Origin of the sequence: Bacteroides sp. HMSC067B03, from assembly GCF_001811315.1 — a bacterium.
Classification (GTDB): Bacteria; Bacteroidota; Bacteroidia; order Bacteroidales; family Bacteroidaceae; genus Bacteroides; species Bacteroides faecis.
The window spans coordinates 1-57,671 of the sequence record NZ_KV804390.1 but is presented as its reverse complement, the minus strand read 5'-3'; the positions used below and the strand labels follow the sequence as shown (position 1 = coordinate 57,671).

The 57,671-nt window shown below is 43.7% G+C and carries 51 protein-coding genes, 1 tRNA gene and 2 pseudogenes (1 of these 54 running past the window's edge); 30 read left to right on the top strand and 24 right to left on the bottom strand.

The features are described from left to right. Window positions 1–275 carry the beginning of a DUF7281 domain-containing protein gene (locus tag HMPREF2794_RS16545; RefSeq protein WP_070751949.1) on the bottom strand. It extends 595 nt beyond the left edge of the window, so the window shows 275 of its 870 coding nt (coding positions 1–275); its start codon is at window positions 273–275; its stop codon lies off the left edge, out of view. 130 nt (window positions 276–405) lie between these two features. After that, window positions 406–1,026 (bottom strand): annotated as a pseudogene (locus HMPREF2794_RS16540) (hypothetical protein); the annotation flags it as partial. A 182-nt stretch (window positions 1,027–1,208) separates the two neighbouring features. On the opposite strand from HMPREF2794_RS16540, the gene HMPREF2794_RS16535 reads away from it, so the two are divergent. Further along, the gene (locus HMPREF2794_RS16535) at window positions 1,209–1,643 is read left to right on the top strand and encodes a DUF6078 family protein (protein WP_022302070.1); all 435 of its coding nucleotides are present in this window, start codon (window positions 1,209–1,211) and stop codon (window positions 1,641–1,643) included. A gap of 181 nt (window positions 1,644–1,824) precedes the next feature. On the opposite strand, the gene HMPREF2794_RS16530 is transcribed toward HMPREF2794_RS16535, so the two are convergent. Both HMPREF2794_RS16530 and HMPREF2794_RS16525 read right to left on the bottom strand, forming a co-directional pair. Then, window positions 1,825–3,915: a BT4734/BF3469 family protein gene (locus HMPREF2794_RS16530; RefSeq protein ID WP_055271220.1), complete on the bottom strand. Its 2,091-nt coding sequence runs from the start codon at window positions 3,913–3,915 to the stop codon at window positions 1,825–1,827. Between the two features lie 862 nt (window positions 3,916–4,777). After that, entirely contained in the window at window positions 4,778–5,089 is a 312-nt protein-coding gene (locus tag HMPREF2794_RS16525) for an SEC-C metal-binding domain-containing protein (RefSeq protein ID WP_010537079.1), read from the bottom strand. A gap of 153 nt (window positions 5,090–5,242) precedes the next feature. Here HMPREF2794_RS16525 and bla point away from each other — a divergent pair, with 153 nt between their 5' ends. The 3 genes from bla to HMPREF2794_RS16510 are packed head-to-tail and all read left to right on the top strand — an operon-like array spanning window position 5,243 to window position 8,058. Then, window positions 5,243–6,124 carry a class A beta-lactamase, subclass A2 gene (gene bla / locus HMPREF2794_RS16520; protein WP_010537078.1) on the top strand — a complete coding sequence of 294 codons (882 nt, stop codon included), beginning with the start codon at window positions 5,243–5,245 and terminating at the stop codon, window positions 6,122–6,124. Window positions 6,125–6,126: 2 nt separating this feature from the next. Then, complete coding sequence (locus HMPREF2794_RS16515) at window positions 6,127–7,500, top strand: GNAT family N-acetyltransferase (protein WP_070751947.1); 1,374 nt, start codon at window positions 6,127–6,129, stop codon at window positions 7,498–7,500. Between the two features lie 33 nt (window positions 7,501–7,533). Next, the gene (locus HMPREF2794_RS16510) at window positions 7,534–8,058 is read left to right on the top strand and encodes a hypothetical protein (protein ID WP_010537076.1); all 525 of its coding nucleotides are present in this window, start codon (window positions 7,534–7,536) and stop codon (window positions 8,056–8,058) included. Here the strand turns inward: HMPREF2794_RS16510 and HMPREF2794_RS16505 are convergent. Together HMPREF2794_RS16505 and HMPREF2794_RS27885 are read right to left on the bottom strand one after the other, a co-directional pair. After that, entirely contained in the window at window positions 8,055–9,599 is a 1,545-nt protein-coding gene (locus tag HMPREF2794_RS16505; protein ID WP_055271228.1) for a M20/M25/M40 family metallo-hydrolase, read from the bottom strand. The genes HMPREF2794_RS16510 and HMPREF2794_RS16505 overlap by 4 nt on opposite strands. A 29-nt stretch (window positions 9,600–9,628) precedes the next feature. Further along, window positions 9,629–9,804: pseudogene (locus HMPREF2794_RS27885) on the bottom strand (MarC family protein); the annotation flags it as partial. Between the two features lie 101 nt (window positions 9,805–9,905). Between HMPREF2794_RS27885 and HMPREF2794_RS16500 the strand changes: the two are divergent. After that, entirely contained in the window at window positions 9,906–10,886 is a 981-nt protein-coding gene (locus tag HMPREF2794_RS16500) for a linear amide C-N hydrolase (RefSeq protein ID WP_070751945.1), read from the top strand. Window positions 10,887–10,963: 77 nt separating this feature from the next. On the opposite strand, the gene HMPREF2794_RS16495 is transcribed toward HMPREF2794_RS16500, so the two are convergent. Together HMPREF2794_RS16495 and HMPREF2794_RS16490 are read right to left on the bottom strand one after the other, a co-directional pair. Further along, window positions 10,964–11,428 carry a MaoC family dehydratase gene (locus tag HMPREF2794_RS16495; RefSeq protein WP_004308264.1) on the bottom strand — a complete coding sequence of 155 codons (465 nt, stop codon included), beginning with the start codon at window positions 11,426–11,428 and terminating at the stop codon, window positions 10,964–10,966. A 115-nt stretch (window positions 11,429–11,543) separates the two neighbouring features. Beyond that, window positions 11,544–12,062, bottom strand: a complete 519-nt coding sequence (locus HMPREF2794_RS16490) for an SGNH/GDSL hydrolase family protein (protein WP_010537073.1) — start codon at window positions 12,060–12,062, stop codon at window positions 11,544–11,546. Between the two features lie 99 nt (window positions 12,063–12,161). On the opposite strand from HMPREF2794_RS16490, the gene HMPREF2794_RS16485 reads away from it, so the two are divergent. Next, a complete protein-coding gene (locus tag HMPREF2794_RS16485; protein ID WP_070751943.1) occupies window positions 12,162–13,811 on the top strand; it encodes an RluA family pseudouridine synthase in 1,650 nt (549 codons plus the stop codon). A 29-nt stretch (window positions 13,812–13,840) separates the two neighbouring features. Here HMPREF2794_RS16485 and HMPREF2794_RS16480 read toward each other — a convergent pair whose 3' ends face one another. Further along, entirely contained in the window at window positions 13,841–15,199 is a 1,359-nt protein-coding gene (locus HMPREF2794_RS16480; RefSeq protein WP_010537071.1) for an MATE family efflux transporter, read from the bottom strand. A 117-nt stretch (window positions 15,200–15,316) separates the two neighbouring features. Further along, entirely contained in the window at window positions 15,317–15,562 is a 246-nt protein-coding gene (locus HMPREF2794_RS16475; RefSeq protein ID WP_010537070.1) for a hypothetical protein, read from the bottom strand. Window positions 15,563–15,613: 51 nt separating this feature from the next. On the opposite strand from HMPREF2794_RS16475, the gene HMPREF2794_RS16470 reads away from it, so the two are divergent. Continuing rightward, on the top strand, window positions 15,614–15,919 hold the full coding sequence (locus HMPREF2794_RS16470; protein WP_022302063.1) for a nitrous oxide-stimulated promoter family protein: 306 nt from the start codon (window positions 15,614–15,616) through the stop codon (window positions 15,917–15,919). A 14-nt stretch (window positions 15,920–15,933) separates the two neighbouring features. On the opposite strand, the gene HMPREF2794_RS16465 is transcribed toward HMPREF2794_RS16470, so the two are convergent. Next, window positions 15,934–17,439, bottom strand: coding sequence for a TrkH family potassium uptake protein (locus HMPREF2794_RS16465; protein ID WP_070751941.1), 1,506 nt, complete (start codon window positions 17,437–17,439; stop codon window positions 15,934–15,936). 227 nt (window positions 17,440–17,666) lie between these two features. Here HMPREF2794_RS16465 and HMPREF2794_RS16460 point away from each other — a divergent pair, with 227 nt between their 5' ends. Both HMPREF2794_RS16460 and HMPREF2794_RS16455 read left to right on the top strand, forming a co-directional pair. Beyond that, window positions 17,667–18,398 (top strand): SDR family NAD(P)-dependent oxidoreductase, encoded by a 732-nt coding sequence (locus HMPREF2794_RS16460; protein WP_010537067.1) that lies wholly within the window; start codon window positions 17,667–17,669, stop codon window positions 18,396–18,398. Window positions 18,399–18,497: 99 nt separating this feature from the next. Next, complete coding sequence (locus HMPREF2794_RS16455; protein ID WP_010537066.1) at window positions 18,498–18,767, top strand: zinc ribbon domain-containing protein; 270 nt, start codon at window positions 18,498–18,500, stop codon at window positions 18,765–18,767. 112 nt (window positions 18,768–18,879) lie between these two features. On the opposite strand, the gene HMPREF2794_RS16450 is transcribed toward HMPREF2794_RS16455, so the two are convergent. Both HMPREF2794_RS16450 and HMPREF2794_RS16445 read right to left on the bottom strand, forming a co-directional pair. Then, window positions 18,880–19,152 carry a GNAT family N-acetyltransferase gene (locus tag HMPREF2794_RS16450; protein WP_010537065.1) on the bottom strand — a complete coding sequence of 91 codons (273 nt, stop codon included), beginning with the start codon at window positions 19,150–19,152 and terminating at the stop codon, window positions 18,880–18,882. A gap of 5 nt (window positions 19,153–19,157) precedes the next feature. Further along, window positions 19,158–20,477: a TIGR01777 family oxidoreductase gene (locus HMPREF2794_RS16445; RefSeq protein WP_010537064.1), complete on the bottom strand. Its 1,320-nt coding sequence runs from the start codon at window positions 20,475–20,477 to the stop codon at window positions 19,158–19,160. Window positions 20,478–20,615: 138 nt separating this feature from the next. Here HMPREF2794_RS16445 and HMPREF2794_RS16440 point away from each other — a divergent pair, with 138 nt between their 5' ends. From HMPREF2794_RS16440 to HMPREF2794_RS16410, 7 genes are all read left to right on the top strand, one after another. After that, window positions 20,616–22,307, top strand: coding sequence for a tetratricopeptide repeat protein (locus HMPREF2794_RS16440; RefSeq protein ID WP_032836810.1), 1,692 nt, complete (start codon window positions 20,616–20,618; stop codon window positions 22,305–22,307). 130 nt (window positions 22,308–22,437) lie between these two features. Then, window positions 22,438–22,824 carry a DUF3244 domain-containing protein gene (locus HMPREF2794_RS16435; protein ID WP_010537062.1) on the top strand — a complete coding sequence of 129 codons (387 nt, stop codon included), beginning with the start codon at window positions 22,438–22,440 and terminating at the stop codon, window positions 22,822–22,824. A 14-nt stretch (window positions 22,825–22,838) separates the two neighbouring features. Continuing rightward, window positions 22,839–23,435, top strand: a complete 597-nt coding sequence (locus tag HMPREF2794_RS16430) for a DUF5025 domain-containing protein (protein ID WP_010537061.1) — start codon at window positions 22,839–22,841, stop codon at window positions 23,433–23,435. Between the two features lie 38 nt (window positions 23,436–23,473). Beyond that, window positions 23,474–25,072, top strand: a complete 1,599-nt coding sequence (locus HMPREF2794_RS16425; RefSeq protein ID WP_029425379.1) for a hypothetical protein — start codon at window positions 23,474–23,476, stop codon at window positions 25,070–25,072. 782 nt (window positions 25,073–25,854) lie between these two features. Next, entirely contained in the window at window positions 25,855–26,694 is an 840-nt protein-coding gene (locus HMPREF2794_RS16420) for a DNA-formamidopyrimidine glycosylase family protein (protein ID WP_010537059.1), read from the top strand. A 32-nt stretch (window positions 26,695–26,726) separates the two neighbouring features. Further along, window positions 26,727–27,707, top strand: a complete 981-nt coding sequence (locus HMPREF2794_RS16415; protein WP_022302058.1) for a lytic transglycosylase domain-containing protein — start codon at window positions 26,727–26,729, stop codon at window positions 27,705–27,707. A gap of 41 nt (window positions 27,708–27,748) precedes the next feature. Beyond that, window positions 27,749–28,600: an ion transporter gene (locus tag HMPREF2794_RS16410; RefSeq protein ID WP_070751939.1), complete on the top strand. Its 852-nt coding sequence runs from the start codon at window positions 27,749–27,751 to the stop codon at window positions 28,598–28,600. A gap of 6 nt (window positions 28,601–28,606) precedes the next feature. Here the strand turns inward: HMPREF2794_RS16410 and HMPREF2794_RS16405 are convergent, their stop codons facing one another. Beyond that, window positions 28,607–28,972 carry a ribosomal maturation YjgA family protein gene (locus HMPREF2794_RS16405; RefSeq protein WP_010537056.1) on the bottom strand — a complete coding sequence of 122 codons (366 nt, stop codon included), beginning with the start codon at window positions 28,970–28,972 and terminating at the stop codon, window positions 28,607–28,609. Between the two features lie 233 nt (window positions 28,973–29,205). On the opposite strand from HMPREF2794_RS16405, the gene HMPREF2794_RS16400 reads away from it, so the two are divergent. Next, window positions 29,206–29,874 (top strand): MgtC/SapB family protein, encoded by a 669-nt coding sequence (locus HMPREF2794_RS16400; protein WP_010537055.1) that lies wholly within the window; start codon window positions 29,206–29,208, stop codon window positions 29,872–29,874. Window positions 29,875–29,883: 9 nt separating this feature from the next. Here HMPREF2794_RS16400 and HMPREF2794_RS16395 read toward each other — a convergent pair whose 3' ends face one another. From HMPREF2794_RS16395 to HMPREF2794_RS16375, 5 genes are all read right to left on the bottom strand, one after another. Beyond that, window positions 29,884–30,666 carry a TIGR03915 family putative DNA repair protein gene (locus HMPREF2794_RS16395; protein ID WP_022302056.1) on the bottom strand — a complete coding sequence of 261 codons (783 nt, stop codon included), beginning with the start codon at window positions 30,664–30,666 and terminating at the stop codon, window positions 29,884–29,886. Window positions 30,667–30,709: 43 nt separating this feature from the next. Then, window positions 30,710–31,978 (bottom strand): putative DNA modification/repair radical SAM protein, encoded by a 1,269-nt coding sequence (locus tag HMPREF2794_RS16390; RefSeq protein ID WP_070751955.1) that lies wholly within the window; start codon window positions 31,976–31,978, stop codon window positions 30,710–30,712. A gap of 382 nt (window positions 31,979–32,360) precedes the next feature. Beyond that, a complete protein-coding gene (locus tag HMPREF2794_RS16385) occupies window positions 32,361–33,455 on the bottom strand; it encodes an OmpA family protein (protein WP_070751937.1) in 1,095 nt (364 codons plus the stop codon). A gap of 121 nt (window positions 33,456–33,576) precedes the next feature. After that, a complete protein-coding gene (locus tag HMPREF2794_RS16380; protein ID WP_010537051.1) occupies window positions 33,577–37,233 on the bottom strand; it encodes a hypothetical protein in 3,657 nt (1,218 codons plus the stop codon). 494 nt (window positions 37,234–37,727) lie between these two features. Beyond that, a complete protein-coding gene (locus HMPREF2794_RS16375) occupies window positions 37,728–38,666 on the bottom strand; it encodes a tyrosine-type recombinase/integrase (protein ID WP_022302052.1) in 939 nt (312 codons plus the stop codon). Window positions 38,667–39,098: 432 nt separating this feature from the next. Between HMPREF2794_RS16375 and HMPREF2794_RS16370 the strand changes: the two genes are divergently transcribed. The 6 genes from HMPREF2794_RS16370 (at window position 39,099) to HMPREF2794_RS16340 (ending at window position 43,562) form a co-directional block, all read left to right on the top strand. After that, window positions 39,099–39,395 carry a DUF4248 domain-containing protein gene (locus HMPREF2794_RS16370; protein ID WP_010537049.1) on the top strand — a complete coding sequence of 99 codons (297 nt, stop codon included), beginning with the start codon at window positions 39,099–39,101 and terminating at the stop codon, window positions 39,393–39,395. A 590-nt stretch (window positions 39,396–39,985) separates the two neighbouring features. After that, window positions 39,986–40,606, top strand: coding sequence for a hypothetical protein (locus HMPREF2794_RS16360; protein ID WP_010537047.1), 621 nt, complete (start codon window positions 39,986–39,988; stop codon window positions 40,604–40,606). Between the two features lie 19 nt (window positions 40,607–40,625). Then, window positions 40,626–41,987, top strand: a complete 1,362-nt coding sequence (gene dnaB / locus HMPREF2794_RS16355) for a replicative DNA helicase (RefSeq protein ID WP_010537046.1) — start codon at window positions 40,626–40,628, stop codon at window positions 41,985–41,987. Between the two features lie 192 nt (window positions 41,988–42,179). Next, window positions 42,180–42,707, top strand: a complete 528-nt coding sequence (locus HMPREF2794_RS16350) for an HU family DNA-binding protein (RefSeq protein ID WP_010537045.1) — start codon at window positions 42,180–42,182, stop codon at window positions 42,705–42,707. 115 nt (window positions 42,708–42,822) lie between these two features. After that, window positions 42,823–43,116, top strand: a complete 294-nt coding sequence (locus HMPREF2794_RS16345) for a hypothetical protein (protein WP_010537044.1) — start codon at window positions 42,823–42,825, stop codon at window positions 43,114–43,116. Further along, on the top strand, window positions 43,113–43,562 hold the full coding sequence (locus HMPREF2794_RS16340) for an N-acetylmuramoyl-L-alanine amidase (protein WP_010537043.1): 450 nt from the start codon (window positions 43,113–43,115) through the stop codon (window positions 43,560–43,562). The genes HMPREF2794_RS16345 and HMPREF2794_RS16340 overlap by 4 nt, the downstream gene beginning before the upstream one ends. A gap of 88 nt (window positions 43,563–43,650) precedes the next feature. On the opposite strand, the gene HMPREF2794_RS16335 is transcribed toward HMPREF2794_RS16340, so the two are convergent. Further along, window positions 43,651–43,827: a histone H1 gene (locus HMPREF2794_RS16335; protein ID WP_007750534.1), complete on the bottom strand. Its 177-nt coding sequence runs from the start codon at window positions 43,825–43,827 to the stop codon at window positions 43,651–43,653. A 147-nt stretch (window positions 43,828–43,974) separates the two neighbouring features. On the opposite strand from HMPREF2794_RS16335, the gene HMPREF2794_RS16330 reads away from it, so the two are divergent. The 4 genes from HMPREF2794_RS16330 to HMPREF2794_RS16315 all read left to right on the top strand — a co-directional run bounded on the left by HMPREF2794_RS16330 (window position 43,975) and on the right by HMPREF2794_RS16315 (window position 49,428). After that, a complete protein-coding gene (locus HMPREF2794_RS16330; protein ID WP_029425374.1) occupies window positions 43,975–44,622 on the top strand; it encodes an AlbA family DNA-binding domain-containing protein in 648 nt (215 codons plus the stop codon). A gap of 153 nt (window positions 44,623–44,775) precedes the next feature. Beyond that, on the top strand, window positions 44,776–46,164 hold the full coding sequence (locus HMPREF2794_RS16325) for an alanine/glycine:cation symporter family protein (protein WP_010537041.1): 1,389 nt from the start codon (window positions 44,776–44,778) through the stop codon (window positions 46,162–46,164). A 111-nt stretch (window positions 46,165–46,275) separates the two neighbouring features. Beyond that, complete coding sequence (locus HMPREF2794_RS16320) at window positions 46,276–46,908, top strand: hypothetical protein (RefSeq protein WP_010537040.1); 633 nt, start codon at window positions 46,276–46,278, stop codon at window positions 46,906–46,908. Between the two features lie 390 nt (window positions 46,909–47,298). After that, complete coding sequence (locus tag HMPREF2794_RS16315; RefSeq protein WP_055271268.1) at window positions 47,299–49,428, top strand: KamA family radical SAM protein; 2,130 nt, start codon at window positions 47,299–47,301, stop codon at window positions 49,426–49,428. Window positions 49,429–49,431: 3 nt separating this feature from the next. Here HMPREF2794_RS16315 and HMPREF2794_RS16310 read toward each other — a convergent pair whose 3' ends face one another. From HMPREF2794_RS16310 to HMPREF2794_RS16295, 4 genes are all read right to left on the bottom strand, one after another. Further along, on the bottom strand, window positions 49,432–50,745 hold the full coding sequence (locus tag HMPREF2794_RS16310; protein WP_055271254.1) for a nucleobase:cation symporter-2 family protein: 1,314 nt from the start codon (window positions 50,743–50,745) through the stop codon (window positions 49,432–49,434). Window positions 50,746–50,802: 57 nt separating this feature from the next. Further along, entirely contained in the window at window positions 50,803–51,510 is a 708-nt protein-coding gene (locus HMPREF2794_RS16305; RefSeq protein ID WP_022301011.1) for a nucleoside-specific channel-forming Tsx family protein, read from the bottom strand. Window positions 51,511–51,582: 72 nt separating this feature from the next. Beyond that, a complete protein-coding gene (locus HMPREF2794_RS16300) occupies window positions 51,583–53,178 on the bottom strand; it encodes a SusD/RagB family nutrient-binding outer membrane lipoprotein (protein WP_022301012.1) in 1,596 nt (531 codons plus the stop codon). 14 nt (window positions 53,179–53,192) lie between these two features. Further along, window positions 53,193–56,321, bottom strand: coding sequence for a SusC/RagA family TonB-linked outer membrane protein (locus HMPREF2794_RS16295; protein WP_070751935.1), 3,129 nt, complete (start codon window positions 56,319–56,321; stop codon window positions 53,193–53,195). A 101-nt stretch (window positions 56,322–56,422) separates the two neighbouring features. Here HMPREF2794_RS16295 and HMPREF2794_RS16290 point away from each other — a divergent pair, with 101 nt between their 5' ends. From HMPREF2794_RS16290 to HMPREF2794_RS16280, 3 genes are all read left to right on the top strand, one after another. Continuing rightward, window positions 56,423–57,007: a uracil-DNA glycosylase family protein gene (locus HMPREF2794_RS16290; RefSeq protein ID WP_070751933.1), complete on the top strand. Its 585-nt coding sequence runs from the start codon at window positions 56,423–56,425 to the stop codon at window positions 57,005–57,007. A 55-nt stretch (window positions 57,008–57,062) separates the two neighbouring features. Next, complete coding sequence (locus tag HMPREF2794_RS16285; RefSeq protein WP_010537034.1) at window positions 57,063–57,416, top strand: arsenate reductase family protein; 354 nt, start codon at window positions 57,063–57,065, stop codon at window positions 57,414–57,416. 65 nt (window positions 57,417–57,481) lie between these two features. Then, window positions 57,482–57,554, top strand: a tRNA-Trp gene (locus HMPREF2794_RS16280). Window positions 57,555–57,671: the final 117 nt, after the last annotated feature.

The window sequence follows — 57,671 nt, the reverse complement described above, 5'->3', positions numbered from 1 at the left end:
TGTTCCGAGCGTGCCACTTCCTTCTCACGAGTCTTTATTTCGATCCAGTCTTCCAGACTCATACCGGATGTATAATGCTGCGCCATATAAATGCGACATCCTTCAGGATCAAGCATCCGAAAAGTCCTATTTCTACCGTGTGACACGACAGCTAAGAATCCTTCTGTTTCTAATCGAAGAGATACTTCGCACACAAAGCTGGAAAAAGGGATGGACCCCCCATTTAGCAATCTCAACAATTTGCGAGCCTTTGTTACATTAAATTCACCTATCATTATCTATTTCTGATTATAAGTCAGTAACAATAGTATCTTTTATAAAGTCTGCATCCAACTTGGAATTCAGAAAAACATTCTGAATGGTACGTGGAATATTTTGATATTTGGCACTTTCCACGATAGCAAACAGTTGCAGTTTCACGTCGCTCACCACATTCCGCATCTGTACATCCATCGCCACCCGGAAAAAAGTAGGCTGTCCGTAGTCTATCAGTTCTTCGCTCTTGCGAATCAGCAGGGCGATATTATTCCGTTTCTCGTCCAACCGAAAAAGTTTGGTCTTTTTGATCCGGTAATTAGGTTCATTCTTGTAGGTGTTGTCCATGTTCCTTTTCAGGTCCATCACATTGCGGACGGTGGTAAGGGCGATGTTCTTCAGGCAGCGTTTCACTTCCCGCTGATAGTTGTATTTACGCTGTTCATTGTTCTCCTTCAAGTAATAATCGATGTTTTCATTCAACCGCGTGAGATAATCCTGCACGAAAGAGACATTGATTTCTTCATTGACTTCGAGTACATCTTCAAAGAATTTCAGATAGATATCCTCCATCTCCAGAAAGTCGCCCGTATCCCGAATCACTCCATAATCTATCAGATAGCGGATACGTTCTTCTTTGTACTCGGTCATTTCGAGTGCATAATCGTAGCGAAACGAAAGAGATTTCCGCTTGGCAAACATTTCTTTCAGGAGTTCTTTTTCCCGATCAAGACTCTTGACCAATTCTTCTATGGAACGAAAAGTGCTCATGTCGGTTTTGTCTTATCAGATTCACATATATACCGGTTCACAGTATTGTTTCTAATGCAAACGTACATAAAAATATTTGATTTATATGTACGTTTGCTTCTCATTCTTGAAAGAAAGCCTTACATTTGTAGGGAATACAAAACTTGTATCCCTTGCTATCATAAATAAAACAAAGTATACTAATGAAAGAAGAACCCGACAGCCTGTCTGTCCCTTACAATTTTGCCCGTTGCTTCAACGACCAATGCCCACAAGCTTCCAAATGCCTACGCCACATAGCTGCACAAAATAACGGAGCCGACTATCTTTATATCACCAACGTTAATCCGGCACGCTATCCTGCAGACGGGAATCAATGCGAATGTTTTAAAACGGCTGTAAAAGTCCATGTAACATGGGGACTTAAACGATTGCTTGACAGGATTCCTTATGAAGATGCAGTCAGTATCCGATCACAGTTGGTCGGACACTATGGGAAAACAGGATATTACCGGCTCTATCGTGGAGAACGAGGCCTTATGCCCAAAGATCAAGCTTATATAAAACAATTGTTTCGTAATAAAGGAATAAAAGAAGAACCTACTTACCAACGCTACACAGAAGAATATATATGGTAAATTGCTGTCATCTGTCACCCCAAAGGGCATAACAGACTAATTATGAACGAATCAGCCCGTGACAGCAGGAGGTGATTGCATTGTGACGGCACTCTTGCCGTCACAATCAACTACAGCCAAGTATCTTTGCAGTATCACATGAGGTTATATCGCCAGACCACACTTACGGTACTTGTTCCCGCTACCCGGCCACTAACTTGACGACATGGTAAAGCGTACCGCTACGTACATGCTTGGAGGGGATTTCCTGCTTTTTCAGTATTCTTCCAAATGAATTAACCCTTTTAACGGACATCGGTATCGAACTATTTCTCTGAATATCCTCCATAATCTCCGCCGGAGACAACCACTCCCCTTCTTCAGGCTGTGCAGCACGAAAATAACGGAAAAACAACTGTTCTTCCGGAGGAACCTGCTCAAATTCACGATTGTTTTCCATCATAATCTTTTCATCCTCCTGATCGAACCAATAGCGTTCGCCATGTTCCAATTCATACATGGCTTGCGCGTAAAGCTGCTCATAATCTATCGGACGATTCGTGTCAATCACTCCCGTCACTTCGATACAGATAAAACGACGGCTACCGGAAGGATCGGTCAACAGGTCTTTTTGATTACTCGTAGCGATAAATGAAGCATACCGCCGCATTTCGAGCACGGCATTGGCATGAGGTTTCCGCATATTTACCACAGGCTTTTGCAGAATATGTTTCAAGAAGCCTTGTTGTGTCGAACTGACCTGATCAAACTCATCAATATTGATGAGCGCAAAACGATTGAGATAAAGTTCCGCATCTTTCTTTCGCGAGAAATCAATGCTGTCAGTATAATAGGAACGTTCCGAAGGCGGCATTATACTCCGGCAGAAGGTAGATTTTCGCGTCCCTTGCGCCCCGACCAGTAATGGCGAAACACTGTTCGCGTATTTCTTATCATACCCTCTCCAATGAGAAACCATATTGAGAAACCAGCGGTGAAACAAGTCTGTCCAATACGGATTCCGGCAAGGCACAGTGGCTGCCAGTTCACGGATACGGTCTTTACCGTCCCATCCGGGAAGTCGATAAAGAAAATCCTCCAACGGATTGAATACAGGCACGCGATTTGAATAGATATAACGACTGATGTCCCTGTCCCACAACGGAATACCCTCCATTTGTGCATCCAGAGCAATGCTGTTCAGCGCCCGTTTGTCGAGAGGATTGAAACGAAAACGAAAAGAAAGCCTTTCCCGATATTCCACCTCGGCGATTTGTGTGTTATAGCGAAACTCATAACGGCGTTTCATGAATTCTTCGGTCTGCAAGGCCAACTGCTGCTCTTTGCTCAAACTGATATTCTTGCCGAAACCTTTACATTCGAGATATACGTTGCCAATCATCTCCCGGATCAGCACTTCCTGTTTATACATATAGAAATGAAAAACGGTACGTTTCACGACTTCTTCCTGAGGCAATCCCGAAGCAAAACAATTTCTGGCCAATTGTACGACCAATGGTTGCCATTTATCTTCCCGTAACTGGAGGCCTGCTTCGCTAAGATCTGTATAAGCTTTCCGAAAAGCAGCTTCAAAAAGCATCAAAAAGGCATTTTCCGCATCATATCCCGGCACGGCACGAGTCAACGGAGACTTCTCCGCCTGCACTGCCTCCCGAAAAGTCGTTTCTTCGGGCATCACTGTCGGCTGCGAGAGATAAAATTGCACGGAATTCGGACGATACATAATATCCGGATCATAAGATAATCGCGAATATTGCTCCAAAGTCGGCTCTTTGGGAAGTATATCAAACGGGATTTGGGGCTGATAACATTTCACGGCCAGCCGATAGGCGTGAGCGTGAAACAGTTCCGCCTCTTCCCGTGTCTTGGGCAGTGAGTTATCCGGACGGGTAAAGGTGGTCCATATCTTCACCGTTTTTCCACTCGAACCCATAAAAGCACAGCGGGTCTGCGGTTGTTCACTCGCTTTTTGTTTCACCAGAGCTATCTCCGATTTATTGGACAGGGGACCGACAGTCAGTTCAACAATGCCATTGTACGCTTTCATCTGCTTCTGCCCGTTTACTTTTCTAAATTCTGCGGCAGGAATTATCTCAGGAAGCTTGTCGGCAAACATACACCGATCATCAGGAAGCATATACTTTAATCCTTCCCTGAAAATGGAAACCGGGCGGGATTTTATTTCTGTTTTTACTTTGTTTACCAGTTTTTCAAGATCCATTACGCTGAGCGCTGTTGCATCTCCATTTCTACGGAATTGGGTAATTTTCATTTATATAGTAATAGGTTGTTTGTGTCAGCGTCTTCGTGTCGTTGAGACTGCTAAATTACTCATTATATCCGGGACCGACAAGAAAAAACGAAAGTTTAATATACAACCGACTTTTTAGTCAGCCTCATAGAAAAGAGAAGACACCAAAGAAGCAACCTAAGCCGGAGCATGATAGGATAAGACAACTAAATTAGTTCCCTCACCTTGAAACCATAGTTTCAGCGAAGAGAAACCATAGTTTCAACAGTGAGAAACCATAGTTCCAAAGGCTTGAAACTTTAGTTCCAACAGCTTGGAATCATTAGTTTCAAGCGTTTGGAACTATGGTTTCAAGCATTTGGAACTTTAGTTTCAAACTGCAAAACAAACTGTTTCTTACAGTAGAAAAGATAGTTACACACCGTGATGAAATCAACGACTTCAAAACATAACCCGAATCACCAATACAAGGGTGACAGCATAATTGCCATCACAGTGCTGTCACCTACTGCTGTCACATCATTAAGTATTTATAATCTGATAGTTATAGTAAAATCGGTGACAGATGACAAATATATTCTTCTTTTTAATTTATAGGGAGTGATAGACAGACGGATTCAAATTTCACTGATATCTAGCTGTCAAACTTGAATGCTCCATATCTCTTTTTGCTAAAAGGTAAGAACTTTACCATACCAAGCCAACAAGGATACCAAAAATCTTATACGAATGATTCATTTCAGACCGTTCACTTATTCGATGACGGGAAGTATCAGGATTTCCTTGATTGGTTTTGCCCTATCATTTTCCTCCAATCTCCAACACAATCTTTCAAAGAACAGTCCGCCTATGCCGACATAGCATCTCGACGAACAGCCTCTTTTCAGTTATCCCTGCCGCAACATTTCTTATATTTCTTTCCGCTCCCACAAGGGCAAGGATCATTCCGCCCGATTTTCGTTCCGGAGAATGTATCATAAAACATACCATCAACCATTGTTTGCATTTCAGGAGTGATATCCATGCCTGCTGCTTTCATCGCTGGTCCGGCAACGATACGAGGAAGAGTTTTCACCGATTCACCCCTACCAAGTAAAGCAGATGCTTCGGTGGACGGGTGACCTTTCAAGAACCAACAGAGACAATAATTACAATAGTTTACAGCTATTCCAACCACTTCCTGAAGTTCTTGCATAGAACGAACCTTCGTGTCTTGTTTTACCGACAAAAATAGATAATTCTTAATATAGGATTACTATTTACGGGTAAGGATTTGCTGATAAAATTAGTATTTATATCTTTGTGACTCTTAAGACCCAAATACAAACCAATTAATGAAAAAATTAGTATGCGCTCATTCATCCTGCTTCTCTGTCTGATCCCCACTATTATCTGTGCACAGAATTTTTCTCTTGAGGACCAACTCAAACAAGCTATCAAAGGCAAAAAAGCTGAAATCGGCATTGCCGTTATTATCGATGGAAAAGATACGGTAACTGTCAACAATGACATTCATTATCCATTGATGAGTGTGTTCAAATTTCATCAGGCGTTGGCATTGGCTGATTATATGGGAAAGCAGCAACAGTCATTGAACTTTGAACTGACCATAAAGAAAGAGGACTTAAAACCCGATACTTACAGCCCGCTACGGGACAGTTTCCCACAGGGAGGATTCAATATAGACATTGCGGATTTATTGAAATACACCCTGCAACAAAGTGACAACAATGCTTGTGATATTCTGTTTCAGTATCAGGGAGGAGTAGATGCGGTAAACCAGTACATCCATTCTTTAGGCGTTACTGACTGCGCCATTGTCTGCACAGAAAACGAAATGCATCAGGACGAAAGTCTGTGTTATCAAAACTGGACTACGCCTCTGGCTGCCGCCAGACTCTTGGAAATATTCCGTAAAGAAGCACTATTCCCGCAAGAATACAAAGACTTCATCTATCAGACCATGACAGAATGCCAGACCGGACAAGACCGACTGGTTGCCCCATTGCTGGACAAAAAAGTAACAATCGGCCACAAGACAGGAACAGGCGACCGGAATGACAAAGGACAACAGGTAGCCTGCAATGATATCGGCTTCGTCCTCCTGCCCGACGGACACGTTTACAGCATAGCCGTTTTCGTGAAAGACTCTGCGGAAAACAATCAGGAAAACAGTAAGATTATCGCGGACATTTCCCGCATAGTCTATGAATATATAATATTAAAATAGGCATGAAACTACATCATATCGCTATCTGGACTTTTCGTCTGGAAGAATTAAAAGATTTCTATGTCCGTTTTCTGGGTGGAACGAGTAATGAAAAATACATCAATCCGAAGAAGGGATTCGAGTCCTATTTCGTCTCTTTCGGAGAAGGGCCTTCTCTGGAATTGATGAGCCGGACAGACGTACAGAATACTCCGATAGAAGAGAACCGTCTTGGGCTGACGCATCTTGCCTTCACCTTTCCCAACCGGGAAGAGGTGCTTCGCTTCACAGAACAAATGCGTTCCGAGGGATACCCCATAGCAGGCGAGCCACGTACTTCGGGAGATGGTTATTTCGAAAGTGTAGTTCTTGATCCTGACGGTAACCGGATAGAATGCGTATGCCCCCCGCAGGCAGACGAACCACAGGATGATTGTTCGTTTGAAACGGAACGCTTACTCATCCGGCCTTTCCGGGAAAATGATGCAGAAACATTCTTCGCTTGTTGCCAGAATCCGAATCTGGGCAATAATGCCGGATGGGCTCCCCATAAATCGATAGAAGAATCGCGTGAAATCCTCCAGAATGTGTTTATCGGTCAGGAGGATATCTGGGCTATAACACTGAAAGACACCCGACAGCTCATCGGCTCCATCGGCATCGTCCCCGACCCGAAGCGGGAGAACCCGCAAGTACGTATGTTGGGATACTGGCTCGACGAGGCTCACTGGGGAAAAGGATATATGACGGAAGCGGTACAAGCTGTGCTTAACTATGGTTTCAACGAACTTCAGCTCAGCCTCATCACCGCCAACTGTTATCCGCACAACAAGCGGTCTCAGCAAGTATTGGAACGCAACGGCTTTATCTGTGAAGGCGTACTGCATCAGGCGGAACTTACTTACAACGGAAATATATACGATCACCTGTGCTATTATCTGCCTAATATATGCCGACCGGCTCCGGAAGACTACGACGAGATTCTGCAAGTATGGGAAGATTCCGTACGCCATACGCATCACTTCCTCACGGAAGAGCATATCCAATTCTACAAACCATTGGTACGCAACCACTACTTATCGGCTGTAGAACTGTATATCATCCGCAATGCCAATGGAAAGATTGTCGCCTTTATGGGACTGAGCGACGAACTCATCGAAATGCTGTTCGTAAGCCCCGGCGAACAGGGAAAAGGATATGGCAGACGATTGCTGGAATACGCCACCCGGAGAAAACAAATGAATAAAGTAGACGTAAACGAGCAGAACGAAAAAGCGCTCGGATTTTATCTCCGCATGGGATTCCGGATCATAGGCCGAGATGAAACAGACGGTATAGGCAAGCCTTATCCGATTCTCCATCTGCAACTGCCGGAAGCAGAGAACGGCAACAAGTAAAAACAACTCATTCCCCCCAAAAACGAGAGCCATATGAACCTGCGTGCAAGACTATCCGAACGTGTACACATCGAGAATATCAGAGAGATACTTCATTACATACAAGACGACGAACGCCTCAGAGAAGAAATCTACCGGCTGATATATGATGAGGACAGCATCGTCTCTTACCAGGCACTGTGGGTTTGTACCCATTTCTCGAAACCGGAAGTAGAATGGCTGAGCGGGAAACAAAATGAATTGATTGATGCAGCGCTTACCTGCCCGCATTCAGGAAAACGAAGAATGCTCCTGAACCTGCTATGTCAGCAACCGCTAGCCGACCCTCCACGGGTGGACTTGCTGGATTTCTGCATAGAGCGTATGGTATCCCGGCAGGAACCGCCCGGAGTGCAGTCACTTTGCATCAAACTTGCCTACCAACTGACCCGTTCCATCCCGGAGCTTCAACAGGAATTGCGCACAATGCTGGAAATCATGGAACCCGAATTACTGGTTCCCGCTATCCGCTCTGTGCGCAAAAATACGTTGAAGGCAATCAAGGCAAAGAAAAACTAATAATTCTTCATCAGTTCCTTAAAATACCATTGCATCTTCCCGAAATTCTCAAGGGATATATACTCATTTTCGTTATGTATCGTACGCTGCTCGTACTGGTTCAGACAAATAGGCAAGAAACGGTAGATGTCATCGCTCACCGTCTGATATTTGTAGGAATCGGTACCCCCGATCGTAATATAAGAGGTAACGATAGCTGCGGGATATATTTTTGCCATCTCTTCCTTGATAATCCCGAAACCTCTAACGTTTTCAGGAGAAATGCTTGAAGGCTCACGTTCCGATACCACATGGATGGCAACATCGTAGCCTTCACACAACTTCTTCACATGCTCTATCACCCCGGCAACCGATTCACCGGGCAAAATGCGGAAGTTTACAGTAACCTCAGCTTCCGAAGCCAATACATTGGCCGCATCGCTGCCTTTAGCCATCGTGATGGCGGTTGTGGTGCGTACCAGCGCATTGGAGGCGGGAGATTTTTCCATAGTCTTCAGCAGTAACGGTTCGAGCAGCCATTGATTGGCTATCGCCATCCGCGAAAAGAATCCCATTTCCCCTCCTACATTATCGAAAAATGCAGCTATGGGAGAAATGATTTCTGCCGGGAACTGGTTGTCGTTCAGCTTCTCTATGATTTCTGCAGCATACACCAGAGAACTCTTTGAAGGTGGCATCGAAGAATGACCTCCCATCCCTTTTATCGTAAGGCGCAAGGTCAGAAAGCCTTTTTCTCCCACTCCCACCAATGCCAACGGTTCTTGTATGGATTCTATTGCCGAACCGGGAGCTGCAATGATGCCTCCTTCGTCATAAACCGCACTGAAGCGCAGCCCTTTCTGCTTAAAATAACCGGCTATATTGAAAGCTCCCTGACGTCCGCTCACTTCCTCGTCTTGCCCGAAAGCAAACCAGATATCTCTTTCCGGTTGGAAGCCTTCGGCTATCAGGTTATCCGCTCCCTCCATCAGCGAGAAGAGCATACATTTCATGTCAAGTGTTCCACGACCGTATATGCGTCCGCCTGCAACAGCTCCCGAGAAGGGAGGATAATCCCACTTCTCCGAATAAGTCCCGATGGGAGGCAACGGTTTGTCGTGAAACCGGAAAACCGTATCTGCAACAGTCGCCGTAGACGGATCATATCCGACTACCGGAACCACATCGTAATGGGACAAGAATAATATCGGTTTCAGATCACTGTTCCTGCCTTTCCAATGAAACACCAGCCCATATGTATTAATGGTATCTGCATCCATCACCCTATATACCTCCGGATAAGAATCGGCCAGGTACTTCATAAATTCATCGAAAGGCTTGAAATCAGTCTCTTCATACACTTCATTACTGATTGTCGGGATTCGTATTCCTCCGACAAAACGACGCACGGATTGCTCCGAAGGAGCTGTGTTCACCAATTCTTTATCATCCACATTCCTGGTCACTTTACCAAACTTATAGGTTACGGTCCGTACTACCAAAACCAGAATAAGTATAAGCAACAGGATGAATAAAGCTGCTAAAATCTTTTTCATTTTCATATCTCAACGTTTTATAATATTCATCCGCATCACAGTATATTCAGATGGAATATATGGGAAATGCCTGTCACGGAAATCTGTATACCAATACAGAACGTAAAAAAGCAACGAGTCTATTTATGATCTGATTGCCTGCCGGTCCCAGTCTCTGAATAATCCTCTGCCCCTGCGAAAGGAATACATACAGGATAGCGGGCATGCAAAGATACCTTATTCAATATCCGTATATATGTAAAACATAAATGGAATCTTATTGTTCTGATACCAAAGTAACTTATCATAAACCCTTAACTGAAAATTATAATTATGTGCACAAGAGTTGTTTATTCGGGAACAAATGGAATGGTGGCAACCGGTCGGTCTATGGACTGGAAGACAGATATGCATAGTAATCTTTGGGTGTTTCCCAGAGGTATGGAAAGAAATGGAGAGACGGGAGAAAACTCCTTGAAATGGGTCTCTAAATATGGCAGTGTGGTGACTTCCGCTTTTGAAATAGCCAGTACGGACGGAATGAATGAGAAAGGACTGGTCGCCAATCTGTTGTGGTTGCCCGAAGCTAAATATCCGGCAAGAGATAAAAGCAAGCCGGGACTTGCCATTACAGCATGGGTACAGTATATACTGGATAACTTCGCCACTGTAGACGAGGCTGTCGCATTCATTGACGAGGATACTTTTCAGGTAGTATCGGACATGATGCCGGATGGTTCCCGTCTGGCGACCCTGCATTTATCAGCTTCCGATGCAACAGGTGACTGTGCCATATTCGAATATACAGACGGAAAACTGACTGTCTATCACAGCAAGGAATATAAAGTAATGACCAACTCCCCCACTTACAACAAACAGCTGGCCCTTAACGAATATTGGAAATCAATAGGTGGATTGAGCTTTCTGCCCGGAACCAACCGCCCGTCAGACCGCTTTGCCAGAGCCAGCTTTTACGTAAACGCACTGCCTGAAACGGATGATGTGAGGATCGCTGTGGCAAGCGTATTCAGTGTTGTCCGCAACGCATCGGTCCCGTACGGCATATCTACTCCCGAAAATCCGGAGATTTCGACGACACAATGGAGAACGGTATCGGAAAGCAAAGACCTGATGTACTTCTTCGAATCAAGTCTGACACCCAATACTTTCTGGGTGAATCTGCGGGAAATGGATTTGTCAGAAGGTGCTCCGGTACTTAAATTGTCTATTTCCAACGGAGAAACTTATCATGGTAATACGAACAAAGAATTCAAACCGGCGCAACCGTTTAAGTTTATGGGAGTGAGAGGGTGAGAAAAATAAGAAGCGAATACGGGAGGTTGTCTTCATTAATCAAATGAAAACAGTCTCCCGCATTATATTACTAAATATTAATTGAAGTAATACAGGAACACTGCGATTCCTTCCAGCGCTTTTTTGGGCTGGTCTTTGATCTCAATAGCAAACTTGATTTCTGCTTTTGCCACACCACGCAAGTTAGTCAGTGAGTGCAAAGTAGTCACCAGACGAATACTTTGTCCGGACAGCACAGCCTGACCGAATTTCATCTTATCCATACCGTAGTTAATCATCATTTTCAGATTATTTACCTGAATAATCTGATTCCACAAGTAAGGAAGCATAGACAATGTCAGATATCCGTGAGCAATTGTGCTATGATAAGGACTATCCACTTTAGCACGTTCTGTATCTACGTGAATCCATTGATGGTCCAGTGTTGCATCTGCGAAAAGGTTGATGCGTTCCTGAGAGAGTTCGACATAATCGGATACACCTATCTGTTGACCTACTAACTTTTCAAATTCTTCATACGAGTTGATAATAACTTTCTCCATAGTCTCATCATTTTATGGGGGTTCTACATATAATTATGAGGGCAAAAATAGGAAAAATAAATGATATGCCGTCTATTTACCGCACAAATGCAAAAACAAAATACAAGAAAATGCTTTATCCGTTGACTGCCTTTTTTAGTGCATCGCTCAGTATGCTGTATCCTTTACCATTCAGATGTAAATCGTCAATTGTCAGCCCGGGATTCAATCGCCCGTCCTGAAGTAAACGGTCGAACACATCCAGACAGACAATTTCCGTTCCTTCCAGTCTGGCATGTATCTTCTGATTAAGCATACGGATAAACTTGTTTACTGCCGTACTATAATCATCATAATCGTTGCGGGGAAAAATACAAAAGAGATAGGTTTTCAGAGAAGGAATGGCAAGAACAGCCTTCACATAGCGTTCCACATATTCATCTGCATTTTCATCGTTCAACCGGTAAATGTCATTGGTACCGAACTGGACTACCACATAACAATCGGAAGTATCCACCGAAAAGGATTCGACATATGCCAAACCTTCTCCGGGAGCACCGTAATTCATACATTCCCATTGAGGAAAATAAATATTCAGTGCCCAGAATGCCATGTGACTGTTACCTACGAATGCAAATTTGGGTCTGTCTTCCATCTTATTGTTCTATATTCGTTCCAATTACAGAACAAATATAGAACAATATTTCGTAGATTTACCTTATTTTTGTATCCATAATTCTGTTATGACGAATCAATGATACATTTTTTCGACCAACCGGTTTCCCATATTGCACTACCGGAAAGGTTTACATATCCTTTCAACTATACTCCTCATCCGCTATGCGTATTAGCGGCTGAAGAAGTCAAAGCATATATTTCGACACAAAAGGAGTGGCAAGAGGAATTGGCTCCCGGCAAAATGTTCGGAGTACTCATAGTACAACCCCAAGAGGAGGAACCTTCTCCAATTGGCTATCTCGCTGCCTTTTCGGGCAATCTGGCAGGAAAGAACCTGCATCCGTACTTCGTACCTCCTGTATATGATTTGTTGCAACCACAAGGATTCTTCAAAATAGAAGAAGAACAGATTTCTGCTATTAATGCCCGTATCAGTGAATTGGAAGTTAACCCTCATTATCTGCATTTAAAAGAAAAGCTGAATGCAGAAACAGAGCAAGCCAATCTGGAACTGACTCAAGCCAAAGAAAAACTAAAGGCAGCCAAGGAAGAAAGAGAACTTCGCCGCAACTCATCCCCTGCCCTGTCAGAAGAAGAACAGGCCATTCTTATTCGCGAAAGTCAATATCAGAAAGCGGAATTCAAACGATTGGAACGGGGATGGAAAGAACGGATCAAAACTCTGGAAAAGGAGATCGCCACTTTTGAAACGGAAACAGATAAGCTGAAGACCGAACGGAAGAAACGCTCGGCAGCCTTACAACAAAAATTGTTCGAACAGTTCCGCATGCTGAATGCAAGAGGAGAAATTAAAGACTTGTGTACTATCTTTGAGCAAACCGTGCACAAAACTCCCCCTGCCGGAGCAGGAGAATGTGCCCTGCCTAAATTGCTGCAATATGCTTACCTTCATCAACTAAAGCCATTGGCAATGGCAGAGTTCTGGTGGGGAAACTCTCCGAAGACGGAAGTCCGGCATCATGGTTATTATTATCCTTCGTGTAAAGGAAAATGTGAACCGATTCTACAACACATGCTGCAAGGATTGAAGGTAGATAAGAATCCACTCTCGGCCAATGCCCACAAGAAAGAAGAATTAGAGATTGTATTTGAAGATGAATGGCTGGTGGTGGTCAACAAACCATCGGGTATGTTATCCGTTCCCGGCAAGGAAGAAGAGGCAGATTCCGTCTATCACCGTGTAAAAGCCAGATATCCGGAAGCTACAGGGCCAATGATCGTACATCGGCTGGACATGGCAACTTCCGGATTGTTACTGGTCGCCAAGACTAAGGAAGTTCATCAACATCTGCAGGAACAGTTCATGAATCGCAGTATCAAAAAGCGTTATGTAGCCTTACTGGACAGGAGCGAACAGAATGGATTACCGGAAGAAACAGGAACCATCAATCTTCCCCTTTGCCTCAATCCGCTCGACCGCCCCCGCCAAATGGTCAGTGAAGAATACGGCAAGCCGGCTGTTACCGAATACCGGATTCTGAACTATTCCGATAAGTACATACGCATCGCCTTTTATCCATTAACAGGACGTACCCACCAACTACGGGTACATGCCGCCCATCATCAAGGGTTGAACTGCCCCATTCTGGGCGATGAACTCTACGGAAAAAAGGCGGACAGGCTCTATCTCCATGCCGAATATCTCGAATTCCGCCATCCCGTTTACGGAGATATTATCTGCATACAGAAGGAGGCGGAATTCTAAGAATATTTTCTTCGGCTGTTTTCTTTTAATTATGAAACGGCACTTGTCAGCACCTGCCGTTTCAACCTGCGATAGACGTAAATAAATGCAGGTATCAGAAACAAATCAGCTGCTACCCATGCCATCGGATCACCGAAACAGACGGCTATAAAGCCAAAAGCCGGTACGGCACAAATACTGACAAGAATACGTGCAATCATTTCCGACACTCCGGAAAACATGGCAAGATTGGTGTAGCCTACTCCCTGAATAGTATATCGCAGGATACAGAGTAATCCAAGCATCGGAAAGAAAGAGACTGATATATGCAGGAAAAGTTCTGTTTTCTCCAGAATCTCAACTTCCGAAGGGTCTACAAAAATCAGAGCAAAAGACTTGGCTCCCACCATCAGGATCAGGAAAGTCACGGCTGTATAGACAACCATCATCAGCGTACTGGCTTTAATCCCCGACCAGATACGTTCAGGCTTTCCGGCACCGTAGTTCTGGCCGCTAAAGGTAGCCATAGCCATACCCAAACTCTCCAATGGACAGAGGAAGAACATCTTGATGCGCATGGCAGAAGTAAATGCCGCCACACATGCCGTACCCAGCGCATTGTTTGCACTCTGAAGCATGATACTTCCGATAGCCGTAATGGAGAATTGCAATCCCATGGGAACACCAATGGAAAGTAACGTTTTCGCCAGTTTAGACTGATATTTCCGCTCTTTCGGTGTGCCGCGCAGGATGTCAAACTTCCGGTACATATAAATATAGCAAAGTAAAGCGGAAACTCCCTGCGAAAATACCGTAGCAATGGCAGCTCCCATCACTCCCCAGTCTAATACCAGAATACAGAATAAATCGAGAATGATATTGAGTATCGTAGCCAACACCAGAAAATAGAAAGGTGTCTTACTATCCCCCAAAGCACGGATGATACTCGACAACAGGTTGTAGAAGAACGTACAAGGTATCCCGATAAAAGTAACAAGCAGATAAGCGTACGCCCCTTCAAAAATATTCTCCGGTGTACGCATCATCTTCAGGATATCCGCGCAATAAATACTGGTCAGAATAGCAATAACCACAGACATCACAACTGCGAGTTGCAGACTGACAGAGACGTAGCTACGCATCGTACTATAATCTCTTGCCCCGAACTTCTGAGCTACGGGGATACCGAATCCTCCGCAACATCCGTTGCAGAAACCCAGAATAAGGAAAACGACTGATGTGCTGGCTCCGACAGAAGCTAACGCATTAATTCCCAAAAACTTTCCAACGATTGCAGCATCAACAAGCGAATACGTTTGCTGCAACAGATTGCCGAACAAAAGCGGCAGAGTGAAATTAAAAATCAGAGGTAATGCCGGCCCTGCCGTCATCTCTTTAGAAGTTGCCATACGTCTATGTCCTAAAAATTGGCTGCAAAGATACTGAAAAATCCGGTTGAGAGATTCTAAACCTATGCCCTCTTTTTATTGACATAAGTCAAAAAAAGACGAAATGGCGGAAATCTCCTATCTCTTCACCAGTCTTTTCGGCGAACCATGCCAGGAACAGCCCAAACAATAGACCTCCGTCATATCAAAACCATCGGTAGAAGCTGCCGGATCTTTAGGCACGACTTCTCCATTTTCAAGTACATAGACCAAAAGGCGCTCTTTACGGTCATTCACTACATATAGGGCAGCAATCTTGCACTGCGGACATAATAACTTTCTCATGCCGCAAAGATACGCATAGTTTCCAGCAACAACAACCATTCCTCTTGAAGTTATTTGCAGAATATGCAATCCGTTTATTATCTTTGCCCTATGGAAACTGATAAAAAGCCACGTATTACTCAGGAAAAGAGAACAGTAGAGATCATGATTCGTCTCTATTGCCGGAAGAAAGAGAAGAATGCAACTCTTTGTCCGGAGTGCGAAGAACTGCTCCGCTATGCACATGCCCGTCTTGATCACTGTCCCTTCGGAGAGAAGAAAAGTTCGTGCAAGAAATGTTCCGTACATTGCTACAAGCCTGCTATGCGCGAACGGATGCGGGAGGTTATGCGGTTCTCCGGTCCCAGAATGTTGCTCTATGCTCCGATGGAAGCGATACGCCACTTATTCTCCTGACCGGTAAATTTATCCTAATGATTTTTCCAGAATCCCGGATAGAAAAGTAACAGCACACTAAACAGTTCCAGTCTGCCTATCAACATCAGGAAAGAAAGAACCCATTTGGCCAAGTCCGGCAGAGAGTTCCATGAATATGCCGGGCCACAGCCACCCAATCCCGGTCCCACGTTACCGATGCTGGAAATTACCGTACTGACTGATTCAGAGAAACCTACTCCTAAAAACAAGAGAATCGCCCAGCCTATCAAAACAATAATCAGGTAAAAAGCAAAGAACAGTAATACGGTCGTTACAATGGACGGAGATACCGTCTGTTTGTTAATCCGCACCGGAAGTACCGCATTGGGATGAAGCAGATGCTTGAATTCATTTTGGATGGAACGAGCCACAATCAACAGGCGCATATTCTTGATACCTCCACTGGTAGAACCTGTACAACCTCCCGAAAGCATCGCTATAAATAACAATAACCATGTAAAAGGGGGCCACAAATTATAATCATCCGTGGCAAAACCGCAGGAAGTATGTACCGTAGCTACCTGAAACAATGATTTACGAAAAGCCAGTTCCCAACCATAATTATTCTGAAATACCAGTGCCAAAGTGATCAGCAGTGTCAATATCCCGACAGATGCCAGAAACCAATGCGTTTCTTCATCCTTAAACAAACGGCTCACTTTCCCTTTCAGACACATCAGGAATAAAGAAAAATTAATGCTCGAAATAATCATGAAGATAGCAACCACATACTCTATATACGGAGAATTCCAGTAAGAAATACTGTTTTGTTTGGTAGAATACCCTCCGGTCGCAGTAGTAGCAAATGATTGACAAATGGCATCGAACAAGTCCATTCCTCCGAACATCAGCAGAATGGTTTCCGAGACAGTCAATATCAGGTAGATAGTCCACAGCCATTTGGCCATTACATTAATTTTCGGATGTGTGCGGTCATGAGTTACTCCGGTAGTCTCAGCAGAAAAAAGCTGTACTCCGCCCGTAGTAAAGATAGGAAGAATGGCAATCGTAAAAAAGACAATCCCCAACCCGCCGATCCATTGCGTGAGGCTACGCCAGAAAAGCATTCCATGCGAAAGAGATTCGATATCATCGAGTATTGTAGCTCCTGTGGTGGTGAATCCGGACATCGTTTCGAAGAAAGCATTGGTAATGGTATCAATGCTTCCACTAAAATAGAAAGGCAGCATCCCGAAAACCGTAAAGAATAGCCATGAAAGAGTTACCACGCAATACCCGTCCCGGCGACTCATCCGGTTCTCCGCTCCCCGCCCGTAAAGTAACAGCAATCCACCTGCTACGGCATTAATCACACAAGTATAAAGAAAATACTTATAGTCATCCTCTCCGTATCCCAACGAAATGCCGGCGCACAAAAGAAACATTCCCAGCTCAATAAAAAGCAATACTCCAAGCACTCGCCCTATCATCTTCGGATTGATCATGCTATTGCTTTTGGCACGTGCATACACACTATTATCTGATATATACTCTTCCATAACTCATGAATTATTCTGCACGACTCCCATAGCCAATAGTATGCCAAAACAACGGCATTCTTTTTAAACAGCTATCTATCAGCCCAATATTATTTCCACTTTGAAAAAACATAAAGCCTCCACCCTACCAAAATGGAAAGGCTTCCTATCAAAATGAAAAGGAGGACTTTCAAAATGGAAAGTTCCCTTTCAAAATAGAAAGATTTGATTATCTTTGTTCCAAAAAAATGAAACGAGCCATTATCATAGGTGCTACCTCCGGTATCGGGAAAGAAGTTGCCAAATGCCTTTTATCCGAAGGATGGCAAATCGGAATAGCGGGCAGGCGCCAGTCAGCTCTTGATGATTTCCGGCAAATCGCACCGGAGCGGATAAAAGTTCAGGCGCTGGATGTCACTCAGGAAGACAGTGCCGGAAAGCTGGATGCGCTTATTCATCAGTTAGGCGGCATGGACTTATTCCTTCTCAGCTCCGGCATCGGTTTCCAGAATATGAACTTGAATATGGAAATCGAGCTGAATACTGCACGTACCAATGTCGAAGGTTTCACACGGATGGTGGATACCGCATTTTCCTATTTTAAGCACAACGGAGGCGGACATCTGGCTGTCATCAGTTCGATTGCCGGTACCAAAGGATTGGGAGTTGCCCCTGCCTACTCTGCCACAAAGCGTTTTCAGAACACTTACATCGATGCTCTTGAACAACTTGCCCATCTGCAAAAGTTAAACATTCACTTCACCGATATCCGACCGGGATTTGTAGCTACCGACTTACTGAATGACGGAAAGCATTACCCGATGCTGATGAAAGCCGGTCAAACTGCCCGTCACATTGTCCGTGCACTTCATCGGAAACAGCGGGTAGCCATCATCGACGGACGCTACCGCATACTCGTATTCTTCTGGCGAATGATTCCCCGATGGATATGGAAACGGATGCCGGTAAAAACAAAATAGCAAGATTGGATAACCGAATACCGATGAAAAGCAACTATATTTGTAAGCAGATAAAAGAGAGTTATTTATCATACTTTTAATCACTTAAATAAATAAAAGATGGAACAGAAAATTTGTCAGAGTTGTGCTATGCCGATAGATGAGTCTACATTCGGAACAGAAGCCGATGGCAGTAAAAATCAAGAGTATTGCCATTATTGCTATGCAAACGGGCAGTTTACCAAAGAATGTACCATGGATGAAATGATTGAGCTCAACCTGAACTACCTTGATGAGTTTAATAAGGATTCGGAAGTGAAGTACACGATAGATGAGGCGCGGGTAACGATGAAAGAGTTCTTCCCTCAACTTAAAAGATGGAAACTATAAACTAAAAAGGGACTGACCCGAAAGTTCTTCTTCCAAACGTTTCTTTGTTACCAATATCCATTGCCACAAAGAGAAAATAACTTTTCGTTCTTTTAGGTCAGCCCCTGTTTATCTAATTATCCGCATTCATCTCCGGATGGCGTTCAAGCCATCTCACAGCATAAGAGCAGGTAGCTTTCGGCTTCATCCCGTTGGCGAGTGCAAAGTCATAAGCAGCTTTCACCAGTGCGGCAGCAATCCCCCGTCCTTCTATCGGTTTGGGGACGATGGTATGAATAATATCGAGATAATCACCTAACAGGCGATATTCTACAAAAGCGGTGCGACCGTCAACTTCCGTCTTGAACAGTTTCTGTTCGGGCTGATGAGTAATTTCGTAATCCATGATGTCTATTTTTTAAGTTGTTCAATCCATTGCAGCCGGCTCGTATCATAACCACGACGTTCGGCGGCAGTGACCAATTTCTTTTTTATTTCTTCCGTCAACTGCGGGGTACGGCTCAATATCCAAAGATATTTATCGGTACTGCTGCCGATAAGGGCATAGTTGTAGTTCTCCTGATCCAGTTCCAACACATAATAGTCAGAATAGAAATTCAGAAAAAAAGAAACTTTCAGCTTACCGGGCTGCGCGGGATCGGGAATCTTGGCATGTCCGGTGGCTGTCCGGCAAATATCGTAAGGTGAGTTACGCTTGCAACCCCGATTCTCTACGCGGATCGTCCCATCGGGACGGAGGATATAAGTGGCAGTCACTTCTGTCAGTCCACGTTCAAAACGATGGTCATACCGGGCGATCTCGTACCAGAGCCCCATATATCGCTCCAAGTCAAGATGCTCTACCGTATGACGATCCGTTTCTTCAAAAAGCTTCTTGATGGTGGGCACGGAAAAGTGAAATCCGGCTTCCAGCAAGCGCGTAGGACGTACATTCTGTCCGGCTGTCAGAAAAGAGGCGGCTTCACCATACAGTAAACGAAAGACAGTCTGAGGAACAATAAAAGTAGTCCAGGCATGATACGCCTTTCCCATCGCGCGTGTAAATGAGAGTTGTGAAACGGATTGAGGAGCAACCAGATTGAAAACACCTCTCAGTTCTTCATTCTCTATAAAGAAGACCATAGCGCGACAAAGGTCGTGAATGTCTATCCACGGAAAAGGTTGCGTACCCGGCCCTATGGCGGCGGCAACTTTCGTTGCACGCAGCGGTCGGAGCATCTGCTGCATCGCTCCTCCATCGGGAGAAAGCACGACCCCGAAACGTGTAATAACAAGTCTTGTCGGTTGCGGACAACGTTTCGCTTCCTTCTCCCACGCATAGCAAAGGTCAGACAGGAAACCATCGCCACGAGTCTGAGTATATTCGTCCGATTCCACCAAAGAAGGATAATAACCTACGGCGGATGCCGAAATCATCAGTTTCGGTTTGGTTTTGACAGCATTCAAGGCACGGATAATACGGTGTGTCACTGTGATCCGGCTATTGAAAAGTTCTTGCTTATGCTCCGGTGTCCAACGCTGATTAATGGGAGCGCCTGCCAGATTGATAATGACATCGCAATGCGTCAGCGTCTGAACCAAAAGTCCGGACATACCTTCCCGAAACATCGCCCTTCCCAGAGGAATGATCCGGTGTCCACCCTTTTCGGTCAGATAGCTAGAGAGATGTTTGCCTATATATCCGGTGGCTCCGGTCATTGCTATATTCATCTTGATTCTTCATTTTTTCAACTATACTAGAAAAACGTATTAAAAGCAGAAAAGGTTCTTTTATTATACGAATAAATATTATTCTAATAAATAAACCTTATCTTTGCACAGACATACAAACTATAAAAACAAAGACTTGTGACTAAAATACACATACTTCTAGTTCTATCGATATTCTTACTCTATTCCTGCTATTCAAGAGAACAGACCGAGGCATCATTCATACAAGTTGAATCCCTGCTAGAAGAACATCCCGACAGCGCATTGCAATTACTTCAAACATTGCCTACACTGCAAGAGCTTTCTCACAAAGAATCTGCCCGCTATGCCCTACTTTTAGCACGTGCAACAGATAAATGCGAGAAATCACTGCTACCCTGTGATTCATTACTGAATCTAGCTTTGCGTTATTATGACGACGACGAGAAAGAGCGGGCTGTAGCTTTACTTTATAAAGGACGGTTGGAAATAGAAATAAATAGCCCCAAAGAGGCTATTACCCATTTGCAAGAAGCGCTGACCATATTGAAAGACTATCCGAAAGAAATTGAGATCAAACGACATACGCTCAGCTCATTGGGAAATCTTTATTTCGACGTAAATTACTATGACGAGGCGTTTAAAGCATATCGGGAACTATATAAATGCTGCATCACAGATAAAGATAAATCTGTTGCATTAAATAGTTTTAGTTTATATTATTGTACACAAGACCAAAAAGATTCGGCAATAATAATCCAACGTAAAGCACTTGACTATGCGTTAGATTCAGGTGACTCTTCTATGATAAGCATATCCGAATTCAATCTAAGCATTAGTTACGATGAATTTGAAGAAGCAGATTCGGCATTGTATCATGCACGCAATGCCATTAAATGGTTTCCACAAGGAAAGATACCAGGAAGTTATTATGGTCATCTTGGAAGCTTATTGTACGAAAGAGGAGAAAATAAAGACTCTGCCATCTATTATCTCAATAAAAATTTAGAAGATACTAAAAATATAGCAGGTAGAGGCGCTGTTTTATTAAGTTTGTATGATATTGAAAAAGATCTAGGAAACTACAAAGCTGCATCTGCCTATTTAGAAGAACATGTAGAAATTTTAGATTCTATGTATAGTACAGAACAATACAGCGAGCAACAACAACTCATTAATAAATATAATATCAAAATTCATATTAGGGAAGAGCAAATAAAAGAGCAACATCGACTTCAGCTCATAATTACACTCTTCATTTTTTCTTGCTTACTTATTATATTGTTCTATCAATACCATATTAACAAAAGAAAAAGAATACAACTTCTATATCAACAGAATTTAAAGCAAACCCAATATAAACTATCTTTAACGCAGACTATCATTGAAGATAATCAATCAATAATCAGTTTGCTGCAAGAAGAACAACGTAATCTGAAACAAGACCAAGCGAATAAGATAGATGAAATACAGGAAAGAGAATCTACAATAGAAAGACTTAGACAAGAAAAGCATGAACTGAGAAATTGGTTATTTACCCAAAGTGATATATACAAGAGAATTATCGCCCTTTCGAAACAAGAAGTATCTGACAAAAAAGCAATGAAGGTATTAACAAATGCAGAACTAAAGAAACTTCAAAAGACTATTTTCGAAATTTATGCCGATTATATATCATACTTACAAAAAAAGTATCCCAAGTTGACCGAAGAAGATATTTTATATCTCTGCCTAAATGAGGCAAAATTACAACCTCTAACTATTGCACTTTGTTTCGGTTATAACAATACGCATCCCATTAACCAGCGTAAATTAAGAATAAAAGAGAAAATGAAAGACGAAGAAATGTAAAGTGTGACTACTGATTTCATTATTTCACTAGTTATCAACATATTACAAAACAGGAATGTGACTGCAAATATTATTCATCTATACTAATACTCCATACCTTTGCCTCCATAAATCAATAAAAGAATTGAATATGAAAGCAAAGTTTTTATTTATCTTATTATCGGTATTATTTATTATACCAACGAGTGCAGCAATACTAAATAAGCATAAGCACAAAATTCGCCTTACCTCATTTACTCTAAGGAACAAAGCAACAACTCGTTCTCCTATTGAATTTGATATGGATGTGCAAGAAACCGACAGTTGCCTACAAATCATCTTTCTGTCACCTCTGCCGGATGCAGAAATAACTATTACAGATAAAAACGGGAAAACCATAGTTCATGAACCTCCTACCTTCATAAACAAAGGTCAAACATTGTATATAGAAACTCCAAACGGTTATCCTTATACAGTAAAGATTATCTCTCCCATAATGGATATAACCGGAGATATTGTAGAAGAAGAAAGCGAATAAAAAAATAAAAAAAGATGAGACTAAACATTTATTTGATCGGAGCATTCTTCGGAATGTTTATTCTATCATCGTGCGGGAACGATGATAATGAAACTCCTGCTCCTAAAGATGATTCATGGTATTGGGGATACTTTAAAGGTACTATAAACGGAAAAGAAATAGCAGTAGAAAATGTAGGACATGGTGATTGGCCAGTTCGTACATCTAAACATATTTTAAACTATTTACCTTCTGAAGAAGATGAGCCTAATTCCATAAAAATGAAAACAGTGATAGGAATGTCTACAGGGATAAAATATAGTGAAAACGAATCAATGGGTATAAATATCTTTGATTTATACATGGGAGTACGTTATATTACACTTTCTACAAGATCAGATTTCATTTATGATGGAATACAAATAAGTCGAGATACACAAAGCGATGAATATGAAAATAGATATATTCTTTATATTCCCAAAAAGGAGAACCCGTTCCGAGCAGAAGTCATCAATCTGACTTATGCAGACGACACTCATCCTATTCTTGAAGTAAAACTTGACGGAGTACTTTATCGTTTAGATAATCCAAAAGATTCTATTATAATCAATGGTTCTTACGGAACCAGATAATTTTTATCTATTACTAACTTTCATAAAAAACATGCATTATGAAAAAGGTTTTATTAATGCTCGCAAGTGCATTTTTCATGTTTTCGTGTTCTCAAGAGGAAGGAACTTCTCCTATCAATGAGAATACAAGTAATTCACCCGTATCAGCAACTGCTGATGCACAACTAAAGTTCGCCAAATTACTGTCACAAGCCGCATCCAGCAATGTTGAAGTACGTAGCTTTTTAAAGAAAGAAGCTTTAGCACAATTCGACAATGACTATGACATTTTCTATCCAATGATTAAAGATAAAAAAGTATTCGGCGATCAAAGTTTCAGAGATGTATTGCTATCCTACTGCAAAGAAGCAAACGAACTGTCTGAAATAGAACAGTCTCTTCCTCTACTAAATATAATGATTCCGGATTTATCTCTATTCTGGGATTTTAATGCAGCAACTTGGGATACAAGCGACAAAGAAGTAGCTGTATTATGCAGAGATGACAAAAACAACACACTGTATGAAAATGGTGAAAACATTGGTAATATGGTAAAAGGAGATATTCCCGATTTTCCTTGCCTTGTTGTGAAAAACAACGAACGCATGAAAGTTACTAGTATTAATACCAGATCAGGAGAGGCTACTTATGAATTTATAAGTGACGCTTTTGATGGGAGCAAAAAGGTGCAAACCCGGCATTATGATGCTGACAATGATTTAGAAGCAACCGAAGATTTGAATAAATATGTTAGCAAAGATGTAGTAGCCACAGCTATTAACGCCTGGCGAGAATTCAAAAATGTTCCTAATGCCTGCCAAAGAGATTATATTTATTATGGTATTAATAAAACAAATACTCCCGGAACCTTAAATAGAAATATCAGAGAAAAATTATACCGATTCAGAATTAGTGCTACTGCATTTGGAAGAATTGCAGATGCTGACGGTGATCAAAGATTACAAAATTTAACCCAAGCAAAACGCTACCTTTCAAATGAAGAAATTCTTCAAAAGATATGGACGGATGGTAATTTTGAATTCCGTTTCAAATCGTATATTGCCGGAGAAACAAATAAAGATGCGATGGAACATAAGCTTGTATTTTCTATAAAGGCAAAAGATGTGTTCTCTATAGAAAAAATACATCTTCATCATAAAAACGGCACAGCATTCAGACAATCAAAAAATTTCTATTCGGTAGATATCAATAACCTAAGATCAAAATGGATTTACCCAGAACAGCTTAATGCAAATATTGACAACAAAGTTTTCATGTTACCATGGGATTTATATAATAAAGCCCTTTCCATTCATATGTATGTTGAGGAATTCGATCCCGATCAAACAATAGAAAAAACAGTAACTGTAGTAAATGAATTCACAAACAAAGCCGATTTTTCACTTGAAGGAGGTGGTAGCATAGATAGTGTTAAATTATCTGCCAAATTGGGATATGGCTTCTCTCATACCACTACCTCGACAAATACCACTACTGTTAAAACTTCAGTCGGTTCTGACGAATTGGGAACTCTTTCCTTCTTCTTCTACGACCCTATTATCAGAGCAGAATCTAATAATACCTATAAACTATATGACGTATCTAGCGGTGATGTAACAGCAACAATCTTACCGATTAATCTTATCACTACTAAATAAAAGATATAAATACAACATATATAGTTTATAAAATAACACTTAGATTAGATACTTACTGACTATCTATAAGCCATCTATATCAAATAATAAAACTAGACTTTAACTTGATATTCAGAACATTGTGAAGGAATTTAAACTTTAAAGCAAGATTAAATCCTTCACTCTGTTTTGAATATTTTTATATATCTGTACAAGAAGCAAACCTTATATCTTTTTCCTCCGATCACATATAACTATTGTATCGTTAATGCCGAAATATAAGGTAGTACATATTAGAATAAAAGCCAGCCACAACAATACATAAAGAACGCTTCACCAACCTTCTATATCAGTAATATTTTCCAGTTTCATATATGTGAGCCATTCAGACCATATACGTGAACCGATGAGACCATGCATGTGAATCTATTGATTCACGTACGTGAAACGAATCTACATTACTATCAAAAGATATTAATGTAACATACAAAACTGCTTAATAAACAACACATAGCCTATTAATGCAGGTATATCATCCTACAAAAGGAGCCAGAATTCCACTACTTAACAGTGACAATAGAAAAGCAGAGGTCCTTTTATTGTCACTCTATTATCACTACTTATTATCACCGTCATGTTATTGGTTAATAAGCTTCTAAGTCTAAAAAGTGATAAGTGATAATAAGAATCACATTAAAATGCCTGGTCCTTCGTCACTTTTTGTTCAACCGGTTTAGTTTAGTTCTGACTAATAAATATTATATTTGCATGAAAACATTTATAAAATCATAAATAGAGACTATATGATAGAAGCACCCGAAGCCCGTTATCTCTGCGAACAACTCACTGAGACAGTTGTAGGAAAAAGAATAACAGATGTATTTATTCAATTCAGCCCTCACAAATTCGCTTGGTTTAACGGCAATTCCGATGAGTTTGCCGAATGGCTGGTCGGTAAGAGAATAAACGGTGCACAGTCTCAGGGAGGCATGGTAGAGATAACAATAGAAGATAAAGTGCTCGTACTCACAGACGGAGTAAATCTGCGTTATCTGACTCCGGGGACCAAGCTGCCGGCCAAGCATCAGTTACTTATCGCATTCGAGGATGAAAGCTGCCTGATAGCTTCCGTACGGATGTACGGCGGACTCATGTGCTATGACAAGAATGCCGCTACGGGCATGCTTTCCGAATATTACCGGATAGCGAAAAGCAAACCGCAAGTGATGACAGATACCTTCAGCAAAGAATATTTTCTCGGACTGATTAATGAGGAAGGCGCACAGAAGAAATCTGCCAAAGCTTTTCTTGCAACAGAGCAGACTATTCCGGGATTGGGAAACGGTGTATTACAGGACATCTTGTATCATGCCCACATCCATCCGAAGAAAAAAATAGCCACATTAACAGACAAAGAGAAAGAAAATTTGTTCTATCAAGTAAAGGAGACCATGGACGATATCTACCGGCAGGGCGGACGAAGCACGGAATCGGACCTATTCGGAGCGAACGGCAAGTACGTTGCTTGCCTCTCTAAAGATACGGCAGGCAAAGCCTGTCCCCGTTGCGGAGAAACCATCGTCAAGGAGAATTATCTTGGCGGTAGCATTTATTATTGCCGTGGTTGCCAGATATTGGAATAAGAACCCAACCAATGACTAAAAGAAAACAGAAAATGAAGAAATTTACCAAGATCAACTACATTCTAACCTTTATATTAGTATTCTGTATCGGAGCTACCCTCCCCATCCTGATCGGTAGCAGCCATGTAGACGAGCAGCATTCCGCCAAATCGGAAGTGCCTTATTGCGTCACCCCACCCACCGTCCCTGAACAGGTCACCTTTGACGGAGAGACAATCGACCTCCGCCGCTACGACCGTCGTGAGCGGATGGACCGGGAGATGATGGCGTTCACCTATATGCACTCCACCACTATGCTACTCATCAAGCGTGCCAACCGTTACTTCCCGATAGTGGAACCGATTCTGAAAGCGAACGGTATCCCCGATGACTTCAAATACCTGATGGTTATTGAAAGTAACCTCAACAACATAGCCCGTTCTCCCGCCGGTGCAGCCGGATTATGGCAGTTCATGCCCGCTACGGGACGCGAATTCGGACTGGAAGTGAATGAAAATGTAGACGAACGTTACCACATCGAAAAAGCAACGGTAGCAGCCTGCAAATACTTCAAACAGGCTTATGCCAAATACGGAGACTGGATGGCAGTATCCGCTGCCTACAATGCCGGACAAGGACGAATTTCGTCCCAACTCGACCAGCAGCTTGCCAGTCATGCGATGGACTTATGGCTGGTAGAAGAAACTTCCCGGTATATGTTCCGCCTGCTGGCAGTCAAGGAGATATTCAACAATCCGCAACGATATGGATTCCTGTTGAAAAAGGAACACCTATATCCGCCTATCCCCTACAAAGAGATCACCGTCAGCACCCCCATCGCCAGCCTGAGCGATTTTGCCAAACAGCAGGGAATCACGTATGCCCAACTTCGGGATGCTAACCCTTGGCTGCGCGAACAAAGTCTAAAGAACAGGACCGGAAAAACATACGTTCTCAATATACCGACACAAGAAGGAATGTATTATGATCCAAAGAAAACCGTGGCATACAACAAGCATTGGGTAATAGATTGAGAAGCAAGCATTCTATGAATAACAAGTAACTGATTATTCGCATGAAACTGAAAGAAAGAATCCATCATTTCCTGCATAACGAAAAAATGAAACATAAGTTATACGTTATCATTTTTGAGTCGGACACTCCTTCGGGAAAGCTGTTCGATGTGATTCTTATCGGTTGTATCCTTGCCAGTGTGTTGCTTGTCATTATAGAAAGTCTGAAAGGACTCCCCTCCTGTCTGACCACTCCATTTGTCGTAATGGAATACCTATTTACCGGTTTCTTTACTTTTGAGTATCTGACACGGATCTATTGTTCTCCCCGTCCCAAGAAATACATTTTCAGTTTCTTCGGTATCGTGGACCTGCTGGCTACCCTGCCGCTTTATATCGGTTTACTGTTTCCGGGAGCACGCTATCTGCTTATCATCCGCGCATTCCGGCTGATACGGGTATTTCGTGTCTTTAAACTGTTCAACTTCTTAAACGAAGGCGAACGGCTGCTCACCGCACTGCGGGAAAGCAGTAAAAAGATTGCTGTATTCTTCCTGTTTGTCGTGATACTGGTTACTTCCATCGGAACGCTCATGTATATGATAGAAGGGAATATTCCCGGCTCTCAGTTCAACAACATCCCGAACAGCATTTATTGGGCTATTGTCACGATGACTACCGTAGGATACGGAGATATCACTCCTGCCACCGGACTGGGAAAGTTTCTTTCAGCATGTGTCATGCTGATCGGCTATACCATCATTGCAGTACCTACCGGCATTGTGTCCGCCTCTATGATGAAAGACTACAAACGGAGAAGAGACAAAGAATGTCCGAACTGCCATCGTTCCGGACACGAAGACAATGCGAAGTTCTGCAAGTATTGCGGACATGATTTAAATCCGGACCTGTGATTCAGGTCAACGTCGTCTGAATATCCGTTCAAACAGGAAAATAAAGATACATCCTGCCCCATAGCAGACGATATCTTTCCAATCGAACGTAGATCCCAGAATAATTCTTAATGCACGGTTGGTGATTCCCAGCGTTTCCACCAATTGAAAATATTGCAGAATTTCGACAAAGCAGGCGAACAGGAAGACATAAAACGGCAGGCGGGGAATCCCTGTCGGGATGAATATACGCACGAAGCTATACACCAGTACTACCACCAAAGCATCTCCCATATAAGGACGTACGAAACTATCACGCACATACAAGGCTATGAGCACCTCTATACAAAATATCATCAGAAAACTAATGATGTAAAATATCCTTTTCTCCATTTCTTATTCAATCTTTGGCGTGATGCACGGTTTTGACTGCGAATATACGATAAAATGCAGACGCTACATTCAAATATTACTAAATTAATAGCACAAAAAGAGAAAAGAATTGTATATTTATAGGACTAACCGTTTTTTAAGAAAAAGGCAGAAGAAACAAAAGAACAGAAGAAATAAGAACAGAAAAACAAGAACTAAAGAAACAAACAAAGAAAAGAAAGGAGACCGAACCTATGATGTTGAACGTTGATTTTATGTTAAGATTACTGGTCGCAGGAATACTGGGAGCCATCATCGGACTGGACCGTGAATACCGTGCCAAGGAAGCCGGATACCGCACTCACTTCCTCGTATCATTGGGCAGTGCCCTGATTATGATTGTTTCGCAGTACGGATTTCAGGAGATCATCAAAGAAAACAGTGTGACACTCGACCCCAGTCGTGTAGCGGCACAAGTAGTAAGCGGCATCGGATTTATCGGTGCGGGAACCATTATTCTACAGAAACAAATCGTCCGCGGACTGACTACAGCCGCCGGTATATGGGCCACAGCCGGCATCGGTCTGGCAGTCGGCGCAGGAATGTACGCCATCGGCATAGCCACTACCGTACTGACTCTGATCGGACTGGAACTACTCAGCTATATCTTCAAAAGCGTAGGCATGAAAAGCTCAATGATCGCATTCTCTACTAACAACAAAGATACTTTAAAGCAGATAGCAGACAGATTCAATTCAAAAGATTATATGATTGTCTCTTACGAAATGCAAACACTACATCCGGGTGAAATGGAATCCTATCAGGTCACAATGGTCATCAAATCGAAACGGAACAATGATGAAGGACATCTGCTTTCGTTGATGCAGAACTTTCCGGATGTAACGGTGCAGCGGATAGAATGAAGAAATTCATCATTTCTCATTTCCCTGCTTTTCCGTCAAATACTTCCAGTAGCGAACAGGCATATCCTTTTTATGCTTTCTCGGATTCATACGTTCCTTGATGCAGATAGCCTTGAAATACGTTTTCCAGAGTTTCTGAAAGATCTTCTCGTTCTCATCCATCAGACTCTCGTCCAGCATGCCCGTAATCAGATGAGCGGCCTTGCTGTCGTCATCAAAAGAGATCGTAGTCACTTCCTGCAAATCATAGTAAAAGCCATAACGCCGCTTCATATCATAGACAATCCACTTCTGATCGGCAAAGCGGTCCTTGAAGTGCTGGATAGTCAGTGGTAAGGCATTGTACTGCGGTTCAAAGGCAGCAAAGAAAGTACCGTCCGCCGCTTTCTGAAAACGTACGAACTGCATCAGATGCACCCGTTCGCCATCCACCTTCTTCCAAATCTGAGCAAGCTGAAGTACATCCGGATCACCGAAGTTAGTCTCGATAGAGCGAGGAGCGTCAATCGCCTTACGGATATAACGAAAAATAAGCATCCCTATATCCGGCAATTCCGACAACCAGCTCTGGGTGAGGCAGCCGAGCGCGGAAGCGGAAACCTTCTTCTGCAAACCACGCCACACACGGGCGGCTTTCTCTTCGTCGGTGACCACCGTATGCAGCTCATCGTAAAACAAAGGCAACGCATCCCCTTCCGACAACAGGAAATCGGGAAAGGTCTTACGAAAATAAGCGTCGAAGACAGCAGTCAGCAACCCGTCAAAGGTTTTATCGTAGATATAAACATTCATTATCTCCCGGTTTTACAATATATTCCAGACATCTTCTTTATTTCTATTCTCCGAAATCCAGTACCAGCTGCCGGTCGTCCACCTTCTTCTTCGGCTTCGGGAGCAGCAGGCTGCGTACCCGCTGCGGAGAAAGCTCGTTCACCGTCTGCATCTGCAAAGGCAGTTCCCTGCACGTAATGAAATACTGCGCTTTTTTCATCACTACGCCTATCTTCTTCAATTCATAAAAGCCTAGACGGGAAAAACGGCGGGATGCCACAATCAGCTTAGCCGACTTCACCCCGATACCCGGCACACGGAGCAACAGTTCATAATCTGCCTTATTGATATCGACCGGAAACTGCTCCGGATGACGCAAAGCCCATGAGAGTTTCGGATCTATCTCCAGGTCGAGATCGGGATAAGCGTCATCCACTATCTCGTCCACTTTAAACTGATAGAAGCGCAGCAGCCAGTCCGCCTGATAGAGACGGTTCTCGCGTACCAGAGGCGGTTGTTTCAGTGCGGGCAGCCGCGTATCGTATGTGTTCACGGAGACATATCCGGAATAGTAAACACGCTTCATCGTCGGTCGCCCATAGAGAGCCGACGAAAGGAAAAGAATATCTTTATCCGACTCGGAGGTAGCTCCTACAATCATCTGCGTGCTCTGTCCCGCAGGGGCAAAGCGCGGAGCGTGGCGAAACTTCTGCCGTTCTTCTTTGCTTTCGAGCACTCCTTGCTGAATATACTTCATCGGGGCGAACACACTCTTATGGTCCTTTTCGGGAGCGAGCAGTTTGAGGTTTTCCTCTTTGGGTATTTCTACGTTGACGCTGAGACGGTCGGCATACAGACCGGCTTCATTCACCAGTTCCCGGCTCGCTCCGGGAATGCTTTTCAGATGGATATATCCGTTGAAGCGGTGCACTTGACGCAGATCTTTCGCCACGCATACCAGCCGTTCCATTGTATAGTCGGGACTACGGACCACACCGGAACTGAGAAACAAGCCTTCGATATAGTTTCGCCGGTAAAATTCAATTGTCAGTTCCACCAGTTCGGACACAGACAGGGTGGCGCGGGGAAGATCATTGCTACGCCGGTTGATGCAGTAGGCACAGTCGTAAATACAATAATTGGTCAGCATGACTTTGAGCAGGGAGATGCACCGTCCGTCTTCGGCAAAACTGTGGCAGATTCCCCATCCTCCTACGGTATTGCCCAGCATGCCCGGTTTGTTGGAGCGCACTGTACCGCTGGATGCACAGGATACATCGTACTTGGCGGATTCTGCCAGAATCTTTAGTTTAGCGAGGACATTTTCGTTCATGGACCCAATCTGATTAGAGCCGCAAATATACGATTTTAATCGGAATGCTTGGGTGATAATGAACCAAATCACACGCATTTTGTTCTTTATAAACAAAACAATCAGTCTCTATATATATAAAAAAAGAGGATGCCCGTGGGAAAATGTGAGGGGCATCCTCTGCAAAGAACAGAAGGCGGAAAAAAAGACTTTCACAAGCATCGTTTTCCATCTGTTCACGTGGGGTTTTTCTTCACATTTAAGTGAAAAAAAGGGTTCATTACAGAAGTCCGGGCTTTCACAAGCACGGGCTTCCTCTTTTTACTCATCATGCAGGGTACCTCATCTTATTATTAATAGAATAGAGGAATAGGGAAAACCCCGCACGAGAAGTGGGAAAATATTATTCCGCAATACAGATACTTACCCGGTTTTCTTCCGGCACGCGGTAAGGCTGTACAGTATCTCCTTTAAAGTCCGTTACGATTCTGCTTGCTGCGATGCCTTTGGCTTTCAGTGCGTCGGCAACGTTCTTCGCACGTTTCTCGGATAAGGCCAGGTTGATTCTCGGATTACCGGTTTCTTTGTCGGCATATCCGGTGATGGCAACTTTGCTGTTCGGATACTTTTCCATGTATGCCACCATCGCGTCAATCTTCGACAACTGGTCATTCTGAATTTTCGCAGAATTTAAAGCAAAGAAAATATTTTGTTTCATCGGTTCCACTACTACTGCCGGTTTCGGTTTCGGCTGTGGCTTTTCTACCACAGGCTGAGGTTTCGGTTGCTCTACTACCGGTTCCGGTTCATAGTATACCGGGGCTGTTTTCTTATAGCTCTTGCCTAATTTGATATTCAGACCAACCAAAACATTGAACTGCCAGTCGCAGTTGCCTGCCTTTTTGGAATTGAATTTGTCGGAAAGAGCGTTTGCATTTCCTTCAATATTGATAGCCAGCCGGTCATTGAGGCGCAGGTCGCATCCCAGTCCAAAGCGTCCGGCTACAAGGTTTTGTTTGTCTTGCCACAGATACTCCAGTTCGTGAGATCTTGTGTCCAGTGCATTTGCTTCGTCGTTGTCGAAAGCATGATTCAATCCTACGCCGCCAAAAATATATCCGTTGAATACACGTTTCGGATTAAAACCACAAAATAAAGTACTGAGGTCTGCCATAAGGTCCAGATTGCCTTGCAGATATTTGTATTGATAGGTTTGAGAAGGAGTGACCCATCCTGCCTTTGCCTGCCAACCGCTTACGCCTAAACGGGCTCCAAATGCGGGTGCAAACTTATACCCTACATTGACGGCTGCTGCCGGAGAGATCAAATCGGTAAAATCGGCTTCGCCTACTGTGTGAGCGGCTCCCGCCTGTACTTGCATAGACCAATGAGGTTTGAACACTGTCTTACCTTCTTCCTTGATTCGCTGTTCCTGAGCGAACGCCATAGTACTACTGACAGTAAGCAGAGATAATAATAGCAAATTTCTTATTTTCATAATATTTTTATTTTAAGTCTTATGAAAAACTTTGTGAAAAAGGGGGGCCCTTCTGTAGAGCCCCCTTTTAGATTTATTCTGTCTAAGAATCATTTCAAAGACATTCACACATTATCAACTGTTACTTAACAGGTTTCACCAAAATAGTCAACTGAGAAGTAGCAGTACCCCAACCGTAATTTACAGTAGCAGGGATGAAGATCTTATATTCAGATCCTACCGGTGAATTAACATTCACATACTTAACAGTATTACCTTCCTGAACCAAAGTAGCACCGTTAGGCAACTTACCATTAGCCAAATTGGTAGTAGCTTTCGTTACATCCAATTTAACTTCACCGAATGGGCCATAGAAGTACCAGTATTGTCCAGCAACCCATTGATCAGTTGTTTCTGTGTAAGTAGTCCATACATAGCATCCGCATCCAGCAGTTTCTCCATCAACTGATCCGTTGAAGTTAGGATAGTCAGAATGTTCATGTTTAACTTCTTCCCAAGTACCATCAATCCATTCGTACTTAGCCGGAGTATACTCGATACCTGCTACGTAAGTGTATTCAACGAGTTGACCTTCTAAGATAACTCTATTGGTGTATTCAGTTTTTCCAATCTGATCTACTTTAGCAAAAGGATGAATTTCCCAACCCTTAGCGCGAAGTTGAGCTTCAATAGCCTTATCAGCATCAGCTTGCGTTTCTGCTTCAGCAGTGAAAGTAGCTCTATCTTCTTCAACCCACTCATACTTCATGAAACCAACTTTCTTATATTTAAGATAGCTATATGTTGCAGTTGCAGTATACATAGTTACAGGCTTAACAGCTGTGAAAGAAACTTTCTTAGTTATCACATTCAACTTAGCTTCTTGTGTCTGTACATAGTGGCCGTCAACATATTCATACTTCGGAGTATACTTGAAGTCCCAATAAGATACACTTCCTGTAACAGATTCCTGATAAGGAGCAGTAATCGCTTCACCTCTCCAGTCTGTCAATAATTTATTATGCTGGAAGTTAGCGATATCACCACCAGTCTTAGCATCCTGCAAAGAAATTTCACCTGGCATATTCAGATTAACAGGACGGATAAAGTTAACCACGAAGCTATGTTGTGAAAGCTCATCACCGCTCTCCAATTTATAAACATGTTTAACTACAGCCTGCAGACCACCTTCGCTATTCAATGCTTTCTTAACCGCATCATCATTCTTATCCAAAGAGATTACAGTTCCATTGATCTTAACACCTGACAATACAGTCGTAGTAGCCTTACCATTAGATCTAGTTTCGATTATCTCATAGTAATCTTCAACACATTTAGGAAGTCCGGTTACTGTATGTTCTGTATAAGCTGCTTCCAGATCTTGATTGAACTGGCAGTTTTCAGGATCTTCATCATTATCAGTCGGAACTGTTACATTCACATCAAAATCATCAGCTGAAGTACCGGCCAAGGTCCAATAAGTATCATTCTTAACCAGTTTTTCTTCAAATGTCGGCAACTTCACATCAATTGTGAATTGGAATGTTACAGCAGCAGGATATTCAGAAGAAGCCAGTTTGTTCTTCACTGTAATGCTTGCTACGAAAGTAGAAGTAGAACCAATCTTACCAAGTTCACCATGTTTGAATGACCAAACAATCTTCTTAGTTGCAACTCCGGCTGAAGTAGGACCGTCTACGATGCTAGGAGCTGACATTCCATAAGCACTACCGTTCTTCGTTACAGCAGTTGTAGCAGTAGAAGCGTCATACAGATTCCAGAATTCTTCGTGGCTCATACCAACTTCACCAAGACTGTTTGCAATCTTACGGTACAGGTTCTCACGAATGTATTCTTCGTTCATTTCATAAGTAGCAGCAGTTGTTGAGCACTCGTAAGTCAATGTTCCCAAAGTCATAGGCAGAGTCATATCATCACTCTTAGTAACTCCGATTTCTACTTTCACGAAACCACGACGTACTACATTACCGTCAGCATCAACCAGTTCAACTTTCAAGATCGGAGTACGACCGATAGCTTCTTTGCTGAAATCTTCTGCCTGATACAAACCAGCTTCAGCATCATTACATTTGATCCATTTCTGCTGGTCAGTAGTAGTAGCACCTGTTTCAATCTCATATTTAGAACTTGCTACAGCAAATCTATATGATAAGCTGTAGTCCTCGATCGGGAATTTACGGTGAATATTAGTTTCTTCATTGTCACCGAAACAAGTTGCAACCAAGTCTTTCAAGTTGAATACTTCGTTGTAATACATCTTGTATCGAGGTTCTTCTAGTTTACAAGCATCAAATGTTGTTGCGTAATGAGCATCAGCTCCCCATTCTGTTAAAGTAGCATCATCGGCAATACGTACATCTGATGCATCCAATATATCATCGTAGATAGATACGTATGGAGAAGTTACCACTGCACCTGTTTCGTCTTTATCAACAGCTTCACCTTTCAATGTAGCCTGCAAAGCGATCATATTCACATCGCTCTTTTCCGGCTGAGTTGAGTGAGCGTTCAGACGAAGCAGTTTGAAGTCAACTGTACCCTTTTCAGCATTAGCAACCGGTTCGCCACTGATTTCAACCCATTTGCTGGCAGCAGCACGAGTGTTGATCACTGTAACAGTGCGATCAATGTAGCTATAGTCAGCGTTAGCCAACTTGAAGCTAGCCGGATTGAAGTGGTAGCTGGCAGTTGCCAAAGCAGCTGTAGAGAATTTATAAGTAGTAGGGATTTCTGCATTTTCACTCTTGTCCATCGCACCATACTTCAACGAGCTGAACTTAATAGCTTCAACACCGTCTACAATATAATCAGGAGCAAATGTGATGCTTGACAAACGAGCTACAACCAATATGTGCAATTGATCCAAGTCAGGTTTGATTTCTTCTCTGATTTGTTTCTGAATTTCAGCAATAGCCGGTTTGATATTGTCCTTGATATCATTTTTAATATCAGTCAACTGATTATTGATACGTTCTTCCAGATTAGCCATATCTGTAGCAGTCTGGTTCTTCAGATTTGTAATAGCTTCTGCATTACCGTTAATCAGTTCTTTCAGTCCGCCTTCACCGTTGATTTCATTCCACAGTTTCTCAATTTCTGTTTGAGCAGTGGCGATATCTTCTACGGCTTTCTTTATAGCTTCAGCATTAGCAGTGTAATCAAGACAAGCTTCTTTATATTCTTCTAATGTAGCCGACTGAATTTTCAAGTTTTCATATGCCGCCATCAAAGTTGCAATAGCCTGCTTCGCATCGCGCATGTCTTCGGCCACCTGATCCGGATCCAGATTGTTCAATCTTTCTTCGATACCCTCAATTTTACCTGCAATTGCAGTTTGGGCTGCTTCAAAAACTTCCCTGTCAACTTTTCCGTCGATAGACTCTTGCAACAGTACCTTCAACGCTTCCACCTGCTTTTTAGCTTCTTCTATTGCTTCAGCTTTAGCATTAGCAGCAGCCTCCTGAGCGGCAGCAGCATCAGCTTTCGCCTGAGCAGCATCAGCAGCAGCCTGGTCACCGGCAGCCTTAGCAGCTTCAGCTTCAGCCTTAGCAGCATCAGCAGCTTCTTTGGCGGCATCGGCAGCCGTTTGTGCAGCCTTAGCAGCAGCATCTAACGTAGCCAGCTGTTTTTCAAGAGCTGTAACGGAACTTTGATTTCCGTCAATTTGTTCTTGTAGCCCCTTGATGTCGTCATCATAGTCTTTACAAGAAGTAAATGTACCCGCTGAAGCCGCTAATAGCGCTCCAAACAGGACGACACTTAAATACTTTTTGTTCATAATAAAAAAACTTTTAATTTATAAATTAAAAAAATAATAAAAATATAGTCTTCAAATTCTTCTTCTCAAAATTCATTTCTCATTCCTTTCATTCCTTGTGCGACCTCCTTTTCTTAATTCATTCGACCTTTATTTCCCTTATACAATACACTTAAAAGCATATTCGCCATACAACTGTAGCCCGTTACTTTGTAGGTAACGGGCACACCTTTGTCCCGGCTTCCGAAAAGCCGCTTTTATGAAAAACCAAGCATTTTGATCATGAAACATTTTTACCCCTGCTTTTGAGCTACGGCAGAGGGGAGGAAATTCTTTGTATCTTAATCAAAGGTTAATAAGGCCCTGGCAAAAGAAATCCGTCGTTTTATCGTATTATTTCTCTTTTTTTAGTAGTTTATCAGAAAAAATATCTTTTTTGTTTGCATGTTTTCCAAAATATATCCATCTTTGCAACGCCATTTGGCTCCGTTACCTACAAAGTAACGGTCTAGTTATCAGCAGCCTACTCCTATAATAGATCGTTTTACAAAATTAATAATCTGATTATTAGCTTCATCAATTTTCTTACTACGGAAAGGCTTAAGATACGTCTCGGTCACCGTAATCGAGGAATGCCCCATCGCTTCAGAGATAATACCCGGATGAATCTCACAATAGTAGGCTGTCGTGGCCCATGTATGGCGGGCTGCGTACGAGCTCAACCTATCATTCAACCCCAGCATTTTGCCCAACAACATGAGTTGCTGGTTGAAGCTGCGCAAGGCCAACTGATACTCGTGATAGGCTTCCTTCGTTCCTTCACCGCTTTTCAACAGCGGGAAAAGATAAGGAGAATCAGTATCACGACTCATATACCTTTTCAACAAGATCATCGCTTCCGGTGTAAGTGTCACCGACAAAGGGCGCCCCGTCTTCCGCCTGCGGTAAGTGATCACGTTATCCCTCAAATCACTTTTACGCAGATAGGCAAGATCGACAAACGGCAAGCCGCGAAGCAAAAACATTAATATAAACAGTTCTTGTGCGCGCCGTACAGTAGTAGGTACGGCAGAAGATGAAGATAGTTTAGTAAAGACTTTCTTCATGTCTTCATCACACAGTGCCCTCTTATGGTCTGCACGCGTACCTGTATAGACGTAACGGAACAGATGAGGTGTATAAATAATCATCCGACTATTAACCGCACGGTTGTACACCGCACGGAATGTCCTTAGATAGGTAGAAACGGTATTCCAGCTACATCCTCTCCCACGAAGGTGTACCTCAAACCCTTTTAGCCACTCCGGGGTAACTTTATCAAAAGAAAAATCCCCTTTCCCACAATAAGCAATGATGGCATTGGTACTGCTACGATACACGTGCGCAGTACCAAAGTTTCCCCCCATCCGTAGCTCTTCGGCTACCTGCTTCATAAATGCTACTACTTTTAACATTGTACTAAGTATTAAAATTTACACTCTAAATATACAAATATTTTAGTAACTTGGAACCTTATATATGTATATTTTATTCATTGTTTTGACTTTCGCCGGACAGATGGATTTGATCCGGCAGAAAAGAAAAGAACAAACGAGAGAGAGGTTGAGTTCACGATACCCCTAAAAGCCCTAAACTCCCAGTCTACGAACATGCGAACAGGGACTAAAGAAAAAAATCATGAATATATCTACACAAAACAACAGGGAAAAAGAAGAATTGAAAGCTATGCTTACAGAGGTGAAATTTAAAATATATTTTTAATTACAAATACAAGAATTAACCAGAAAATAATTTAAATATTTTATTGTAACAAATATATTTTTAGTAATTTTGCAATGTCTTTACAGAATTGCACTACATATTTGTAACAATAAAATTATATTAAAATGAACTTAGAAAACGAAAACGGAGAGATTACATGGGACATCAAAGGATTCAAGGCTTTCTCCGACCTGGCGATGACATTCTTTCCGGAATACAGCAACATAGACGCGGCAAGCAAAAGAATGCGCGCAGAAATAGAAAATGACGAATCACTATTCAATGCCCTAAAACAGGCACACTATACGCACAACACCACACGTCTCAGCCCTAACCAGCAATATATACTGATATCCCTCTGGGGACCGTCTCACATTCATCTGCACTTCCGCTTCGGCACGCAAGAAACAGGGGAAGAATGAAAGGGGCAAAAAACACAGAAAAAGTGAGTCGTCCGAACAATATTAATATAGATAATTATATTTATTAATAATATATGGGCGGGTGTATGGGCGGGTCTCTTTTTTTAATGCTCATAACAGACTAGACTTCAATCAGTTGCATCCACTCAAAAACGGGCGGTTGTATGGGCGGCTTATTTTTCTGCAAATCCTCAAAATAGAGGCTCTAATTTCATCAAACAGAACCTCCATTTCTACTCAATAGAGGTTCTATTCTTAGCCAATAGAACCTCTATTTTTCCCGGCGACTTTCACCGCAACCCTCCTGCCCTCAAATACAAGTTTACACTCCATCTCCTCTTTTTGGCTTTTCCCCATACCATTCAAGTCTTCCTTCCTGTCACTCTCCCCTGTTTTCGACATAAACCGAATGCTATTCTCATTACATTCCAACATTATTTTCAACTCGTTCCGTCCAAATACGCCAGCACCGTCCATATTCGCCAAAACCGTCCATACGAACTTGACAAAAGATTCTCAATTTCGTACCTTCGGGCCGGATTTAAAGATCATTTGTCCACAACCAATAATATTAATTTAATAACGATTCAATGAAACAAATTACCGAGACATCCTTTCAACAAGGCTATTTCAAAATTCCCAGAACACTACTAAAACAACAGACAGGAAGCGGACAGCTGGAAAATATGGGAGCTTTCTTCCAAGTCCTCTCGCACGCCAACTATTCGGAAACAACCTACAACATTCACGGACTGACGATCTTTTGCCAACGTGGCGAATCACTTATCAGCAACCTGCATTGGAGTATTTTATTTGGATGGACCCGGTATAAGACCGCCCGTTTCTTCAAAAGGCTGGAACGCGAAGGCATCATCGAGATCCTCCCCCACCCGGAGAAGACTTTCCATATCCGCATCATCAACTACGACCTATGGACTGGAAGTGCACAGCCTGCCGACTCCTCTCAGAAAGAGGAAGAATCATCCAAAGCTTTCCACACCTTTTGGGACAACTACCATCAGATCATGCGGAAGCCCAAAGTCAACGTCGCCCGTGCCCGCCACGAATGGGAGAAGCTCACGAAAGAAGAATGGCAACTTGCCATCGACCGTATCGAAGATGTCTACTACCACACCAACGACACCCGCTTCATCGCCCACGCCTCCACTTACCTGAAAGACAAAGCTTTCCTGAACGAATACATAGACTAACCCCGACACCTCAAACATCATGAACCAACAAGCCACCGAACTCGAAGAAGCCATCATAGGCGCCTGCCTGATAGAGCAGGAAGCCCTGCCACTCGTCGCCGACAAACTACGTCCCGAAATGTTCTACGACAACCGTCACCAACTGATCTTCGCCTGTCTGACAGCCATGTATCAGGCCGGCAAAAAGATCGACATACTCACCGTCAAGGAAGAACTCGTCCACCGGGGCAACCTGGAAGAAGCAGGCGGCGCATTCGCCATCGCACAGCTGAGCAGCAAAGTCGCCTCTTCCGCCCACATCGAATACCATGCGCAGATCGTCCATCAGAAATACCTGGCACGCGAAGCCGTTCTCGGCTTCAACAAGCTCCTCGCCTGCGCCATGGACGAAACAATGGACATCGGCGACACACTGATAGACGCCCACAACCTCCTCGACCGGCTCGAAGGCGAATCCGGCCACCAAGACCACATGCGGGATATGGAAACACTGATGGCCGACGCCCTCAAAGAAGCCGAAGACCGCATCGCCAAAAGCGTGAACGGCGTCACCGGCATTCCCACCGGTTTGAACGAACTGGACAAGAAAACAGGCGGTCTGCAAGACGGAGAGATGGTGGTTATCGCCGCCCGTCCCTCGGTAGGAAAGACGGCCTTCGCCCTCCATCTGGCACGCAGTGCAGCATCAGCAGGAAAAGCGGTAGCCGTGTACAGCCTCGAAATGGAAGGGGAACGCCTTGCCGACCGGTGGTTACTCGCTGCCAGCAACATCAATCCATACCGGTGGCGAAACGGGCTTGCCAATCCGCAGGAAGTAGCGGAAGCACATACCACCTCCGGCGAGTTGTCGCAACTGCCCATTTACGTGGACGACAACTCCTCTGTCAGCATGGAGCACGTCCGCTCCAGCGCACGACTGCTGAAAAGCCGCAAACAATGTGACATGGTCATCATCGACTACCTGCAACTTTGCGACATGACTACCAAGCAGCTCAACCGGAATCGTGAACAGGAAGTAGCGCAAGCTACCCGAAAAGCGAAGTCGCTTGCCAAAGAGCTGCATATTCCGGTCGTACTGCTGAGCCAATTGAACCGTGAGTCGGAGAACCGTCCCGGAGGCCGTCCGGAGCTGGCACACTTACGTGAGAGCGGGGCTATCGAGCAAGATGCGGATGTTGTAATGCTGCTCTACCGTCCGGCACAGCAGCGCATCACCATCGACAAGGAAAGCGGGTATCCGACAGAAGGATTGGGAGTGGTCATCGTAGCCAAACAACGCAACGGGGAGACAGGAAACGTCTACTTCGGGCACAACCAGTCTATGACAAAAATATATGATTACGTTCCGCCATTGGAATATATGATGAAACATGCCAGATAGGGAGATATCAAGTTATATATATTATTACATTTTATAGTATAAATACCGGCTCTTTTCTTTTCTATTTTATTTTATATATTAGGGGAAAATAAAGTGCTATTTACTTGACTTCGCCTCTCAGATTTCGTATCTTTGTATTGTTAGAAAAAAGCATCACATAAGTATTAACCAAACCTTAACTTTTTAGAAATTATGAATGTATTAGTAGAACGCTATCAACGCAGAAAGTATGTAAACCAGGAGAATGCTCCCATGTTGTATTACATCCGTCAGAAGTCGGGCAATGTGAGGGTGATGGACATCGACACGATAGCTACCGCTATCGAAAGCAAGTCGGCACTGACCGCCGGAGATGTGAAGCATACCATCGAGGCTTTTGTGGAACAACTGCGGGCATCGCTCACACAAGGCGACAAAGTGAAAATTGACGGACTGGGTACGTTCCACATCACGCTGACCAGTGACGGTACGGAGCTGATGAAGGAGTGTACGGTACGCAGCATTCGCCGTGTCAATGTGCGGTTCGTTGCGGACAAGGCGCTGAAGCTGATGAACGCAAGTCACACCAGTACCCGAAGCGAGAATAATGTGGATTTCGTGCTGGGTGGTAAGAGTGACGAAGACGGAGGCGGAAACGGCGGCAATGGTGGAAACGGCGGTTCGGGCGGCAACACTCCCGGAGGGGATGATGGAGACGAGGCACCGGACCCGACAGTTTAAGACTGTAAACTACACATGGCGGGGAGATTTCAGCTCCGCCATGTTTTTTTCACTAATATGATTGATCACTCTACCCGATTCTATTTTCTTTATTCACCAATGATTCAATAAATATATGTTAGACAAAATACTTGATATTATTATGACGATTCTCCCTTTCTTCGGAGGTCGCAAGAAACGCCAGCAAATGGCGCAGGAAGTGAAAGAGTTCAGCGAACTTGTGAAGGAACAATACGGCTTCCTGATGGCACAGCTCGAAAAGGTATTGAAAGATTACTTCGACCTGAGCGACCGGGTAAAGGAGATGCATGCGGAGATATTTTCCTTGAAAGGCAGGTTGTCGGAAGCGATGGCATTGCAGTGCGTCAACAAGGAGTGTATCCAACGCAAAAACAGTACGGACGCATGAGGACAATCAATCTAATTGTCGTCCACTGCTCCGCCACCCGGGAGGACAAGAGCTTCACCGAGCATGACTTGGAGACGTGTCACCGCCGTCGCGGATTCAACGGAACGGGGTATCATTTTTATATCCGCAGAAACGGTGATATCAAATCTACCCGCCCTATCGGACGTATCGGTGCTCACGCACGAGGTTTCAACAAGGAGAGTATAGGGATCTGCTATGAAGGTGGGTTGGACTGTCGGGGAGTGCCCAAAGATACGCGTACTTCGTGGCAGAAACATTCTCTACGGGTGCTTATCCTCACATTGCTGAAAGATTTTCCCGGTTGCCGCATTTGCGGGCATCGTGATCTCAGTCCCGATCTCAACGGGAACGGTGAGATAGAGCCGGAAGAATGGATCAAGGCGTGTCCTTGCTTTGAGGCAAGTAAGGAGTGGAACCGAGAGTAAATAAAAGAATTCCCCTTATCTCTCGCCTGTCCGGTTGTGAGATAAGGGGATTTTTCTTTTTTCTGATATCTTAGTAGACTTCCAAATCTTATTTCTTAGAAGCTTCCAAAGATGCTTTACGGAATTCTTTCATTGCTTTTTCGATTTCCAAAGAAGCTTTACGAGCGCGAGTTCCTGCTGCTTTGTTACCGTTTTCAATCTGAGCGTTAGCATCTTTTGCGAAGTCAGCATACAGAGCTGCTACTTTTTCTACCAATTCTTTCATAATCCTTTTATTTTTTTCGTTAATAATGTGCCGCAAAAATACACTGTTTCCCGAAATAAACGCATAAAAACGATATTTTTTTTGAATTTATCTGCGAAAATAAACTAAAAAAAGGGCTTTTCGCCATTTTTCCCTACCTTTGTAGCCATGAAAACGCTTACAGATACGGATTATATACATAGTTTGATAGCTGAAGGAGAGCATCAGCAACAGGACTTCAAATTTGAAATTTCAGACGCACGGAAAATCGCAAAAAGCCTCTCGGCATTTGCCAATACCGACGGAGGGCGGTTATTGATAGGCGTTAAAGACAACGGACGGATAGCCGGAGTACGATCTGAAGAAGAAAAATATATGATAGAAGCCGCTGCACAACTTTATTGTATTCCGGAAGTTGAATATACTTTACAGACATTTATCGTGGAAGGCAAGCAGGTACTGGTGGCCACCATCGAAGAAAGCCCGCACAAGCCTGTGTATGCAAAAGATGAAAACGGGAAACCTCTCGCCTATCTCCGCATCAAGGACGAGAATATCCTGGCGACGCCTATTCATCTGCGTGTATGGCAGCAAAGTGACAGTCCACGGGGAGAACTGATCCGATACACGGAACGGGAACAGCTCCTGCTCGACCTGCTGGAACAGGGTACTTTGCTTTCTCTCAACCGTTATTGTCGCCAGACCGGACTTTCCCGACGGGCAGCCGAACATCTGCTCGCCAAATTTGTTCGTTATGAAATAGTAGAGCCTGTATTCGAAAATCATAAATTCTATTTTCGGATAAAAAGCGAATAATGCAAGAGTTATCATTTTAGAAATGAACAAAATTATAAATTGAGGATTAGGCACGGATTACACGGATTAACACGGTTGTTTTACGTAATCATAGCACTAAAACCGTGTTAATCCGTGTAATCCGTGCCTAAATATATTCTTTTCCATACAAATATGAACTTTATCAACGAGATTAACGATATTCTCTGGACTTATATCCTGATTATCATGTTGCTAGGCTGCGCAATCTGGTTCAGCGTGCGGACAAGATTCGTACAGTTCCGCATGATTCGCGAAATGATTGTATTGCTCAGCGAATCTGCCGGAAAAGGAAAGCACGGAGAAAAGCATGTGTCTTCTTTTCAAGCGTTTGCCATCTCCATTGCCAGCCGCGTAGGTACGGGAAACTTGGCAGGGGTTGCCACCGCCATCGCTATCGGAGGACCGGGAGCCGTTTTCTGGATGTGGGTCATTGCCCTGCTGGGAGCTTCAAGCGCATTCATCGAATCTACACTGGCGCAGCTGTATAAAATACGCGGAAAGGATTCTTTCGTCGGAGGCCCTGCCTATTATATGAAGAAGGGATTGAAACAGCCTTGGATGGGGATGCTCTTCGCCGTACTTATCAGTATTACGTTCGGTTTTGCCTTTAACTCGGTACAAAGCAATACAATCTGTGCCGCTGCCGAACATGCTTTTGGTTTCGACCATACGGTGTTGGGAGGGATACTTACCGCACTGACTCTTCTCATCATCTTCGGAGGAATTCGCCGCATTGCCCGGGTAAGCAGTATTATCGTACCGATTATGGCATTGGGATACGTAGGACTGGCATTGGTCATCGTATTACTCAATATTACTCAGTTGCCGGGAGTCATCTCGCTGATCGTAAGCCACGCTTTCGGCTGGGAACAGGCATTGGGAGGAGGAGTCGGAATGGCACTGATGCAAGGCATCAAGCGGGGACTTTTCAGCAATGAGGCGGGTATGGGATCGGCACCGAACGCAGCGGCAACGGCAAACGTCACTCATCCTGTGAAGCAGGGGCTGATACAAACGCTGGCTGTATTCACCGATACACTACTGATTTGTACTTGCACGGCGTTTATCATTCTTTTTAGCGGTGCTCCGCTGGACGGTTCTGCCAACGGTGTTCAACTAACTCAGCAGGCGCTGACCAATGAGATCGGCGCATCCGGAGGGGTATTTGTTGCCGTAGCACTGTTCTTCTTCGCATTCAGCAGTATTCTGGGGAATTATTATTATGGAGAGGCAAACATTCGCTTCATCACCGAAAAGAAATGGGTACTGCACTCCTACCGGATATTGGTAGGCGGCATGGTACTCTTTGGCTCTGTTGCGACTCTTGATATGGTATGGAGCCTGGCAGATATCACGATGGCGCTGATGGCTATCTGCAACCTGATTGCCATTCTTTTTCTCGGGAAGTACGCAGTACGGCTGCTCTCCGACTATCGCGCCCAAAAGAAAGCAGGCATCCAAAGTCCCGTTTTCAAGAAAGAGACTATGCCGGAGATCGAAAAGGACTTGGAATGTTGGTGAAAACCAACAGTTTTTACTACCTTTGCGGCAATTTAGCGGACGACTTGTTTGATAGTATCTTTCCGCAGACTCTATCTGTAATTTGTAAATCATAAAATTAGATATAGGACAATGAGCTTATTTGGTTTATTTAAAAAAAAATCCGATGAAACAAAAGTCGGCAACGTAGAAGATTTTATATCACTGACAAGGGTTTATTTCCAGTCAGTCATCGCTACCAACTTAGGTATCACTAATATCCGTTTCTTGCCGGATGTAGCAAACTTCAAACGTTTGTTCAAAATACCGACGCAAGGCGGCAAACTGGGACTGGCAGAGAAATCGGCTTCACGCAAAATGTTGATGCAGGACTACGGATTGAACGAGAGTTTCTTCAAAGAGATAGATGCTTCTGTCAAACGTAACTGCCGCACACAAAATGATATTCAGTCTTATCTGTTTATGTATCAGGGCTTCTCGAATGATTTGATGATGCTAATGGGTAACCTGATGCAATGGAAATTCCGTATGCCGTCTATCTTCAAGAAGGCTTTATACGGGATGACGCAGAAGACGGTTCACGATGTTTGCACCAAGCAGGTATGGAAGGCGGATGATGTACACAAGACAGCTGCTACCGTACGTCAATACAAGGAACGTCTGGGATATTCGGAACAATGGATGACGGATTATGTGTATAATATCGTTCTTCTGGCCAAGAAGGAACCGAAACGGAAAGAGGATGACACGGAGACGAAAAAATAAGTCGCTCGAAATGTTAGAAAGAAAAAATAAATCGTAAAGAAATACACGATTGGAAAAGCGGGGCTTTTGGGGCTTCGCTTTTTTTATTATCTTTATGTACTTTTTTCTTTTGCCTTGATGCAAAAGAAAAAGTACCAAAAAGAAAAAATCAAGGCTGCGTCTGCCCGGCTACTCAGGTCTCATTCCCGGCTAAAGGGCAGAAACTCGCTACGCTCAAACAGTCTGCCCTTCTTGACGCCGTGAATAAGACCTTCGCTTGACGCCGGGCAGACGAGGCCGGGGGGACCTGCGGGGTGTTGGAGGTGTTGGGGCTGTTGGTCGTTAATTTATTAGTCGATAATTTACTACACTAGTCAATAATTTGCTAGTCGATAAAAAGATAGGATGCTTATGAAACAAAAGAAAATGCTTGTACTTACTTTTTCGCAGTTGAAACAAATCTATAATCAGGAGATGCCGGAGTTGGTGAAGATGGCTGTAAAGAGTCCTACGGTGGAGGATTTTAAGGCCGGGTTGCTGATGTATCTGGATGCTTGTGAGGTAGTGAACGAGACGGCGAAGGAGGCGAGGGAGCAAATTCGACTCTTACTCCATTATGATGGACAGGATGTCCATGAACTGTCTACGGGACAGGATATGTCAGTACAGACGATTCGGTTACTATATCAGTTTCTGACGGAAAGGTTGGAGAATATAGAGATGCCGACGGATTTGTTTATTGAATTGTTCCAGTTGTTTAAACGCTTGCAGGGGGAGACTGTTCCTTTGCCGTCGCCGCAACGTATCAAGAGCCGGAATGACCGGTGGGCTACGGGGCTGGATGAAGAGGTGCGTGAAGAACGCGATGAGAACAAGGAGCGGATGTTGCATTTGCTGATTCAGAAGATAGAGAATCGGAAGTCGAAGCCTTCGGTACGGTTCCATTTTGAGGAGGGGATGAGTTATGAGGAGAAGTATGAATTGGTGAGCAAGTGGTGGAATGATTTCCGTTTCCATTTGTCGATGGCGGTAAAGAGTCCGGCAGAACTGAATCGTTTTTTGGGGAATTCGCTTTCGTCGGAGACGATGTATTTGCTGAATAGGGCTCGCAAAAAGGGGATGCCGTTCTTTGCTACCCCTTATTATCTGTCGTTGCTGAATATTACGGGATATGGGTACAATGATGATGCGATCCGGAGTTATATTCTTTATTCACCGCGGTTGGTGGAAACGTATGGCAATATTCGTGCATGGGAGAAGGAGGATATTGTAGAGGAAGGGAAACCTAACGCGGCAGGATGGCTTTTGCCTGACGGACATAATATTCACCGGCGTTATCCGGAAGTGGCGATCCTTATTCCTGATACGATGGGACGGGCTTGCGGAGGTCTTTGTGCGTCTTGCCAGCGTATGTATGATTTCCAGAGCGAACGGTTAAACTTTGAATTTGAAACGTTACGTCCGAAGGAAGCTTGGGACAGTAAGCTGCGACGGTTGATGACGTATTTCGAGAAAGATACGCAGTTGAGGGATATTCTTATCACTGGCGGAGATGCGTTGATGAGTCAGAATAAGACGCTCCGGAATATATTGGAGGCTGTCTACCGCATGGCAGTACGTAAACAAAGGGCGAATCTCGAACGTCCGGAAGGAGAAAAGTATGCGGAACTGCAACGGGTAAGGTTAGGTTCTCGCTTGCTGGCTTATTTGCCGATGCGTATCAATGATGAACTGATCGATATTTTACGTGAGTTTAAGGAGAAGGCTTCGGCTATTGGTGTGAAGCAGTTTATCATTCAGACGCATTTTCAGACACCGCTAGAGGTGACTCCTGAAGCCAAAGAGGCGATCCGGAAAATTCTTTCTGCCGGATGGATCATTACGAATCAGTTGGTATATACGGTGGCTGCTTCGAGAAGGGGACATACGACACGGCTTCGCCAAGTGCTTAATTCGTTGGGAGTGGTATGCTATTATACTTTCTCTGTGAAGGGATTCAATGAGAATTATGCAGTGTTTGCACCGAACAGCCGTTCGATGCAGGAACAACAGGAGGAAAAGATCTACGGTCAGATGAATCCGGAACAGGCGGAAGAGTTGTATAAGCTGCTGGAAACCAAAGTGGATACGGAAGAAAAAGAGGATGTTGCCAGACAGATAAGGCGCTTTATGAGAAAGCATCATCTGCCTTTCCTTGCTACAGACCGTAGTGTATTGAATTTACCCGCGATCGGCAAGAGCATGACTTTCCAGCTAGTCGGATTGACAGAAGAAGGAAAACGTATTCTGCGTTTCGAGCATGACAGTACCCGTCATCACAGTCCTATTATTGACCAGATGGGACAGATCTATATCGTAGAGAACAAATCATTGGCTGCCTATCTGCGCCAACTTGGCAAAATGGGGGAAGATCCGGAAGACTACGCATCCATCTGGAGCTATACAAAAGGAGAAACCGAACCTCGTTTCAGCCTTTACGAATACCCCGATTTCCCCTTCCGTATCACGAATAAAATGAGTAATTTAGGTATTAATACCTAATACCTAGCTCTTCACCCGTATTACTATATTAGCAATAATTGCAGTCAAACCTCCAGTGGTGATTCCTGAGGAGAATATACTCCGAATCGCTTCTGGAGCTTGTTTTAAAACATCCGGCATCAGTTCTACACCCAGACCTAAAGAGAGGCTGACTGCCAATACCAGAGTTTCTTTGCGTCCTATTTCCTGCGAAGAGACGATACGGATACCTGCGGCTGCTACGGTACCGAACATCAATAAGGTAGCACCACCCAATACCGGATCGGGCATCAGGGAAAAGACGGCTCCTACAATGGGGAATAATCCGAGGAGGACAAGCATGGCGGCAATATAATAACCTACATAGCGACTGGCAACTCCGGTCAATTGAATGATACCGTTATTCTGTGCGAAGATGGAGTTCGGGAAGGAGTTGAAAACACCTGCCAGGAAAGAGTTGAATCCATCTGCCATCACACCGCCGGAAATACGTTTCAGATATGAATCCCCTTCAATCGGAAGTCCGGAAATCATGGAATTGGCTGTCACATCTCCCGTAGCTTCAATGGCGGTAATCAGATAGACCAGACCGATGGCGATGAACGAAGAGATATTAAAGTCAACACCATATTTAAAGGGCTGAGGGATGTTGAAACTCATCAGCATCTCAACATTGAGCGCACTCATATTCACTTTGCCCAAAGCGAAAGCCAATCCATAGCCCAGACAGAGACCGAAGACAATGGAACTCATGCGCAGGTATTTGTTTTTGCAGCGATTGAAGAATAAGACGCTCAGCAAGACGAGTGCCGCAATAGAAAGATTTTCCCACGAGCCGAAGGACCCGTCATCCATTGCACTATATCCGCCGCCACAAGAAACAATACCGACTTTAATCAGACTCAATCCGATGAGCAGCACGACAATACCGGACACCAGCGGAGTGATAATATTGCGAAGATACTTGAAAGTACGGCTGACAACCATTTCGATGGGAGCGGCAGCTATACAGGAACCGAATATAAGGGGAAGTCCGCCTACCAATCCGGTAGCTATAATGGGCCCGATAAAAGAGAAACTGGTGCCTTGAATACAAAGTAACCTGGCCCCTATCGGACCAATTCGACGGCATTGTATAAACGTGGATACACCCGAAGCAAAAAGGGACATAGATACCAGAAAGCTTGTTTTTTCAACATCCAGTTTCAGCGCACCTGCAATGATAAGAGGAGGTGTTATGATGGCTACAAAGATGGCCAGCAGATGTTGCAAGGCAGCAAACAGGGCATCTTTAAATGGAGGGCGGTCTTCTACGCCGTAGATCAAATCTGTTTTCATTCGATATTTTATTCAATAATTTATGTATATCCGTTTCGGGATTTCGTATCTTAAAGTTTAGTTTAACGTCCACTTCAGAGCCAGTGTCGGAATCACATAGAAGCCGTCACGACCACCGAAGTTATTGCTCAGTTCCACTTCGGAGCCAACACTCAGGTTAAAGTTTTTATTTACTCCTTTTATACGGTTCAGGTTTACCCAGAATTGAGGTTCGGACAGGAAGATTGTTTTTCCATAGTTCGTTTCTTCTCGCCACCAGTCGGCAAAGCCGGAGAAGGTGAGCAGGTTCTTGCAGAAGTTCATGTACCAGGTTCCTGTCAACTGGAAGTTATTCGGAGAGCGATGTTTCTGAATATACTTGTACATGGCTGTCAAGGTGAAGCCTCTTGAAAAAGAAGCGTTATTATAGGTATAGGTGGCTCCTGCCAGATAAGCGTTATTGTAGGAGAATCCTTTTGCTAATCCGCCATTATATTCCAGATGGGCAGAGAAAGGACCCTTCCAAAATTTCAGTTCGCGGGCTATCTCCCAGTATGCGGCAGCGACTCCTTCGGAAGTATAGTCCATATCAATAAAGAAATAAGTACTTCCCCAGTTATCGGGATGAAACTTTTCCACTGTAGAGGTTAACAATGGACGCCCTTTCAAATCTTTATCATACAAGGAACGTCCGAAATCATAATGTAACTGAATGTTTTGTGCCTGTAATTCCGGTACGGCAGAAAGCAGCATACACAGGAAAAGAGCAGAAATGATCTTTTTCATGACAAATGTGTTTAAATGAAGGTGCAAAAATAGTTAAACCTATACATATATTCACATTCTGACACTACTATTTTAATCCAGACGATTATTTCCTGTATCCCACCAAAGTCGGGTACCTCCATGATCCGGTCCGTTCAAGGCCTCAACAAGAGCTGAGTATTGTTCTTTATCTTCTGTCTGCAGGGTACCGGGGAAGTTGAGACGGCGTATCATCGTCTCCGTATCGATACACCCGTTTCTGCTATGGTTAAAGCGTACCGGAAACAGACGCGGATATCCCGTACGACGTTGTTCAGCCCATGCCTCACAGCCTTCCGGAAACATGGCAATCCATTTCTGTGTAATGATCTTCTCCAGTTTCACTTCTTTATCATCTGCCGGATTCCATTTAGGAGAAACCCGGCAACGGGCAGGAATGTTGTTTTCAGCATCATACGTATCAGTAAAGTCAGCGGCTGTTCGTTCGCTGTTCAGATAGTCGTCCATCTGATAAATCCCGTGCTGGTGCAAGGATGCTTTTATACCATTCAGATAACATTCTTCTTCATCTTCCGGAGTCCAGCCACGCAAAGCCGCTTCGGCACGGAGAAACCAGATTTCGGCAGAGTTCATTAAAGGAGCATCCGTACTCTGATCGACAGCCAATTTAGATAATCCTGCATAATGATTGTGTGCAAAACAAGTTCCCTGACGGATTCCACGATACTCCCCTGCATAAGCCTTGTCGGTACAGGCTTCAAAGTAGACTTTCAGCCGGGGATCATCATAGCCTGTGAGAATAGATTCCATTGCAGCGCTCATATAAGTTTCGTTCCATACACGGTTGAGTTCTCCCAACGGATTGGTAAATCCGGATTGTGTCGAGACCGCTACCCGCTCATCTTCGGCTTCAAAAACACCAAATTCGTTCTCCAATCCTTTCCGAAACTCGGTATATGCCTTATCCGGATCAACTGCCGAAATACGCATTGCCAGACGCAGACGCAAAGAATTGGCAAACTTGACCCAAGAAGAATACTGACCGTCCAGCAACAGATCAAAACGGGAGAATCCGTTGGATTCAGGCCTCTTTTCTATGTAACCGGCAAGAGAGACAACAGCCGAATCTAGTTCATTAAAGAACTCATAGTAAACTTCTTTCTGCGTATCAGGGCGATATTGATTTCGGACATTCGCAAAGTTCTTATAAATAATAGGGCCGTAATAGTCCGTCACCCGATGCATAACTTCTACTTTCAGCACTTTGGTGATGCCGAATAAAGCAGGTTCTGTATCACGGGTGGCATTCTCCGACTGATAGATTTGTGGAAAAATATACGAATACATATGTGTCCACATGGCACTGTTCCAGCCATCCTGCATGTTATAGTCCGAGTTATGCGTACCTCCGTTCAGCGGTTTGGCATCGTGCATATAGCCGGAGAACATATCCGCGTTCAGATTCTGTATCAATTGGAAAGGCCAGTTCTTGCCTTTACCGAAATCGTAGTTAAAGTAAATACCTTGCTGGATAATTCCCAGACGGATGCCGAAGCCATTATCATCAATCACCAAATCCTCATCCGTAATACCCGACTGATCGGTATTAAATTCACGGAACTTCCCTGTACAGCTGACGGAGAGCAGCAGAATACCCAACAAGTATATATAAATATGTCCTTTCATCATCTTCCCTCCTGCTCTTAAAATTCACATTTCAACGTAAAGCCCAGACTGCGGGTGGTAGGCATGCCAAACACTTCAATTCCCTGATTGTCATTTCCCGTAGAAAGTACCAGATCAGGATCGAAAGGAGCTTTCTTGTACAAGAAACAAAGGTTACGGGCTACAAAGGAAAGTTGCAGGTCCTTCAGTACGTTCGTTTTCTGTATCCATTTTCGGGGGAAGCTATAACTCAGTGAGACTTCCCGCAGACGGAGGTTGGTCGCATCATACATATAGTATTCGGTCACTCCGGCACGTCCGCCGACCACATTCTTATAGAATCCCTTTACATCGCTTATCTGCCGGCCTTCCAACGAGACATATCCTTTATCACGGGCTTGTGCCGTAACCTTCGAAACTCCATAAAGATCCATCTCCGCCTGAGTCTGCGAAAGGATTTCACCTCCATATCGCCAGTCGAGCAGGAAGTAAAGGCTAAAACCTTTGTAAGAGAAAGAATGATCCCATCCCAACATAAAAACAGGATTGGCATTTCCCACTTTTACGGTATTCCCGTCACCCTCTACCAACGGAAGTCCTTTATAATCTCCCTCCGTTCCATACAGAATATGACCTTCTTCATCACGTATAAAGGCTTTACCGTAAATGTCGCCGATCGAACCGCCTTTCACCAGTTTCATCGCATAACTGGAAGAGAAGCTGGTAGGTCCGTAAGCAAACTCCTTCAACTCTTCATGAAGTTCTACGATCTTATTCTTATTGGCAGAAAAGTTCATGGAAGTCTTCCATGTAAAGTCAGAAGTCAGTACCGGAGTGGCATCCAGCGTGATCTCCCATCCCTGATTCTGAATATCTCCCGCATTTACATATCGATAGGCGTATTTATCTCCAGCAAGTGCCGGGAGTTTGAAAAACTGTTCATAAGTGTTGGTACGATAATAAGTCAGGTTCAATCCCAAGCGGTGCTGCAAGAATTTCCATTCCATACCCAGTTCGACAGAATGTGTCATTTCCGGTTTCATCTCCGCAAAAGGAGCGGCATCACTTGCCAGCATTCCTCCGCCGGCAGTCACATACGATACGGGATAAGTAATGAAGGGAGGTACCCCGTTACCCACAATGCTATAAGCTCCGCGCAACTTTGAGAACGAAACCCATTCGGGCATCTTCACCCACTTATCGGGGAGAAAAGATACTCCGATGGAAGGATAAAAGAATCCCTTCTTTTCGTATTTTGTATAAGCTAGTGTAGATGACCAGTCGTTACGTGCGGTCAGATCTAGAAAGGCTCCTTCTTTATAACCAGCCTGTGCTGTTGCAAAGACAGATTGCAGTTGGTAGTGAGCATCTATTTTCTGGTCAATACTGGCAGAACTGCTCATCACGATATTGGCAAGGTTGAACACATTGGCAAATTTTAGAGAAGCATTCTTCGAATCAATACGGGTGGAGTTAACAACCTTATCATTAATACTGCCGCCAATAGCTATATTCAACGTAAAATCATTCAGTTTCTTCTTAGCCATCGCCATCACGTCTCCATACATCAGCGTTTCCTGATAATCCATTTCAATATAACGCCCGTTCATTCCACACAGTGCCGTAGCGGTAGAGGCATAGAATTTCTGACGTAGTTTATCGGCTGAATAATCCATATTGCCACGAGCTTGAAGCGTCAGCCAACCGGTCACTTTCAAATTGGCGGAAAGAGAGAGGATCAATCGCGTACGCGCTTCCTTACTCTGTATACGGTTTTGTATCCAATACGGGTTCTGCTCGAAGTCCTCGGTAAAAGTATGCCAGTTTTGTGTATTCAGTTTTCTTTCCTCATCATAGTGTTCATAGTTATCTTTATAATATGACAAATCTTCGCCACGAGGAAAGCGGTAAAGCCCTACCAGCGGATTCATATAGAAACCTCCCGATACAGGTTTATTCTTCACCGTCTGCCTCATGACGTTCACATTACCATCCAGTTTCAGCAGGCTATTGAAGAGTACAGCGGTCTCCCTCAGATTGATATTGTGCTTGGAGAGTTTGTTTTCATTCAGAATACCACGCCCGGTCGTATTGGCATAGGAGAAGTAAGTTTGCAGTCTATCGTTTCCGGAGTTGACGGATACGGAAGTGATCGACGTCAGTCCGGTACGGAAAAAGTTATTCAGATTATCATAAGCCATGAGGTTTTCTTTCTCCCCCCAACTGTCTGTCACATCACTTACCCCATAGTTATTCTGCATTTTGGGCAGACAGAAAGCCTTCTCAAAAGTCAATCCGGTAGAGAAATGAATATCTCTCCGCCCTACGGAGTTTCCTTTTTTGGTCGTAATAAGAATAACTCCGTTGGCTGCCTGACTACCATACAAGGCTGCGGCTGGAGCTCCTTTCAGGATGCTGATACTTTCCACATCTTCCGGATTCAGATTGGAGATACCGTCGCCTCCGTCCCTGTTTCCGGCATTTGCCGTACCGCCAATAGCCGAATAAGCCTGTTCCGAAGTGGAGTTCGACATAGGAACTCCATCTATCACATACAAAGGCTGATTGTCTCCGGCTACCGAGCGCACCCCACGAATACTGACTTTCGCCGACCCGCCCATACCGGAAGAGTTCTTGCTGACCTGCACACCGGCTGCCTTCCCCGCCAAAGCAGTGATCATATTCACTTCTTTCACGCGATTCAATTCTCCTCCCCTCACTTTCTGCACAGCATAGGCCAAAGAAGATTCTTTCTTTTCAAGCCCCAAAGCGGTAACAATCACATGATCAAGCAGCTGAATGCTTTCCTTCAGACATATTTCAAGCATCGACCTGCCCTGTACGCCGACTTCCTGAGACTCGTAACCCACGAAAGAAATTTGCAGTATAGCACTATCCGGAACGGATAAGAAGAAATTCCCCTCAACATCTGTCACTGTTCCATTCGCTCCGCCCTTCTCTCTGATTGTCGCTCCGATCAACGGTTCACCATACACATCAATAACCCGTCCCCTCACCGTAAAATTAACAGAAGAGACTCTCACATTTTCTTTCGGTTCTGACTGCGAAGCATAACAACCTTCTTCAAAGAAAAATAACAAGCCTATAAAACAGCAACTTATAAGTATTCTTGTTTTCAAAAGTATTCCAATATGTTGTTTTGTCATTACCGTGCAAAAATAGCCAAAATTTTTTAAAACTGTTTTTTTCTGTAACTATTTTGAATGAAAAGAATAGATTCGTTATTTTTGTAAGAAATTACAGAAGCATGGAAATTGAAATCGAAAAACATCCGCTGGAACCTTTTCTTCCCCCGAAAGCAAAGCTGCTGATGCTGGGAAGCTTTCCGCCACAAAGGAAACGGTGGTCGATGGATTTTTACTATCCGAACCTGAATAATGATATGTGGCGCATTGTCGGACTTTTATTTTTCAGAGACAAAGAACACTTTCTGAATGAGAGCCGGAAAGCATTCTGCCGGGAACAGATCGTTGATTTTCTAAACGAAAAAGGAATCGCCCTGTTCGATACCGCCTCCTCTATCCGGCGTTTGCAGGATAATGCTTCGGACAAGTTCCTCGAAGTAGTACAGCCGACGGATATTGCAGCATTACTCCGCCAACTGCCCGAATGCAGGGCCATCGTCACCACCGGACAAAAAGCGACGGACACACTCCGTGAACAATTGGAAGTAGGCGAACCCAAAGTAGGCGATTATGCAGAATTCGTATTCGAAGGACGAGCGATGAGACTCTACAGGATGCCTTCTTCCTCACGGGCATACCCTCTTGCCTTAGACAAAAAAGCGGCTGCCTATCGGATTATGTATCAAGATTTGCAGATGCTTGTTTAAGTATTAAGTTCTGAGGTTTGAGTTTTTAAGTATGAATCAATAAACAACATATAGTATGACACCTTTATTTTTGCAATATCCGGCATGCAGCACATGCCAAAAAGCCAAGAAATGGCTAACAGAAAATAACATTGAGTACACTAACCGGCTTATTGTGGAAGATAACCCTACGGTGGAGGAGTTGAAAGCATGGATTCCGCGAAGCGGACTACCGATAAAGAAATTCTTCAACACTAGTGGTTTGGTATATAAAGAGCTGAAACTGAGTGAGAAGCTGCCAACTATGACCGAAGAAGAGCAAATCACCTTATTGGCAACTAACGGTAAATTGGTGAAACGTCCGTTAGTAGTGACCGACAGCTTCGTTCTGGTAGGTTTTAAGCCCGATGAATGGGAAAAATTAAAATAATTGGAAATTTATTTACCCTAACATTTGCAGGTTCGGAAGTTTATACTACCTTTGCAGCCGCAAACACGGGAGTAGCTCAGTTGGTAGAGCACCGGTCTCCAAAACCGGGTGTCGGGAGTTCGAGCCTCTCCTCCCGTGCAGAAGTAAACCGCAAACAGTCCATGACTATTTGCGGTTTTTCTTTTTATTACCACTTCCTTTCATCCGCATTGCAATATTCATGGATCAATGTAAAAACCTGAGGGATTTTCATTT

Excerpts from the sequence above, each read along its gene's own strand:
- HMPREF2794_RS16480 (WP_010537071.1), bottom strand. The coding sequence starts at position 15,199 with ATGGCAACTTCTAAAGAGATGACGGCAGGGCCGGCATTACCTCTGATT.
- HMPREF2794_RS16375 (WP_022302052.1), bottom strand. The coding sequence starts at position 38,666 with ATGTTAAAAGTAGTAGCATTTATGAAGCAGGTAGCCGAAGAGCTACGG.
- HMPREF2794_RS16415 (WP_022302058.1), top strand. The coding sequence starts at position 26,727 with ATGAAGAAATTTACCAAGATCAACTACATTCTAACCTTTATATTAGTA.
- HMPREF2794_RS16455 (WP_010537066.1), top strand. The coding sequence starts at position 18,498 with ATGGAACAGAAAATTTGTCAGAGTTGTGCTATGCCGATAGATGAGTCT.
- HMPREF2794_RS16405 (WP_010537056.1), bottom strand. The coding sequence starts at position 28,972 with ATGGAGAAAAGGATATTTTACATCATTAGTTTTCTGATGATATTTTGT.
- HMPREF2794_RS16530 (WP_055271220.1), bottom strand. The coding sequence starts at position 3,915 with ATGAAAATTACCCAATTCCGTAGAAATGGAGATGCAACAGCGCTCAGC.
- dnaB (WP_010537046.1), top strand. The coding sequence starts at position 40,626 with ATGAACCAACAAGCCACCGAACTCGAAGAAGCCATCATAGGCGCCTGC.
- HMPREF2794_RS16390 (WP_070751955.1), bottom strand. The coding sequence starts at position 31,978 with ATGAACGAAAATGTCCTCGCTAAACTAAAGATTCTGGCAGAATCCGCC.
- HMPREF2794_RS16450 (WP_010537065.1), bottom strand. The coding sequence starts at position 19,152 with ATGGATTACGAAATTACTCATCAGCCCGAACAGAAACTGTTCAAGACG.
- HMPREF2794_RS16535 (WP_022302070.1), top strand. The coding sequence starts at position 1,209 with ATGAAAGAAGAACCCGACAGCCTGTCTGTCCCTTACAATTTTGCCCGT.
- HMPREF2794_RS16500 (WP_070751945.1), top strand. The coding sequence starts at position 9,906 with ATGTGCACAAGAGTTGTTTATTCGGGAACAAATGGAATGGTGGCAACC.
- HMPREF2794_RS16310 (WP_055271254.1), bottom strand. The coding sequence starts at position 50,745 with ATGAAAACAGATTTGATCTACGGCGTAGAAGACCGCCCTCCATTTAAA.
- HMPREF2794_RS16525 (WP_010537079.1), bottom strand. The coding sequence starts at position 5,089 with ATGCAAGAACTTCAGGAAGTGGTTGGAATAGCTGTAAACTATTGTAAT.
- HMPREF2794_RS16385 (WP_070751937.1), bottom strand. The coding sequence starts at position 33,455 with ATGAAAATAAGAAATTTGCTATTATTATCTCTGCTTACTGTCAGTAGT.
- HMPREF2794_RS16510 (WP_010537076.1), top strand. The coding sequence starts at position 7,534 with ATGAACCTGCGTGCAAGACTATCCGAACGTGTACACATCGAGAATATC.
- HMPREF2794_RS16300 (WP_022301012.1), bottom strand. The coding sequence starts at position 53,178 with ATGATGAAAGGACATATTTATATATACTTGTTGGGTATTCTGCTGCTC.
- HMPREF2794_RS16460 (WP_010537067.1), top strand. The coding sequence starts at position 17,667 with ATGAAACGAGCCATTATCATAGGTGCTACCTCCGGTATCGGGAAAGAA.
- HMPREF2794_RS16435 (WP_010537062.1), top strand. The coding sequence starts at position 22,438 with ATGAAAGCAAAGTTTTTATTTATCTTATTATCGGTATTATTTATTATA.
- bla (WP_010537078.1), top strand. The coding sequence starts at position 5,243 with ATGCGCTCATTCATCCTGCTTCTCTGTCTGATCCCCACTATTATCTGT.
- HMPREF2794_RS16290 (WP_070751933.1), top strand. The coding sequence starts at position 56,423 with ATGGAAATTGAAATCGAAAAACATCCGCTGGAACCTTTTCTTCCCCCG.
- HMPREF2794_RS16380 (WP_010537051.1), bottom strand. The coding sequence starts at position 37,233 with ATGAACAAAAAGTATTTAAGTGTCGTCCTGTTTGGAGCGCTATTAGCG.
- HMPREF2794_RS16420 (WP_010537059.1), top strand. The coding sequence starts at position 25,855 with ATGATAGAAGCACCCGAAGCCCGTTATCTCTGCGAACAACTCACTGAG.
- HMPREF2794_RS16430 (WP_010537061.1), top strand. The coding sequence starts at position 22,839 with ATGAGACTAAACATTTATTTGATCGGAGCATTCTTCGGAATGTTTATT.
- HMPREF2794_RS16425 (WP_029425379.1), top strand. The coding sequence starts at position 23,474 with ATGAAAAAGGTTTTATTAATGCTCGCAAGTGCATTTTTCATGTTTTCG.
- HMPREF2794_RS16335 (WP_007750534.1), bottom strand. The coding sequence starts at position 43,827 with ATGAAAGAATTGGTAGAAAAAGTAGCAGCTCTGTATGCTGACTTCGCA.
- HMPREF2794_RS16490 (WP_010537073.1), bottom strand. The coding sequence starts at position 12,062 with ATGGAAGACAGACCCAAATTTGCATTCGTAGGTAACAGTCACATGGCA.
- HMPREF2794_RS16320 (WP_010537040.1), top strand. The coding sequence starts at position 46,276 with ATGAGCTTATTTGGTTTATTTAAAAAAAAATCCGATGAAACAAAAGTC.
- HMPREF2794_RS16505 (WP_055271228.1), bottom strand. The coding sequence starts at position 9,599 with ATGAAAATGAAAAAGATTTTAGCAGCTTTATTCATCCTGTTGCTTATA.
- HMPREF2794_RS16370 (WP_010537049.1), top strand. The coding sequence starts at position 39,099 with ATGAACTTAGAAAACGAAAACGGAGAGATTACATGGGACATCAAAGGA.
- HMPREF2794_RS16485 (WP_070751943.1), top strand. The coding sequence starts at position 12,162 with ATGATACATTTTTTCGACCAACCGGTTTCCCATATTGCACTACCGGAA.
- HMPREF2794_RS16400 (WP_010537055.1), top strand. The coding sequence starts at position 29,206 with ATGATGTTGAACGTTGATTTTATGTTAAGATTACTGGTCGCAGGAATA.
- HMPREF2794_RS16295 (WP_070751935.1), bottom strand. The coding sequence starts at position 56,321 with ATGACAAAACAACATATTGGAATACTTTTGAAAACAAGAATACTTATA.
- HMPREF2794_RS16325 (WP_010537041.1), top strand. The coding sequence starts at position 44,776 with ATGAACTTTATCAACGAGATTAACGATATTCTCTGGACTTATATCCTG.
- HMPREF2794_RS16475 (WP_010537070.1), bottom strand. The coding sequence starts at position 15,562 with ATGGTTGTTGTTGCTGGAAACTATGCGTATCTTTGCGGCATGAGAAAG.
- HMPREF2794_RS16285 (WP_010537034.1), top strand. The coding sequence starts at position 57,063 with ATGACACCTTTATTTTTGCAATATCCGGCATGCAGCACATGCCAAAAA.
- HMPREF2794_RS16330 (WP_029425374.1), top strand. The coding sequence starts at position 43,975 with ATGAAAACGCTTACAGATACGGATTATATACATAGTTTGATAGCTGAA.
- HMPREF2794_RS16305 (WP_022301011.1), bottom strand. The coding sequence starts at position 51,510 with ATGAAAAAGATCATTTCTGCTCTTTTCCTGTGTATGCTGCTTTCTGCC.
- HMPREF2794_RS16345 (WP_010537044.1), top strand. The coding sequence starts at position 42,823 with ATGTTAGACAAAATACTTGATATTATTATGACGATTCTCCCTTTCTTC.
- HMPREF2794_RS16465 (WP_070751941.1), bottom strand. The coding sequence starts at position 17,439 with ATGGAAGAGTATATATCAGATAATAGTGTGTATGCACGTGCCAAAAGC.
- HMPREF2794_RS16410 (WP_070751939.1), top strand. The coding sequence starts at position 27,749 with ATGAAACTGAAAGAAAGAATCCATCATTTCCTGCATAACGAAAAAATG.
- HMPREF2794_RS16340 (WP_010537043.1), top strand. The coding sequence starts at position 43,113 with ATGAGGACAATCAATCTAATTGTCGTCCACTGCTCCGCCACCCGGGAG.
- HMPREF2794_RS16495 (WP_004308264.1), bottom strand. The coding sequence starts at position 11,428 with ATGGAGAAAGTTATTATCAACTCGTATGAAGAATTTGAAAAGTTAGTA.
- HMPREF2794_RS16470 (WP_022302063.1), top strand. The coding sequence starts at position 15,614 with ATGGAAACTGATAAAAAGCCACGTATTACTCAGGAAAAGAGAACAGTA.
- HMPREF2794_RS16515 (WP_070751947.1), top strand. The coding sequence starts at position 6,127 with ATGAAACTACATCATATCGCTATCTGGACTTTTCGTCTGGAAGAATTA.
- HMPREF2794_RS16350 (WP_010537045.1), top strand. The coding sequence starts at position 42,180 with ATGAATGTATTAGTAGAACGCTATCAACGCAGAAAGTATGTAAACCAG.
- HMPREF2794_RS16315 (WP_055271268.1), top strand. The coding sequence starts at position 47,299 with ATGAAACAAAAGAAAATGCTTGTACTTACTTTTTCGCAGTTGAAACAA.
- HMPREF2794_RS16360 (WP_010537047.1), top strand. The coding sequence starts at position 39,986 with ATGAAACAAATTACCGAGACATCCTTTCAACAAGGCTATTTCAAAATT.
- HMPREF2794_RS16445 (WP_010537064.1), bottom strand. The coding sequence starts at position 20,477 with ATGAATATAGCAATGACCGGAGCCACCGGATATATAGGCAAACATCTC.
- HMPREF2794_RS16395 (WP_022302056.1), bottom strand. The coding sequence starts at position 30,666 with ATGAATGTTTATATCTACGATAAAACCTTTGACGGGTTGCTGACTGCT.